Consider the following 54,795-nt stretch of genomic DNA (forward strand, 5'->3'; position numbering starts at 1 on the left):
TGCTGCTTCCCCCAGTGCGACCGACCCGCCCAATGGGCAGACCTCGACCACATCCACCCCTACGACCACACGCTCGACCCCACCACACAACCACCAGACGCACCCGGACAAACCCGCGCCACCAACCTCCAACCCCTGTGCCGCGCCCACCACCTCGCCAAGACACACGGCGGCTGGAACGTCACCCGCCACCCCGACACCGGGAACACGACCTGGACCGCACCCACCGGCCACACCCACACCCGACCACCCACCCAGGTGGGCCACGTCAGCAATGACATCACCAGCCTCACCGACGACATCCGGCATCTCCTCGGACAGCACCCGACCCCGGGCTCGGCCGCGAGCTCCGCGTCCCCACCGACTCCCAGGAGCAGCCAACCGCACGGCCCACGCACACCCTCACTCCCAGCGGAACCGACGTTCTGACCAGATCCGGATCAGGATCCGGCCAGGAGGACCCGTGACATGCTCGGCCAATCCGACCGGGAGGCCGCTCCGCCAGGAGGACCGGCACCGGCACCAACGGGCTCATCCGACAAACGGACCACCTGCAGGAAGGGTGAACAGCCCGGCCGATGCGCCCCGTGCTCGCCCCGTGTCTGTGCCCGCGAACCTCAGATCAGCCCCCGAAGGCCGCCACGTTCCGACGCACCCAGTCCCCGAACGTGCGCGCCGGCCGCCCCAGCACCTTCTCGATGTCGAGGCTGACCTGCTGCTCCTGCGGCGTCGGCTCACCCAGGATCCCGAGCGTGCCGTCGACGACCGGCTCCGGCATGTACGCGAGCATGTCGGCACGCGCCTCGTCCCGGGTCTGCTCGACGAAGGCGATCGGCACACCGAGCGCCCGCGCGAGCACCTCGGTCCGCTCGCGCGGCGAGACGGCCGCGGGACCCGTCAGCACATAGGCGCGGCCCGCATGCCCGTCTTCAGCCAGGGCGGCGGCCGCGACCTCGGCGATGTCCAGCGGGTCGACGGCGGGCAGCGCGACGTCGCCGAACGGCGCGTGGACGGCGCGCTCCGACCGGACCGTCGGGACCCAGGCGAGCGCGTTGCTGGCGAAGTCGGCGGGCCGCAGCAGCGTCCACTCCAGACCCGAGCCCTGCACCCGCTTCTCCAGCTCGGCGAGCGGACCGTGCGAGGCCGACCCGGCCCGGGTGACGGCACCCAGCGAGGACAGCAGGACGAGCCGCCGCACGCCGGCCTCGGCGGCGATGCCGATGATCCGCTCGGTGTCCAGGTGCCCGCCCGAGCCCGGTACCAGCAGGAACAGGGCGTCCGCGCCGTCGACGGCGGCGCGCAGGCCCTCCGGTTCGGCCAGGTCGGCGCTCACCCCGCGAACCAACGGGCTGTCGAACGGGGCGGAACCCGCGCGGGAGACGGCGGTGACGTCATGGCCCCGTCGGACGAGCTCGGCGACCAGCGGACGGCCGATGTTCCCGGTGGCTCCGGTGACGACGATCATGGGTGCTCCTTGTCGGTAGGACACGGCCCTGAACCAGGGCCGGACGGCCTCCGAGGCCGCCGTGCCACCGACGTTACGAGCGTCAGTACAGTAGGTTCCCTCAGGAAAGTATTGGAGCCTGCCATGCCGAACGCGACGCCCGCCACGAAGCCAGGCACGAGCACCTGGTGCCCGCAGCCCGACGACGACCCGGCCACCGCGTGCCCCATCTCGCCGGTCGTCGACCTGGTGTTCAGCCGGTGGACCACGCCCATCCTGTGGGTGCTGCAGGCGCACGGGACCCAGCGCTTCGTCGAGCTGGAGCGGCGCATCGGAGTGACGCCGAAGGTGCTGACCCAGCGCCTGCGCCAGCTCGAACGGGACGGCCTGGTGCAGCGCAGGATCTACGCGGAGGTGCCACCGCGGGTGGAGTACGAGATCACGGAGCTGGGCAGCAGCCTGCAGGCCGTCTTCGCCGCACTGGGCGAGTGGGGCGACGCGCACATGGCCGACGTCGAGCGCTCCCGCGCCGACTACACGGGCCCGCTCCCCCGCTGAGACCACGGGCCCCCGGCGGGACGCCGGGGGCCTGTGGCAAGGGATCAGGCCTGCACGAAGCGGAGGAGCACCTCGTTGACCTCGGCCGCGTGCGTCCAGAGCAGGCCGTGCGGCGCGCCCTCGATCTCGACGTACTCCGCCTCCGGGAACGCGTCGTGGAACCGGCGGCCGGTGGCGTCGATCGGCAGGATGTTGTCCTTGGTCCCGTGCAGGATCAGGGACGGCTTGCCTGCGGCGCGGACGGCGGCGACGTCGGCCCGGAAGTCCTCGATCCAGGTCGGGACCACCGCGTACGCCGCGACCGGGGCGCTGCCCGTGGCAGTGTTCCAGCTGGCCGTGACGACCTCCGGGCTGATCCGCGAGCCGAGGTTCTCGTCCAGGTTGTAGAAGTCCTTGTAGAAGTCGGTGAACCAGGCGAAGCGGTCCGAGCGGGCCGCCTCCGCGATGCCGTCGAAGACGGACTGCGGCACGCCGTCCGGGTTGTCGTCGGCCGCCACGAGGAACGGCTCGAGCGAGGCGAGGAACGCGAGCTTGGCGACCCGCTCGTGGCCGTGGTTCTTGACGTAGCGGGCCAGCTCGCCGGTACCCATCGAGAAGCCGACCAGGATGACGTCGCGCAGGTCGAGGGTGGTCAGCACGGCGTCCAGGTCGGCGGCGAACGTGTCGTAGTCGTACCCGGTGCCGACCTTGGTCGACTTTCCGAAGCCTCGGCGGTCGTAGGTGATGACGCGGTAGCCGGCGGCGATCAGCTCACGCGACTGACGCTCCCAGCTGTTGCCGTCCAGCGGGTAGCCGTGGATGAGCACGACGGGCTGACCCGAGCCGTGGTCCTCGTAGTAGAGCTCCGTGGTTGTGCTGTTCTCGGTGCCGACCGTGATGAAACCCATGATCCGTCTCCTTCTCGACCCAGCGGAGAACGTTCGTTCTCCGCCCACATCCGTTACAGTAGAGAACGAACGTTCTCCGCGCAACTCGTGCGGGACACAAGACGGGGTGAGATCGCATGATCGACGAGAAGACGGCACGCGAGGACGTCGTCCGGGCCGCGGACGAGCTGTTCTACGCGCGCGGCGTCCAGGCCGTGGGCATGGACGCGGTGCGGACGGCGGCGGGCGTGTCCCTCAAGCGGATCTACTCGCTCTTCGCCTCGAAGGACGAGCTGATCGTCGCCGTGCTGCGCCACCGCACGCAGGTCTGGGACAGCGGGCTCGCCACGGCGTCCGAGCCGGCGACGACGGCCCGCGAGCGCATCCTGGCGATCTTCGACTTCCTCGACGCGTGGTTCCGCGAGCCGGACTTCCGCGGCTGCGCGTTCATCAACACCCACGGCGAGCTGGGGGCGTCGTCGACCGCCGTCGCGGACGCCGTCCGCGAGCAGAAGCGCACCTTCGGCGAGTACGTCGCCCGCCTCGTGGCCGACGCCGGGGCGCCGGCCGCCCTGGCCCCGCAGCTCGCCATCCTGGCCGAGGGCGCGCAGACCACCGCCGCCATCGCGGGGACCCCGGAGGCCGCGCACCACGCGCGGGCGGCCGCCGAGACCCTGCTCGACGCCGCGACCGGCCCCCGCCGGTGAAAGGATGACACCATGACGATCGACGAGTCCGACGGCAGCGCGCGGGAGGCCACGCCCCACGCCGCGCAGATCGCCCCCCACGACGCCGACTTCGCGTTCCGCTGGGCCTACGGCAACCCGGAGGCGCCGTTCACGATCGTGGAGTTCGGCGACTTCGAGTGCCCGTACTGCGGCGCGGCCAAGCCCGTGCTGCACGAGCTCATCAAGAACTCGGACGGCCAGGTGCGCCTGGTCTGGCGCCACTTCCCGCTGTTCGAGCCGCACCCGTACGCGCTGACGGCGGCCCTGGCGGCCGAGGCCGCCGGCCACCAGGGCGCGTTCTGGCCGATGGCCGGCCTGCTCTTCAAGAACCAGGACAGCCTGGACGACGCGTCGATCGTCCGGTACGGCGACCAGCTCGGGCTGGACACCAGCACCCTGGTGGGCGATCCCGCCCAGAAGTTCTCCGACGCCGTCCGCACGGACTACCAGGACGGGATCGACGCCGGCGTGCACGGCACGCCCACGCTGTTCATCAACGACGAGCCCTACCTGGGCGACGTCACCGTGACCGACCTGCGCGACACGATGGGGCTGTCGCGCAAGCGCACCTCGCGGTGGGGCCGGTAGGCCCTACCGCTTCAGGAGTCCACGCAGGAGGGCGACCACCTCGGCCGGCGACTGCTCGGCCATGAAGTGTCCGGCGTCCAGGGTGCGGTGGTCGAGGTCGGCGGCCCAGGCGGACCACAGCCCCGCCGCGTCGTAGCCGAGCGCGCTGCCCCAGTCCTGCTGGACCACCGTGACCGGCATGGTCAGGCGGCGGCCGGCCGCCTGGTCGGCCCGGTCGTGCTCGACGTCGATGCCCGCCGACGCCCGGTAGTCCGCCACGATCGACGGGACGGCCTCGCGCGAGGCCCGCAGGTACTCGGCCCGGACGTCGGCCGGGATCGCCTCGGCGCTCGTGCCCCAGGCGTCGAGGAAGAACCCGAAGAACTCGTCGGCGGAGGCCTCGATCATGCGCTCGGGCAGGCCCGGGGGCTGCGCCATTAGGTAGAGGTGGAAGGCGACGGCCGCGTCGGCGCCGTGCAGCACGCCCCACATGTCGAGGGTGGGCAGCACGTCCAGGATCGCCAGGTGCGTCACACGGTCGGGGTGGTCCAGTCCCGCACGGATCGCGACCAGGGCGCCGCGGTCGTGGCCGGCCAGTGCGAACGTCTCGTGCCCGAGAGCCTGGGCCAGCCCCACCACGTCCTGCGCCATGGTCCGCTTGGAGTAGGTGTCGCGGTCGTGCTCGGCCGGCTTGTCGCTGGCCCCGTAACCACGCAGGTCGGGGACGATCACGGTGTGCTCGCGAGCGAGGTCCGCCGCGACGTGCCGCCACATGAGGTGCGTCTGCGGAAACCCGTGCAGCAGCACCACTGGGCTGCCGGCGCCGCCGACCGCTACGTTGAGGTGGACGTCGCCCACGGCGACGCGCTGGTACTCGAACTCAGGGATTGTCGTTGTCATGCCCCCAATCTCCGCCACGTGGATGAGCAGCCGATGAGTGACCGATCAGGTGGGCCCGCCGCGGCGACGGCGCCGGTCCGGGTGGGCGTGCTCGGCCCGGTCACGGCCTGGGCCGACGACGCCGAGGCGGCGCTCGGCGGCCCGCGTCAGCGGGCGGTGCTCGCGCGCCTGGTGGCAGCCCGGGGCCGGGTGGTAACCGCCGGCCGGCTGGTCGAGGACCTCTGGGACGAGCCGCCGCAGGGCGCGCTCGTGGCGCTGCGCACCTTCGTCGCGGCCCTGCGCCGGGCGATCGAGCCCGGGCGTGCGGCCCGCACCCCGGCGCGGGTGCTCGTCACCGACGGCCCGGGGTACGCGCTGCGCCACGTCGACGTGGACGCCTGGGCGTTCGAGGCGGCGGTCTCGGGCGCGCGGGACCAGGCGCCCGCCGCGGCCCGCGCCGCGCTGGACCGGGCGCTGGGCACCTGGCGCGGCGCGGCGTACGCGGGCCTGGAGCAGCCCTGGGCCGTGGCCGAGCGGGGCCGCCTCGCCGAGCTCCGGCTGGTCGCGGTCGAGCGCGTCGCCGAGGCGCGCACCAACCTCGGCGAGGCCGCCGACGTCGTGCCCGACCTGGACGCGCACGTGATCGAGCACCCCTGGCGCGAGGAGGGCTGGCGGCTGCTCGCGCTGGCACTGTACCGGTCGGGCCGGCAGGCCGACGCGCTGGAGGTGCTCCGCCGGGCCCGCGCCATGCTGACCGGCGAGCTCGGCATGGACCCGGGGCCGCGGCTCGCGGAGCTGGAGGCGCAGGTGCTGCGGCACGACCCGGGCGCAGGTGGCACGCCGGGCGCCGACGACGTCTGGCGGGACACGACGTCCGCGTACGAGCGCGTGGTGGCCGCCGGGGCCCGCGCCCGGCTGGAGTCGACGACGACGCTGCTGCGCACGCTCGCGATGACCGGCGGCGATGGCCTGACCGCCGCCCGCACGCAGCGCGTGGCCGCCGTCGGCGCCGCGGAGCAGCTCGGCGACCCGGACCTCACGGCGCGCGTGATCGGCGCGTTCGACGTGCCGGGTGCCTGGACCCGGTCCGACGACGCCGGCCTGGCCGCCCAGGTGGTCGCCGCCGCCGAGCGGACGCTCGCCGCGCTGCCCGACGACACGCCCGGCGCCGTCCGGGCCAAGCTCCTGGCGACGGTGGCCGTCGAGTCACGGGGCCTGGCCGGGGCCCGCGGCCCGCAGGCGGCGCACCAGGCCGAGGCGCTCGCCCGACGGTCCGGCGACCCGGCGGTCCTCGCGTTCGCACTGGCCGGGCGGTACCTGACCCGGTTCGAGCACACGGGCCTGGCCCTGGAGCGCGACGCGACCGGCGCCGAGCTGGTGTCGCTCGCCGCCCGGCACGGGCTGGCGACGTTCGAGATCCTGGGGCACCTGGTGCGGGTGCAGGCCCTGTCCGCCCTCGGACGGTGGTCCGACGCGCAGCGGCACGCGGACGACGCCGGTGCGCTCGGGTTGCGGCACGAGCGCCCGCTGGTGGGCGTGTTCACCGCATGGTTCGGGGCGCTGCGGGCGGCGGCCTCGGGCGCGCCGGACGGGAAGGATCCGGCGGCCCGTGCCGGCGTCGAGCGCGGATACCGTGCGGCCGCCGCGACGCTCGACGACGCGGGCATGCCGGGGCTCACCGAGGGCCTGCTGCCGCTGGCGATCCTCGCGCTGCGGGTCTGGCACGAGCTCCCGGCGGACGGTGGCCCGGCGTCCCCCAGGGAGACCGGGGCCGTACCGACCCTGGACGACACCGACTGGGGCCCCTACGAGCCCTGGGCCCGCCCGCACCTGCTGCTGGCCCGCGGTGCCCACGGCGACGCGGCGGCGATCGCGGCGGCCGCCCAGGCCGTGCGCCGGATCCCGGACCCGCCGCCGGGCCTCCTGGCCGAGGTCCTCTGGGTCCTGGCCGGGCGCGCCGCCGTCGCGGTGGGCGACCGCCGGATGGCCGAGCGCGCCCGCGCGGCCCTGGCCCCGGCCGCCGGGGAGATCGCGGCGGGCAGCGGCGTCCTGACGGCAGGCCCGGTCCAGGACCACCTGGACGCGCTGACCGCCTTCCTCGCCGGCTGACCCGCGGACGAACCTACCGATCATCAGCCCCACGAGGTGCCCGTAGCGCACCTGGCCGGAGCCACCACCGCCGGCCGCACCGCGTCGTCGCCGGAGTATCGTGAGACGTGGACGAGTCCGGGACGCCTCGGCCTGGGACTGGTCCTGAACCTTCTTGAGAGGTAGGCGTCATGAAGACGTCGATCGCCGGCCCGCCAGCTGACAGCTCCTTGCGCGGACCCCGCGGAGCGTTCCGATGAGCACCTCGGCCTGGATCCTGATCCTGATCCTTGCTCTCGTCCTGATCGGCCTCGCGATGGCCGTCAAGATCGTCAAGCAGTACGAGAAGGGTGTGCTCTTCCGGTTCGGCCGGCTCAAGGGCACCCGCGAGCCGGGCCTTCGAGTCATCATCCCGGTGGTCGACGTGCTGCACCGGATCTCCTTGCGGATCGTCACGATGCCGATCCAGTCCCAGGGCATCATCACCAAGGACAACGTCAGCGTCGACGTGGCCGCCGTCGCCTACTTCCGGGTGGTCGACGCCGTGAGGTCCGTGATCGAGATCGAGAACGTCACCGCGGCCATCAACCAGATCGCCCAGACCACACTGCGGAACGTCGTCGGGCAGCACGCGCTGGACGAGATCCTGGCGGAGACCGACCGGATCAACGACGCCATCCGTCTGATCCTTGATCGCACGACCACCGAGTGGGGCCTCCAGATCACGTTGGTCGAGCTCAGGGACATCCAGCTGCCCGAGACCATGAAACGCGCCATGGCGCGTCAGGCCGAGGCCGAGCGGGAGAAGCGCGCGAAGATCATCAACGCCGAGGGCGAGCAGCTCGCCGCCTCGAGGCTGGGCGACGCCTCCGACATCATGATGGTGCATCCGCTGGCCTTGCAGCTGCGCAACCTGCAGACGTTGGTCGAGCTCGGCGTCGACAGGAACACCACGGTCGTGTTCCCTGCGCCGCTGATGAGCACCATCGGCGAGCTCGGCACCTTCCTGGCCCGCGAAGAGGCGGCCGCGGCGGAGAGAGCACCGGCCGGCGGCGGCGACGCCACCCCGGCACAAGGGCCGGGGCACCACCCGAGGCCGACGGTGCCCTGACGGCTCACGCCGGCGGGCGCCACGCCCCCTCGGGCAGCGGCGGCGGGCCGGAGGCCTCGTGGGGCGAGCACAGCGGCAGCCGGTCGCCGAAGTACCGCAGGATCACGGCGCCGATGACGCCCGACAGGATCGACCCCACGAGGATGCCCACCTTGGCCTCGTTGATCAGGGCCTCGTCGTCGAAGGCGAGCTCGCTGACGAACAGCGCGATGGTGAAGCCGATACCGCACAGGAACGCGCCCCCGGCGAGATGCCCGTAACGCACCCGGCCCGGGAGCGTGCCCAGTCCCGTCACGAGCGCGATCATCGCGCCGAGGAACACACCTATCCCCTTGCCGAGCACCAGTCCGACCAGCACGCCGAGCGTGACGGGACTGGACATCGCCGCGTCGATGGACTCGCCGGAGAGCATGACGCCGGCGTTGGCCAGGCCGAACACCGGTACCACGACGTACGAGCTCAGCGGGTGCAGCGCGTCGAGCAGGCGGTCGCTGGTCGGCACGGCGGACTGCGCGGCGCGGACGGCGAGCCGTGACCGGGCGGGGTCCAGCTCCTCCATGAGCGCGCGACCGTAGAAGCCGAAGTGGAGGCGCGCCTCGTCGTCGTTGCCGTGCCGCGCCGTGGGCACGGCGAGGCCCACGACCACACCCGCGAGCGTGGGGTGCAGCCCCGACTCCAGGACGACCACCCACAGGACGGCGCCCACGATCAGGTACGGCGCGATCTGCCAGATGCCGATCCAGCGCATCGCGAACAGGACGACGGCCAGGACCGCCGCGAGCACGAGCGCGCCCATCATGAGCGCGTCGGAGTAGAAGATGCCGAGCAGGGCGATCGCGCCGATGTCGTCGAAGATCGCCAGGGTGAGCAGGAAGATGCGGAGCTGGTCCGGGCAGCGTGGCCCCACCAGCGCCAGCACGCCGATGACGAACGCCGTGTCCGTGGACATCGGCAGGCCCCAGCCGGCGGCGTCCGGCCCGGACGGGTTGATCAGCAGGTAGATGCCGATCGGCACGGCCAGCCCGCCGATGGCCCCGAACAGCGGCACCGACGCGGCGCGGAAGCTGCGCAGCTCGCCCACCGTCAGCTCGCGGTTGACCTCGACGCCGACCACGAGGAAGAACACGGCCATGAGGAAGTCGTTGACCCAGTGGTGCAGCGAGAGGTGCAGCTCCCACGTGCCGACCGTGAGGTTGATCGGCGTGTCCCACACGGCCTCGTACGAGCCGCCCGCCACGTTCGCCCACACCAGCGCGACGGCCGACGCCGCGAGCAGCAGCGTCGCGCCCCCGCCCTCGGTCGCGAAGTAGCTGCGCAGTCCCGGCGAGAGGCGGGGATACGGGATGACGACCCTGGGCCTCGGCCCTGGTCGGGTGGGTACTCCCGTAGGGATCCGGTCTGCCACGGGTCAAGGATAGAAGACGCCGACGGCGTCAGCCGATCCGCCGCGTCGCCGCCAGCGTCCCCAGCAACGCCAGTCCCTCCGCCGACGGCGACCCCGCGTGCGCGTGATACACCACCAGCTCCTGCCCCGGCGCGCCCCGCACCTCGAACACGTGCACCCGCAGCTCCAACGGCCCCACCTCGGGGTGCCGGAACCGCTTGGAGTCCAGCCGCTTGCCCCGCGCGTCGTTCCGCCCCCACAGTTCCACGAAGTCCGGGCTCTTCACGCGCAGCTCGTCCACCACGGCCCGGATCCGGGGATCACCCGGCATGAGCCCGTCCGCGAGCCGGAGACCCGCCACCGCGTTCTCCGCGACCAGGTGCCAGTCCGGGTAGAGGGTGCGCGCGCCCAGGTCGAGGAACACGGTGCGCGTCAGGTTCCGCGAGAACGGGAAGCCGCCGAAGAGCGCCTCGCCCAGCGGGTTCGCGGCCAGCACGTCGAAGGCCCGCCCGAACACGAGCGCCGGGCTCCCGGTCCAGGAGAGCATCAGCTCCAGCAGCGCGGGATCCACCTCCTCGACCGGCGCGGGCGGCGTCGGCCGAGGGCTGAGCCCGGCGAGACGGTACAGGTGCTGCCGGCCGTCGTCGTCCAGGCGCAGCACCTCCCCGAGCGAGTCGAGCACCTGCGGCGACGGGCTCACCTCGCGGCCCTGCTCCAGCCGCACGTAGTAGTCCACGCTCACGCCGGTGAGCATGGCCACCTCCTCGCGGCGCAGGCCGACGACGCGGCGGCGGCCGTAGACGGGCAGCCCCAGCGCCTCCGGGGTCAGCCGGTCGCGCCGGCCGCGCAGGTAGTCGCCGAGCGGGGAGGAGGTCATGCCCCGACGGTACGACGGCCGCCGTCGTCCATCCAGGGTGCGCTGCACCCAGGAGGACGGCGTCCTTCCGGGCCGCTGGACGGCGAACGAGCCTGGAGCCATGACCACATCAACGAGCAACCCCAAGGTCGTCCTCGTCACCGGCGCCAGCAGCGGCATCGGCGAGGCCACGGCCGTCCGCCTCGCGGCCGAGGGTCACGACGTCGTCCTCGCCGCCCGGCGCACGGAACGCCTCGACGCCGTCGCGGAGAGGATCCGGGCCGACGGCGGCCGGGCCGCCACCCTGAGCCTCGACGTGACCGACGCCGACGCCGTCCGAACCGCGGTCGACGCCGTGGTCCGGGACCACGGCCGGATCGACGTCATCGTGAACAACGCCGGGATCATGCCGCTGTCCCGGCTCGACGCCCTCCTGGTCGACGAGTGGGACCAGATGATCGACGTCAACGTCCGCGGCCTGCTGCACGGCATCGCCGCGGTGCTGCCCCACTTCCGCCGGCAGGGCGGCGGGCACGTCGTGACGGTCGCCTCGATCGGCGCGCACGAGGTGTACCCGACGTCGGCGGTGTACTCGGCGACGAAGTTCGCGGCCTGGGCCATCACCGAGGGGCTGCGCATGGAGTCCGACCCGAGCATCCGGGTCTCCACCATCACGCCGGGGACGGTCGAGAGCGAGCTCGCCGAGCACATCTCCGACCCGGACGCGCAGACCTACATGAAGTCGTTCCGCCGCAACCTGATCCCGGCGGACGCGATCGCCCGCGCGATCTCGTTCGCCCTGGACCAGCCCGCCGACGTCGACGTGAACGAGATCATCGTGCGCCCGGCGGCCCAGCGCTGACCGCGTGCCGTCACGGCGTGCCGAGCAGCGGCTCCAGCGTCGTGTCGAGCGTGGTCTCCAGGTAGGACAGGCGCCCCGTGGCCCGCAACATCACCACACCGCCCTGGACGGCGGTGAGGATGCTGCGGGCCGTGTCGCGCACGGGCAGGTCGGACCGGGCCGTCCCGTGGACGATCAGCGCCTGGACGCCGGCGATCAGCGCGCCCTCCCACCGATCGTAGAGGTCGCTGACGATCTGGCGGGCCTCGGGCGACGAGCTGCCGAGCTCGGAGGTGAGCGCCCCGAGGGGACACCGTTCGCCGAGCTCGGCGTAGTGCCGCAGCACGGCCCGGCGCCAGGCCCGCCAGCTCTCCGGCGTCGACAGGTCGTCGACGTACGGGCGCTGCGCCTCCATGACCTGCTCCGCCTCGTAGGCCGACACCGCCACGAGCAGGCCCGACCGGCCGTCCGGGAAGTAGTGGAAGAGCTGGCTCTTGCTCGTGGCTGTCGCCCGCAGCACCTGGTCCAGGTTGGTCTCCGCCGCGCCCTGCTCGCGCATCAGCAGGGCGGCGCCCGACACCAGCCGCAGCCTGGTCGCGGCGCCCCGCGCCGTCATCCGCATGCTCATCTCCTCAGGCTAGCCACGACGGCGCGGGACTGGACGCCACGGTCCAGTGCTCAGCGGAGCGGACGGAAGGTCGCGCGGATGTCCTCGACGACCGCCTCGGGGTTCTCCCACGGCGTGAAGTGCCCGCCGTGCTCGTGCGCCTTGAGGTAGGTCGGGTTGTACCAGGGCTTCTGGGCGGGGTCGTCGAGGAAGAACTGGACCCGCTGCTCGGTGCTCACGCCGGGCGGGTTCTCGTTGCCGAGGAACGTGAGCCCGGTGGGCGCCTCGATGATCGGGGTGCGGTCGTGCGCCGGCGTCCACGGGTAGCGGTTCGCGTTGACGTACGAACGGATCGAGCTGGTGATGGAGCGGGTGACCCACCAGATCGTGGCGTTGGTGATCAGGTGCTCCCGCGGGAAGACGCTCTCGACGTCGCCGTGCGACTCGCTCCACTTGGTCCACCGGCGCAGGATCCAGGCGAGCATCCCCACCGGCGAGTCGGCGAGCCCGTAGGCGAGGTTCTGGTTGTCGAGGATGTGCACGGCCACGTGCGACGCGTACCGGTCCTGGAAGGCGAGCACGCCGTCCCGGACCTCGTCGGACGCCCCGGGCGGCACCATCGCGCCGCCGGTCAGGTCCCACGGCCGCTCGCCCTGGAAGAGGTCGAGGTGGATGGCGTGGCCCAGCCAGATGCCGTACAGGTCCTTCGCGTACTTGTGGCCGAGCTGGCTCGTGACCAGGGCACCGTAGTCCGCTCCGGCGGCGGCGTACCGCTCGTAGCCGAGGTGGTCGGTCATGAGCGCGTGCCAGAGCTCGGCCATCTTCCAGAAGTTCATGTCCGGGCGGCCGGTCGGCGTCGAGAAACCGAAGCCCGCCAGCGACGGCACGATGACGTCGAACGCGTCGGCCGGATCGCCGCCGTGCGCGGCGGGGTCGGTCAGCGGCCCGATCACCTTGGACCACTCGCGGTAGCTCCACGGCCAGCCGTGGCTCATGATCAACGGGATCGGCGCCGGCCCCTTGCCCGCCTCCTTCACGAAGTGGATCGGCGTGCCGTCGACCGTGACCCGGTACTGGTTCGCCTCGTTCAGCGCGCGCTCGGCCGCCCGCCAGTCGAACTCGTCCAGCCAGTAGGCCACGAGCTCCTTCATGTAGGCCTGGCTGGTGCCGTAGTAGGCGTCGGACTCGTCGATGTCGGCGGGCCAGCGCGTGTTGCGCAGGCGGTCCTTGAGGTCGTCGATCGCCTCCTGGGGGATCGCGACGGTGAACCGGTGGCGCTCCAGGTCGGTGTTCTCGGTGGCGGGCATGGTGGTGCTCCTTCGGGGGTCGGGTACCGGCGCGCTCGTCATGCGAACTCCAGCCGGGTGCGGGTCTGGGTGCGGGTGGCGATGCGCCACTCGCCGGCGACCCTGCGGTAGGTGACGTGGTAGTGACCCCAGCCGCGCATGGTGCGGAACGGCGGCAGGGTGTCCCCGGGTGCGGGCTCGGGGATCGCGCTGTCACCCCGGAAGATGAGATCGGCCATCGCCCAGACCGCCGAGGCGGTGTCCGGGGTCTCCAGGTCGATCTCGTGGGTGAGCAGCTGGTGCAGCGGCTGCACGTCGCCGGAGTTGCGCGAGCCGAGCTGCTCCGCGATGTCGGCGGGACCCGTCATGCTGACGATCTCCTTGCCGTCGACGTCGAGGGAGCGGAACCAGCCGTCCTCGGCGAACAGCCCGGCCAGGTCCTGCCAGCGCTTCTCGTCGGCGTAGCGGGCGTAGCGCGCCTCGAGGCGGCGGATGTCCTCGATCGCGTTCAGGGTCTCCAGGTCTCTCATGGCTCTTTCCTTCCGCGCGCCGGCTCAGAGACCCAGGAGGCGCTTGGCCTCCAGCGGGTTGGTGCAGTCACGCCAGGCGGCGATCTTCCCGTCGCGGATCTCGTAGACCGCGAGGTTCCTGATCGGGGCGAGGGGCTTGCCGGCGAGACCGAGGCCGTGCACCTGCTCGGCGATCACGACGTCGCCGTCGACGGCCTGGTGGAGGGTCTCGAACCGGACGCCGACGAAGGTGCGGAACACGCCCGCCCACATCGCGACGAGGTCGGCCCGGCCGCGGACCTCGGGGTCGCCGTAGTTCTCGAAGACGATGTCGTCGGCGAAGTAGGACCCGAGCAGGGCGGCGTCCTTCTTCGCGAAGGCGTCGACGAACTCGCGCACGAGGGCGTCGTTGCGCGCCTCACGCTCGGTGCTGGTGCTGGTGCTGCTGGACATGGGGCTTCTCTCCTCGACTGGACTGTGCGGTCCACTGTGAGCCCCATAAATTGGACTAGCAAGTCCAATCCTTGCTACGCCCGCGGCCACTCCGCCGACACGCCCGCCCCAGACACGTTCGAGGCCCGGGTTTCTTCGCTTTGAGCCTGCTCAAAGCGAAGAAACCCGGGCCTCGAAGGGGAGGGTCAGCAGCCCCCGGTCACGGCCCCGTCGTCAGGTACGTCACCTGACGCGACGAGTTCACCGTCTCCCCCGTGTTGTTGATGACGCGCCGGATCGTGCCCACGCCGCCCAGCGACACGGTGACCATGTTGTGGAAGCGCACGCCCGACCGGACGGGCACCTCGAAGGCCCGCGCGTTCGCCACCGCCGGGTTGACGTTGAAGAACGCGTAGCTGCCCAGCCCCCAGGCCTGGTGGTCGGTCACGGCGTCGCCGACCTTGTACGCCGCCCAGCCCTCCGTGGAGCCGTTCATGTACGCGGCCTGGTTCGGCGGGTCGTACGGCATCTCGTTCTGGTAGAAGTACGTGCGCCCGCGCTCGCCGTTCCAGATGGTCTGGTACTGCTGGTAGTGCTCGACGAACAGGCCGTACATGGTCACGTCGTCGCCGTTGACGATCAGGCCGTTACGGCCGGTGTTGATGTTCCAGCCCACCGTCCCGTTGTTGCCGTGGTCGGCCCGCCAGATCCAGGCGTGGTCGCCGATCACGTCGTCACTGTTGACCTCCATGCTCACCACGGCCTTGCCGGCGACCGAGCCGCCCACCCGGATGAACACGTCGGACAGCACCGTCGGGTTGGCCGCGTGGTCGGCCGACGAGCCGGCCGGGCCCACCTGCAGCAGCACGTTCGAGCCGCCGGTCCCGGCGTCGAACATGATCCCGGCCAGGCGCACGCCGTCGACGTCGGCCACGCGCATGGCGTCGATGCCGCCCTGCGGGACGAACGTGGCGAGGCCCAGCCCCAGCACCACCGTGTCCGCACGGTTGACCTGGAGCGTCTGGTTGATCTGGTAGGTGCCCGGCGTGACCAGCAGGTGCTTGCCGGCGGCGAGCGCCGTGTTCATGCTGGCGGCGGTGTCGCCCGGCCGCACCACATGGAAGTCGCCGATCGGCAGGGACCGGCCGGCGGGGTCGCCGTTGGCCCAGGTCGTCCCGGTGGAGCCGGACCGGACGGCCGGGACGAAGACCCGGTAGGAGCCGTTGTCGTCGACGTAGAGGTACGGCTTCTCGGCGACCTTCGGGGTGGTCGCGATGGTCGTGTAGGGCGGGTTGGGGAAGCTGTTCGACGGCGTCCCCGTGCTGCCCACGAACACCTGGTTCCAGTTCGACCCGGTCCAGCTGCCCATGGCGGAGTTCCGGGTGAGGAACTGCTGCTGGGTGCCGGAGTTGATCTGACCGTCGATCTTCGAGTCGGCGATGAAGCCGCCGGACGACCAGCCGCCGTCGGACAGGGCGAGCCCGCCGCGCAGGTGCATGCGCCGGTAGGGCGCCGCCTGGGACACCGACCAGCGGTCGTTGCCGTCGGCGGGCGTCACGGACAGGCCCTCGGCGGAGCGCCAGAAGTTCTGCGTGGCGTTCTGCGAGCCGTCCGGCCACCAGTCGGCCTCGACGTGCACGTGGCCGTTGATGTTCACGTCGTCGGGCACCAGGCCGAGGCCCGCCACCTGCGTGAAGAAGCCGACGTTCGCGTCGACGTCGTAGGAGCCCGGGTAGAACAGGAGCGCCTGGCGCTGGGGTCCGAACTGGTTGGTCTCCTGGGCGTCGAAGACGCTGTTGAGCTTGGCCTGGACCGCGGAGTCGGACATGGAGGTGTCGAAGACCGCCACGTTCGGGCCGAGGTCCGGGTTGGCCGGGTCCGGCAGGACCGGGTCGGGGTTGGGCTGCGGCACCGAGCCTCCGTTGTGCGTCCACTTCTGGTTGGCGGCGCCGGTGCAGGTCCAGAGCTGCACCTTGGTCCCGTTGGCCGTGGCGCCGCCCGTGACGTCCAGGCACTTGTTCGCGGCCTGGTTCACCAGGTCGCCGGCCCCGGTCAGGGTCCACTTCTGGCTCGCCAGGGAGGCGTAGCAGTCCCACAGGTGGACGACGGCGCCGTTCGCCGTCGAACCGTCCGCGACGTCGAGGCACTTGCCGCGCCCGCGGACGGAGCCGTCGTCGGCGAAGGTCCAGGACTGGTTGGCGTTGTTCGCCGTGCAGTCCCAGACCTGGGGCCGGTTGCCGTTCGCCGTGGACCCGTCGGTCACGTCGAGGCACCGGCCGCTGCCCGAACCGACGATGGTGCCGGTGGAGGCGGCGACCGCGCCGGGGGACGCGACCACCCCCAGCAGGCCAGCGAGCAGGACGGCGCTCAGTGCGCCGACCACCTTCCGAACAGGGGACATGGCAGCCTCCGGCAGGGTCTGGCGCCGCATCGTCGCGGCGGCACCTCACCCTACCGATCCACTTACTAACCTGTCAGTAGGTAAAACCCCGTATCAGCGCCGCCGAGGCAGGGGCTTGGGCTCGGCCGGGTCCGCGCCCTCCCCGCCCGCCGGGACCGCCGCGGCCGGGGCCAGGGCGGCGGCCAGCTCGCTCTCGTCGGCCGTCGCGCGGCAGTAGACCCGCTTGCCGGTGCCCTTGCACAGCTCGTGCAGGCCGGCGGCGAAGGCGTGCAGGTCCTCGGGCTCGGCGCGGCGGAACCGCCGCGAGAGCGACCAGTGCTTGACGACGTCGTCCAGCGTGGTGGGTCGCACCATGCCGAACAGCGTGACCAGATGGTTGGACAGCCGGATCAGCAGCCGGGCGCCGTCCGGGCTCTCGGCGACGAGCTGCGCGCTGCGCAGGCCGTCGTCGCCGGTGGGACCACCGAGCAGCCGCTCCAGCTGGCCCAGCACGGAAGCGGGATCGACCACGTGGGATGCCACGGCTCCGTCGATCTCGCCGCCGTCGATCGTCAGGGCAGCCGTCTCGTCGTCCGGGGCTGCGAAATACTCGAACCTCATGCGCGCATCTTTCCGCATGTCAGGGGGTGCTCGGTGCCATTCTTCACGCGAACCGGTCCGGGTTCATGAAGCTCACGTCGCCGTAGGTGGGCTCCCCGACCGCGATCTGCGCCAGCAGCTCGCCCACGCCCGCGACGTGCTTGAACCCGTGCCCGCTGTCGCCGCCCGCCATCACCAGGCGCGGGTCGCCGCCGGGCCGGCCCACGAGGAACTGCTCGTCCGGCGAGTTGGTGATCATGCAGGGGATCGCCTTGACCGGGACCGGGTCCACCTGCGGGAACGCGGCCGCCACGGTCTCGGCCAGGCGGTCGACGTCGGTGCGCGGGTGGATGTAGCGGTCCAGCTCGTCGGGGTCGGTGTCGTCGTGGCCGTGGTCGCTCAGCCCGATCTTGATGTGGAAGCCGTCGCCGCTGCCGTGCCCCCAGAGGCCGCGCCCGTCGGCGAGCTCGTAGATGAACGAGGGGAAGGCCGACAGGTCGAACGCCTGGTCGGCGCCCGTCCGGGGCGCGAACCAGAACAGCGGCGTGCGGCGCGGCCGCAGCGGCAGGCCGGGCAGGAGCTTCGCGTTCCAAGCCCCGGCGGCCACCACGGCCTGCCCGGCCTCGAACACGGCGGTCGGCGTGGTCACGCGCACGCCGCCGTCCACGAGCTCCACCGCCGTCACGCGCGTGCCGGGGTACACCTGGGCGCCCGCCTCGACGGCCGCCCGGACCTGCGCCCGGACGTTGCGCTCGGGAAAGCACAGGCCGCCCTCGGGGTCGAACACCCCGACGGTCTCCTCGTCGTACCCGGCGTACTGCGGGTACCGGCGCACCAGCTCGTCGTGCGACAGGTGGTCCAGCTCGACGCCGGCCGCGGCGGCCGCCGCCGTCGTGCCCTGGACCACCCGCGAGGCCGGGCCGCCCACGTTCAGGCAGCCGGTCTGCTCCACGTAGGACTCGCCGTACCGCTCCCCCAGCTCGGTCCACAGCGCGAGCGACCGGCGCGCCACCGCGGCGAGCCCGGGGTGCTCCATGCAGGCGACCCGGAACAGCCGGGTCACGCCGTGCGAGGAGCCGAGGTTGTGGCCCACGTCGAAGCGGTCGATGCCGGCCACGGAGACGCCGCGCTCCGCGAGGCGCCACAGCGCGGCGCTGCCGAACCCGCCGAGCCCGACCACGACGACGTCGGAGGTAATGGTGTTCACCTCCGCACGCTAACCCGCGGCCGGGCCGGGCGGGACCGCCCGCCCGGCCGTCGAGATCAGGACGCCGGGCGGACGCGGAGCGCGTGCATGCCGCCGTCCACCGCGATGGTCGTTCCCGTGGTCGACGCCGCCAGGGGGCTCGCCAGGTAGGCGACCGCCTCGGCGACCTCGTCCGCGGAGACCAGCCGGCCGTGCGGCTGCCGGGCCTCCAGGGCGGCGCGCTCGCCCGCCGGGTCGGCCGCGCTCGCCAGGAGCCGCCCCACCCAGGGGGTGTCGACCGTCCCGGGGTTCACGGCGTTGACCCGGATGCCCTCGCGCACGTGGTCCGCGGCCATGGCCTGCGTCAGCGCCAGGACCGCACCCTTGCTGGCGCTGTACAGCGCGCGCTGGGGCAGGCCCGCGGTCGCCGCGATGGAGCACGTGTTGACGATCGCGGCGGCGGGCGAGCGCCGCAGCAGCGGCAGCGCGGCCCGCGTGGTGCGGGCGATGCCGACGACGTTCAGGTCGAGCACCCGCAGCCACTCCTCGTCCGGGTTGTCGGCCACGGTGCCCTGCGCGCCGATGCCCGCGTTGTTCACGAGCACGTCGAGCCGGCCGAGCTGCGCCTCGACGGCGGCCACGGCGGCCTCGACCGAGGCGGCGTCGGTCACGTCGACCGGCAGGGCGAGGTCGGCGTCGGCCGCGTCCGGGTCCACGTCGAAGACCGCCACCCGTGCGCCGCCCGCACGCAGCCGGCGCACGATCGCGGCGCCGATCCCGGAGGACCCGCCCGTGACGACGGCGACGAGGCCGTCGAAGGCGGTCATGCGCGCACCTCGGCGTTCTCCGCCACCCCGGCGTTCCCCGTGGAACGGGCGTCCTCCGTGGAGCGCGCCCACGCCACGTACTCCTGCCGCTGGCGGCCCAGCCCGTCGATCTCGACCTCCACGACGTCGCCCGGGGCGAGGTACGGGAACCGGCCCGACAGCGCCACGCCCTCGGGTGTGCCCGTCAGGAGCACGTCGCCCGGTTCGAGCGCGAGGTACTGGCTGAGGGTGTGCACCAGCACGTCCACGCCGAAGATCAGGTCCGACGTGGTCGAGTCCTGGCGCGGCTCGCCGTTGACCCAGGACCGCAGGCGCAGCCCGGCCCCGAAGGCACCGTCCGCGCCGTCCGTCGCGTCGGCCTCGTCGGGCGTGACCAGCCACGGGCCCAGCGGCGTGAATCCCGGGGCGTTCTTGCCCTTGGACCACTGGCCGCCGGACTCCTCGATCTGCCACGCCCGCTCGGACAGGTCGTTGGCCACGGTGTAGCCGGCGATCACGTCGCGGGCCTCCTCGGGCGAGTCGAGGTAGCTGGCGCGGCGGCCGATCACCACCGCGAGCTCCACCTCCCAGTCCGTCTTGCGGCTGCCCCGGGGAATGGTGACGACGTCGTCCGGCCCGGCCACGGTGTTCGGCGTCTTGAGGAAGATCACCGGACGCTCCGGCGGGGCGGAGCCCGACTCCGCGGCGTGCGCGGCGTAGTTCATGCCCACGCAGACGACCGCCGACGGCCGCGCGACCGGGGCGCCGAACCGCACGCCCTCGACGTCCACCGGCTCCAGCGTCCCCGCCGCGAGCGCCGCGCGGGCGCGCGCGACGCCGTCGGCCGCGAGGAACGCCCCGTCGATGTCGGCCGTCAGCGGGCTCAGGTCGTGCCAGACCTCGCCGTCGTGCACCACGGGACGCTCCTGGCCGGGGGTTCCGATCCGGGCGAGCTTCATCCTTGCTCCTCTTCGATGGTTGGTGCGGGCAGGCCGTACGCGCGCCGCGCCGTGCCGTGCCAGATCGCGTCCTGCTCGGTGGGCGACAGCCCGGCCAGGAGGTCCGTCAGCGTGTCGACCCACCGGTCGTAGCGGGTGGCCAGGAGGCTGACGGGCCAGTCGGAGCCGAACATCAGCCTCCCGGGCCCGAAGGCCTCGACCGCATGGTCGACGGCGGGCCGCAAGCCCTCGGTCGACCAGTGGTCCCACGACGCCTCGGTGACCAGGCCCGAGAGCTTGGCCGTCACGTTCGGCGCTGCGGCGATGGCGTCGATCGCCGCGGCCCAGTCCGCGAGGTCGCCCGCGGTGGTGGGGTCGTCGCCGGCGAGCGGCGGTTTGCCCAGGTGGTCCAGCACGAACGACACCTCGGGCTCCTCACGCACCAGGCGGGCGACGGCGGGGAGCTGCTCGTGCCGGGTCACCAGGTCGACGGCCAGGCCCTCCCCGGCCACGGTCCGCAGGCCCCGCCGCAGGTCTGCGCGGTCGAGGTACCCGGGGTCCTGCTCCGCCTGGACCATCGACCGGACGCCGACCAGGTGCGCTCCCCCGGGACCCGACCGCAGCCGCGCGACGGCGTCCGCGACGCCGGGGTCGGCGAGGTCCACCCAGCCGACCACGCCCAGGACCACCGGGGTGCGCGCCGCGAGGTCCAGGAGGTCCGTCGTCTCGGTCTCGACCGGCACGGACTGCACCACGACCGTCCCCGTCACGCCCTGGCCCGCCAGCGCGCGGTCCAGGTCGTCCGGCGTGAAGTCGGCGTCGATGGCGCCCATCGTGCCGGGGTCGATCCAGGGCTGCGGCGTCCGCGAGCGGACCCAGAGGTGGTGGTGGGCGTCGATCTTCCGGGGCACGGCCTTGTGCGTCATGGCGTCATCCTTCCTGCCCTGATCCTTCCTGCGGGAACCTGAACGGCCCAGCCCGGTTCAGGCGAGGTCCGGGCGGACGGACTCGCTGATCAGCCGACGCCGCTCCACGTACGCGGGCAGGATCGTCACCTCGTCGTCGTCGAACCACTCGAACGGCGCCGTCGAGGCCACCAGGGCGAAGTTGGCCCAGGGCTCGAACGAGCCGGACCGCACCACGACCTTGGCGCGCGGCGCCCACTCGGCGATGAGCGCCTCGTGCGTGGTCCCGTGGAACGTCGCCCCGGAGCCGGTGAAGATGTCCTGCACCTCGCCGTACAGGCGCGGGTGGTGGGACTTGAGCTCGGAGGCGAAGTGCGCCTCCTCGAAGTAGGTCGAGTCCAGGAGCGCCCGCAGCACCGACTGCACGTCGAGCTGCCCGCGCGTCAGGGCGAGGTCCACCCGGTTCGCGCCGTCCGGGATGGGGAAGCCCGCGTCGGTGACCAGCACCACGTCGGTGTGCCCCAGCGTGGCCAGGCTCCCGGCCAGCCCGGGGTGCAGGATCCGTCCGGCTCTCATCGTCGCGCCTCCGTGCTCGTCGTCGTGCTCGTGGTCGTGCTCGTGGTCGTGCTCGTCGTCGTGCTCGTGGTCAGGAACGCCTCGACCGTGGCCCGGTCCTGGTAGGACGGGACGGTCTCCCAGTGCTCGCAGCACAGTGCGGCGACGGCGCCCGCGAACCCCGCGGCGGCGGGCAGGTCCCGGCCCTCGCCGAGGGCCACCGCCAGGGCCGCGTTGAAGCTGTCGCCGGCGCCGTTGGAGTCGACGACGGCGACGCGCACCGGCGCCACCTCGGCCGCGCCGTCGGCCGTGACGACCAGCGCGCCGGCCTCGCCGAGCGTGATCACCACGGCACGCGGGCCGAGGGCCAGCAGGCGCCGGCCCAGCACCGCGGGCGGCGTGACGTCGTCGGGCCCGAGGCCGAGGGCCGCCTTGGCCTCGTGCTCGTTCGGGGTGAGCACGTCCACGCAGGTCAGGTCGGTCCCGCGCAGGTCGACGGCGGGCGCGGGGTTGAGGATCGTGGTGACCCCCGCCGCGTGCGCCACGGTGAGCGCGTGCAGGGCGGTGGCCAGCGGGATCTCGAGCTGGGTCAGCGCGACGTCGGCGGCGCGCAGCGTACCGGCTGCCGCGTCGACGTCGGCCGGCGAGAAGCTGCCGTTCGCCCCGGGGTCGACCACGATGACGTTGGCGCCCGCCGTGTCCTTGACGATGAACCCGACGCCCGTCGACTCGCCCGCCGCAACCCGCAGCCCGGCCGGGTCGACGCCCTCCTGCTCCAGGAGGTCGCGGAACTCCGCGCCGTAGACGTCGTCCCCGATCACGCCGAGGTACGACACCCCCGCCCCGAGCCGGGCCGCCTGGACGGCCATGTCGGAGCCCTTGCCGCCGAACGTCCCGCGGAAGTCCCGGCCGATGAGCGTCTCGCCGGGGGCCGGGATCCGGTCCGCCGTCATGACCAGGGCCTTGGCGTAGCTGCCGACGACGGCGACGGCGGCCCGCCCGGCGACCGTCTCAGTAGGCATCCGGGTCCCCCACCAGGCCGTCGACGATCGCCGGACCCGAGCTGGTGCCGACCAGCTCCGCGCCGGCCTCGAACAGGGACCGCATCTTCTCCAGCGAGTTGACCTTGCCGGACACCTTGACCCGGCACGGCGCCTCGATGTTCTCGGCGAGCAGGCGCACGTCGTGCTCCGTGGCCGCGAGGCCGCCCTTGCCCCAGCCCGAGGACTGCTTGACCCAGTCGACGCCCGCCTCGTAGGCGATCCGGGTGGCCTTCACCTTGAGCTCGTCCGTCTCCAGGAACCCGAACTCCAGCATCGCCTTGACCTTGACGCCCTCGGCATGGGCCACCTGCACGATCTCGGTGATGTCCTGGGCGTACAGGTCCTCGTCGCCGCCGAGCAGGAGCCCGGGGTGCGGCGGGAAGTCGAACTCGTCCACGCCCTCGGCCACCAGCGCCCGCAGCGCGGCCAGCCGCATCGACAGGGTGTCGTTGGCCATCGGGAAGTTGAGGGTCGAGGCCACGCGCACGCCCGTGCCGGCCAGCACGTCCTTGGCGAGCGACACCCAGTAGGGCGCGATCATCGCGGCGTCGAACCCGTACTCGACGCAGGTCTCGACGTGCGCGACGAGGCCCGCCCGGGTCAGGTCCGGGTTGACGTTGGTGTACTGGATCGCCTGGGCGACCTGCTTGGAGTCGGTGAAGTCGACGGTCATCGGGGGTCTCCTTGAAGACGGGTGGGATGCGGGCAAGGCGGGCTCAGCCCTTGACGGCCCCCGCCGAGAGGCCGCCCATGATGTGCCGCTGCATGAGCACGAAGATCAGCAGGATCGGCACCACGGCGAGCAGCAGGGTGGGGAAGACGATCTCGTAGTTGGTCGTGTAGGTGGACACCGCGGCGTACACGCCGGTGGTGATCGTCCGGAACTGCGAGCCGGGGCCGAGGATGAGCTGCGGGCTCACGAAGTCGTTCCAGGCGCTCAGCGCGTTGAGGATGAACGCGGTGGCGACGATCGGCCGCATGAGCGGGAACACGATGGTCCAGAGGATGCGCTGGCGCCCCGCGCCGTCGATCGCCGCGGCCTCGTCCAGCGACCTCGGCAGCATCCGGATGTACCCGCTGAAGATGAAGAGCGTGAACGGGATCATCGTGGACGACATGAACAGCACCAGGCCCGGCAGCGTGCCCATGAGCCCGAGCGTCTTGAGCACGAAGATCGCCGGGACCAGGATGATCTGCGCCGGCACGAACATCCCCGCGACGAAGAAGAACAGCAGGAACCGGAACAGCGGCGTGGGCGTGCGGGCGATCGTGTACGCGGCCGGGACCGACGCCCCGATGGCCACCACGTTGCACGCCACCACCAGGAACAGCGTGACGGCGTAGCCCTCGACCACCGGGAAGCTCGTGTTCTGCCACGCGGCCGCGATGTGGTCGGTGGTCAGGGTGGCCAGGTCGAACCCGAGCGGCGACAGCAGGATCTCCTGCTGCGGCTTGAACGCGTTGACGACCATGATGTACATCGGCACGAGCATGGCGGCCGAGAGCACGGCCACGACGGCGACGCGGACCGCCGTGCGGATCGGGCTGGTGCGCGTCATCCGACGGCCTCCGCTCCTTCTTCGGCCCGCCTGCGGAGCGCGATGATCGTGAATGACAGGACCCCGGCCACGACGACGAGCAGGACCGCCTGCGCGCACGCGAGGCCCACCTTGTTGTTGGCGAACGAGACCGCGAGGATCTCGTACGCCCAGGTCTGCGTGGCGTCCCCCGGCCCGCCGTTGGTCAGGCCCAGCACCACGTCGTAGACCTTGAGCAGCGACAGGATCGACGTGACGATCGTGACCGTCACGGTCGGCGCCAGCGCCGGCCAGGTCACGTGCCGGAACACCTGGGGACCGCCCGCGCCGTCGAGCCGCGCGGCCTCCTGGAGCTCCGGCGAGACCGCCTGCAGGCCCGCCAGGTACAGGACGAGCTGCACGCCGAACTGCGCCCACACGATCACGCCGATGAGGGTGACCAGCGCCCAGTCCGGGTCGGACAGGAAGGGCCAGGTGGACTGACCCGCGTTCTCCAGCAGGTTGTTCACCGCGCCCTGCGGCCCCAGGATCGCCTGCCACAGGAATCCGACGATCAGGGCCGACAGCACGTGCGGGTAGAACATGACGGCGCGCGCGAACGTGTTGAGCGCCGTGGTGCGGCGCAGCAGCAGCGCGAGGCCGAGGGCGGCGCCGTTCACCAGGAACGCGCCGACCACGGCGATCACGAGCGTCACCCAGGCCGCCGGGCGCAGGTCGCCGATCGGGTCGGCGATGATCCGCGCGTAGTTCTCCCAGCCCACCCACGTGGGCGCCTGGCTCGGGATCCCGTTGTACTGCGTGAACGAGTAGTAGACGGCGTACCCGACCGGCACCACCGTCAGCCCGGTGTAGACGGCGGCGGCCGGGAGGGTCATCAGCCCGTTCGCGAGACCGGAGAGGACGCCCCGCCGGGTGGTCGTGGTGCGCGCCATGTCAGCCGAGCTTCTCCGCCTCGTACCAGGCGGTCAGGTCGCCGGCGACGTCGGCCGGCGCGCGACCCTGCCACAGGCCCTGGACGAGCTCGGTGAACTTCGGGTTGAACCCTGCGACCGGCAGCGCGTAGTCGCCGACGGTCTGGTTGCCGGGCACCACGTACGACGGCGCGGCGTCGGACAGCTCCTGCACCATCCCCGCGTACTCGTTGCTGCTGGGCTCCAGGCCCTCGCGGCTGAAGCTGTCCATGTCCGCCTGGGCGGCGATGGCGGCCTCGTCCGTGGTCAGGTACTCGACCAGCGCCGTGGCGCCGTCCGGGTTCGCCGTGCCCTTCCACACCATGTACGGGAAGGCCAGGGTGGCGCCCATGGGTCCGGGGGCGTCTGCGGCGTCGTCGACCGGCGGGGCGAACACGCCCACCTCGAACTCCGGCGGGGATGCCGCGAGCGTGGTGCTGAACCAGGAGCCCATCGGGTAGACGCCCACGTCGCCCGCGATGAAGTTGGCCTCCTGCGTGCCGCTGTCGGTCGCCACGTCGTCGGCCGTCGTGTAGCCCGCGTCGATCCAGTCGGCGACGTGCTCGAACACCGGCTGGAACTGGTCGCCCAGGGTGGAGGAACCGTCCGCGACGCTCTGCTGCCAGCCCGGCGTGGTGACGTTCTGCTGGGGGTGCCAGATCTCCTGGACCTGCACGCCGGTGGCCCAGTCCGAGGCGAAGGCGATGGGGGTGGCCACGCCCTGCTCGTCGAGGGCGGCGAGCGCGTCGTCCAGCTCGTCCCAGGTGGTCGGCGGCTCGGTGATGCCCGCCTCCTTGAAGAGGTCCGCGTTGTAGTACATCAGCGACTGCGCCTGCATGCCGACGCCGACGACGTTGATCGTGCCGTCCGTCGAGTACAGGTCGGCCATCGGGGTGCCGGAGGCCCACTCGTACTCCGTCAGGTCGAGCACCTCCGGGGCGGTGTCGGGCCCCGGCACGATCGACTCGATGACGTCGGGGGCGGTGCCCGCCGCGAGGAGCGCGGGGAACGACTCGGCGACCGACTGGCCGCTGGGCCCCTCGATCTTGACGTCGATCCCGGTCTCGTCCTCGAAGGGCTTGACCAGCTCCTCCCACTTGGCCTGGGTCAGGTTGTCCGTGATGTTCACGAGCATCCGCACGGAGCCGTCGTCGGCCGCGTCGCCGCTGCCGCCCTCCGAGCCGCAGGCCGCGAGCGCGAGGACCGGGGCCATGCCGAGCACCACGGCTCCGCGCGCTCGGCGCAGGAACGTAGTTGACATCTTTGTCTCCCTACCTTGGGGTCCGAGCCGGGCCCGGTCGCGGGCCACGGCTAGTTGTCATACATACTACATGTGCAAAGTTCGATGCAAGGGTGCGCTACGCGTCGCGCAGGTGCCCCCGGTACGGCAGATCGCCGAGCACCGACACGTCGGTCTCCCGGGTCGAGTCGTCGAGGCGGTAGATGCCGTCGTCGGCCACGAAGAAGTGCGGCGCCCCGGGGAACTCCAGCTCCCGCGGCAGCGGCTCCTTGTCGGTCCAGGCGAAGTACGAGCGCCCGAAGGTGTCGCGGTCCTTGCGGCCGTACAGGCTGAGGTCGCCGGCCGTCTCGGGGCTCAGGACGGCCCAGTGCACGCCGTCCTCGACCCAGTACGCGCGGTCGGAGAGCAGCACGGACTGCCGGTCGGGGTCCGTGAACACCTCGGCCCAGAACGAGTCGAGCGTGCTCACGTGCCGCACCAGGAACATGAGGTCGTGCGCGTGCCACGCGGTGCTCGGGGCGACGTCCGCCTCGTTGTGCCAGCCCGTGGCCGACGCGAAGTACCCCGCCGGCGTCTGGTAGCGCGCGTAGGTGGCGAGGCACGCGTCGACGAACCGGCCGAGCTCGGGGTTGCTCACCTCGGCCAGGATCTCGTCGATGCCGTAGAGGCTCAGCCCCATGCCCGCGACGAGCATGGGCGACGTGGTGCGCAGCACGGTCTCGCCGTTCACGTACCAGTAGCGGTGGAAGCGGGTGCAGCCCCGCTCGTCCACCCAGGCCGAGCGCGCGACGTGCAGGGCCAGGCGGACCGCCTCGTCGAGCAGGTCGCGGCGTCCGAACCGGCGCGCGCCGAGCACGAGCGGCACCATCATCAGCCCGTAGTACTCGGCCGGCTCCAGGATGCCCCCGCCGGCCCGCTCGGTAGGCTGGCGGTAGGCCCCGGCGCTCGCCTCGTCGGGTACGCCCGGGGCCGTGCTCAGCCGCACGAGGGTGTCGAGGTCGTCCTCCAGCTCGTCCGCGTACCGGTCGTCGCCGGACAGCTCCGTGTACCGGAGCTTGGCCCAGACCCGCGCGTACTCCTGGTTGACGGTGCCCTCGGGCGTCGGCCGACCGCCGCCGTACACACGGCACGCCTCCAGGTTCGCCGCGACCGCGGCCAGCACCTCCGCGACCTCCGCGGGGTCCAGCAGGTGCCCGGCGTGCCGCAGCCCCTCCAGCAGGCCGATGCAGCCCGCCATGTTGTGGATGAGGCCGGCCGTGGCCGACTCCCCCACCTGGAAGCCGATGTGCTTGAACTGGCCGTCGTCCTGGACGGTGCGCGCCTGGAACAGCATCATCCGGCGCCACAGGTCCAGCCCGCGGTCGTCGGGGTGCCGGGCGAGCGCCTCGGCGAACGCCGCCGTGGCGGGGGCGGAGAACGCCTGGTGCCCGCTGGTGAAGTCGATGAACGTGGCGGGGTTGGTGCCCCACACGCTGTGGTTGTGGAAGCCCCGGATCTGGCCTTCCGCACCCACCCAGGTGCGCATCCAGCGGGCGAGCGCGGTCACCTTCGGCGACGTCGCGGGCCCGGTGGCGTGGTGGGTGGTCATGACGTGCTCCGTCCTGTGGATGGTTCGTGCGGCGCGAGGCGGTCGGCCGGTACCAGGCCGAGCCGGTCCAGCTCGGCCCAGAGCGCTTCGGGCACGTCGCGCGCGATCCGCTCGGCCGACGTCGTGACGTGCGCCGCGGTACGCATGCCCATGACCACCGACGCCACGGCGGGGTGCCGCAGCGCGAACCGGGCCGCCAGGTCGGGGACGGTCACGCCGTACGGCTCGGCGACGTCGGCGATGCGGTGCACCCGGGCGACCAGGTCGCCGGGTGCCTCCGCGTAGTCGAACCGGGCGCCGGGCCGCGGGCGCGGGTTCGCGAGCAGCCCCGAGTTGTAGACGGCGGCCGCGACCACCGACACCCCGCGCTCGACGGCGGCGGGCAGCAGGTCCTCGACGGCGGCGGCGTCCACGAGCGTGAACCGCCCCGCACACATGACGACGTCGACGTCGGTCTCGCGGACGAACCGGGAGAGCATCGCCGACTGGTTCATCCCGGCGCCGATCGCGGAGACGACGCCCTGGTCGCGCAGCTCCACGAGGGCCTGGACGCCGCTCGTGGACGCCTGCTCCCAGTGCGCGTCGGGATCGTGCAGGTAAACCACGTCGACGCGGTCCAGCCCGAGCCGACCGAGACTGCCCTCCAGGGACCGCAGCACGCCGTCGCGCGAGAAGTCCCACTCGCGCCGGTGGGCGGCCGGGACGGCGAATCCACCGTCGTCGGTCAGGTGCGCGCGCTCCGGCGTCGGCACCAGGGCCCGCCCCACCTTGGTGGAGACGACGTACTCGGCGCGCGGGCGGCCCGCGAGCGCCGCGCCCAGCCGCCGCTCGGACAGCCCGAGCCCGTAGTGCGGCGCGGTGTCGAAGTACCGGATCCCGGCGTCCCAGGCGGCGTCGACGGCGTCGCGCGCCTCCTGGTCGGTGGTCTCACGGTAGAGGTTGCCGAGCTGCGCGGCGCCGAGGCCGAGCTCGGTCAGACGGGTGCCGGTGCGCAGGGTGTGCTCACGCATGCGGTGCTCCCAGGTCGTCGGGGTGGGCGAACGGCAGGCCGGCGGCGTACCGCTCGGCCTCGGCCACCACCAGGTCGCCGATGCGGTGCAGCTCGCCGCCCGCCGACCCGGCGACGTGCGGGGTGAGCACCACGTTCGGCAGGTCCCACAGCTCGCTGTCGGCGGGCGGCGGCTCCTGCTCGGTCACGTCGAGCACGGCGTCGATGCGGCCGGTGCGCAGCTCCGCGACCAGCGCCGCCTCGTCGACCACGGCACCCCGCGCGGTGTTGACCAGCGTCGCGCCGTCGGGCAGCAGCGCCAGGATCCGGGCGTCGATCTGGCCGATCGTCTCCGGGATCGCCGGCTGGTGGAGCGACAGCACGTCGCTCTGCGCCGCGACCTCCTCCAGGGTGCCGTACCGCGCCCCGAGCGCGGCCGCGCTCTCCGGGTCCAGCTCGGGGCTCCAGACGACGACGTCGAGGTCGAACGGCCGCAGCAGCTCGATGACGCGGCGCCCCACCTGCGACGCGCCCACGATGCCGACGGTCCGGCGGTAGTTGCCGAGGTGCGCGGGCTCGCGCTCCCGGTCGGGCAGACGCCGCGTGGCGCGGTACTCCCGCTCCGCGGCTCGCGTGCGCTTGTTGGCCAGCAGGACGGTGGCGAGCGTGTATTCAGCGACGGGCAGGGCGTTGACGGCGCGCGCGTTGGCGGCGACCACCCCGCGCGCGGCGTGGGCCGCGGGGTCGGCCAGGCAGGTGCTCGCCACTCCCCCGGCGTAGAGCACGGCGCGCAGCCGCGGGGTGTCGTCGACCGTGATGCGGGGTGCGCCCCAGCCCGCGAGCAGCACCTCGGCGTCGGCGAGCGCCCGGCGGGCCATGTCGGTGCCGGTCCCGGTGACCACGTGGGCGACGTCGACGTCGAGCACCGCCGCGATCCGGTCGAGGGCGCCGGGCGTGAAGACCTGGCCCACGAGGGACGGGGGCCCGAACGCCAGGACGGCGCGGGGGCGCTGGGACATGGTGGTCATCTCTCTGTGCTGGGTGGGCTGGTGGGTGGGCTGGGCCGGGTCACGGCCGGCGCGGGGCGAGCCGCAGGCCGGCGTCGGCGGGGCGGACGTGGGGCCCGGCGGGGGCCGACCACGCCCCCGACTCACGCTGCGCGGCGATGAGCGCCTCGTCCACCTCGATGCCCAGACCGGGCGACCTGCCGAGAAGTATCCCGCCGTCGGTGAACTCCTGGTCCACGTTCAGCCCCACCGGGGCCTCCAGGTCCTGCACCTCGGTGACGAGGTGGTTGGGCACGGCCGCCGCCGCGTGCGCCACCGGGTTGGCGTCGTACGCCACCGGGCTCACGGGGAGGTCCCGGCCGAGGGCCAGCACCGAGACCCGGAGGAAGTGGGTGATGCCCCAGACGCTCCCGGCCTGCACCACGCCCACGGCGTCGGCGTCGAGGAGCTGGCGGTACTGCTCCAGGCCGGTGAGGTTCTCCCCGGTCGCGACCGCGGCCTGCACACCGGACACGACGGCGCGGTGCCCCGCGACGTCCCAGCGGCGCACGGGCTCCTCGATCCAGGTGAGGTCGACCTGCTCCTCGACGCGGCGGGCGAGCCGGACCGCCTGGTGCCGGCCCCAGGACTCGTTCACGTCGTACATGATCGCGGGCTGGTCGCTGTTGACGCGCAGCACGTCGCGGACGGCCGCCAGGCGCTTCACGTCGCGGTTGATGTCCAGGCCGCCCTTGACCTTCGCGCCGGTGTAGCCGCGTTCGGCCCATCGCTCGTAGAGGCCGACCAGCTCGTCGTCGTCGAGCGCGTACTCCAGGCCCGAGGCGTAGCCGGGCACGAACCGGTCGGTGGCGCCGAGGGTCTGCCACAGCGGCTCGCCCGCCATCTTCGCCTTGAGGTCCCACAGGGCCATGTCGAGCGCGCCGATGGTGCCGAAGGTGCCGCCGTGGTGCCCCGACTTGAACACGAACGCGAGCATCCGGTCGTACAGCGCGGTGACGGCCCGCGGGTCCTGCCCCTCCAGGGCGGGAAACACCCGCTCGATGTCGGCGTGGGCACCGAGGCCGACGCCGGTCAGGCCGCCGTCGGTCTCGACCAGCACGATCGGCACCTCGGTCACGCCGCTGGCCACCACGCCGTTGACGTCGCCCACAGGTCGACCCCAGCGATGGATCGTGGTCAGGCTCCGGTACCCGGTGATTCGCATCGTGCTCCACATCGTCGTCGAGACAGCACGCTCGCGACCCTGCGCCAGCATGTCATTCATAACTTATGATACGAGTGACGATAGTACAACACTCGACTACGCTCTCTCTGGTGAACTCGACACCCGCGGCCGGCGCAGCCGTACCCCGCCCCCAACGGCACCGGCCCCCGCTCGCCGCGGCTGTCGTCAAGAGCCTGGTCACGGCGATCGTCGTCGGCGACTACGCCCCTGGCTCGGCGCTGCCGCCGGCCGGAGTGCTGTGCGAGCAGTACGAGGTCAGCCGCACGGTGATCCGCGAGGCGACCACCACCCTGGCCGAGAAGGGCCTCGTCGCCACCCGCCAGGGCTGGGGCACGGTGGTGCTCGACCAGGAGCAGTGGAACCTGCTGGACCCGATGGTGCTCGACGCGCTCTTCCAGCGCGAGGACCGGCTGGTCTACCTCGACAACCTCGTCGAGGTGCGCGCGACCCTGGAGTGCGCCATGGCCGCGCGGGCGGCCGGCCGGCTGGACGCCGCGCAGCGTGCCGCGCTGACGGCCAAGGCCGAGGAGCTCGCGGGCCTGATGGACGACCCGACCGCCTACGCGGCGGCCGACGTCGAGTTCCACGAGCTGATCCACCGCGCCTCGCAGGACGCGTTCGGCCGGGCGATCGTGTCGAACATCCAGGGCAAGGCCCTGCACACGCCCCAGTACAGCGGGCACCCGACGCGCGAGGACATCGAGCTGACGCACCGGCAGCACACACACATCCTGGACGCGCTGCTGGCGGGCGACGCGGAGGCGGCGTCGGCCGCGATGCACGACCACATCACGGGCAGCTGGGCCCGCCGCCGCCCGACGGACTGACCCCACCCGCTCGTTGAGTGCTGGATATTCGCCCTCCTGGCACACGAAAAAGGGCGAATATCCAGCACTCAGCGGGTCACGGGGTGGGGTGGAGGCGGTTCCACTCGGCTATCCAGGTCTGGCCGAAGGCCTTGGCCACTGCTCCCGTGGTCGAGAAGCGGAGGGTCTCCTCGTCCAGGCCCGCGTCCTCGAGCGACGTCGGGCGGACGACGTTCGTGCCCACCCTGTCGCTCCAGCGGGACAGACCGTACGTCTCGGCCGGGGCCGAGAACGTGGCCGAGCCCGCCGCGTACTCCCCGCCGCCGATCACGACCGAGTGGTCGAGCTCGATGCGCGACGGCGCGTAGAGCGAGTTCGCGCTGTTCCACACCGTGGCGCGGTCGCACCCGTTGGTGGCGTCGGTCGCGTAGTCGGCCGCCGTGCAGGCCAGCCCGGTCGCGGTGACCCGGGGCACGTACCAGTCGGCGATCTCCGGGTAGACGATCGGGGTGCCGTCCGAGTAGGTGTGCTCCCCGCTCGTGTAGTGCTCGTGCCAGGTCGCGACCGTCTGCGGCGTCGCGCTGTACTTCTCGCCGGGACGCACGTCGAGGAACGTGTTGAACCGGCTGTGCACCACCCAGGCGTTGGACACCGGCAGGGACTTCTCGCCCTTCTGGTGGTAGAGCATGTCGTGGCCGGTGCGGTCGACGTCGATGTAGACGTTGTCGTTCGCCGTGTTGCTGTGCCCCGACTGGAAGAACACCCCGGAGTGCGCGCCCTGCACCACGTTGTGGTGGAACCGCATGCCGGACGCGCCGTCGTCCATGTAGAACGCGTCGTTCGAGCCGCCGATCTTCTCGAAGTGGTTGTACGCCACCTCGTTGCCGAGGAACGTGTAGTCGCGCCCCGTGTAGACCACGCCCTGGTCGCCGGCGTTCTTCACCAGGTCGTAGAAGTGGTTGTGGTTCACCTTCATGTCGTTGCCCATGATCTGGACCGCCATGTGCGGGGCGTCGTGCACGTAGTTGTGCTCGAACGTGTTGCCGACGCCGTACAGGTACCCGGCCGGCGTGTACGTGGCGAGCTTGGAGAACCGCGCGATCTCGTTGTACCGCGCCACGTTGTCGCCCCGTTCCAGGGTGCTGCGGTCGCCGCCCCCGAGCAGCACGCCGCCCCCGCCCAGGTCGTGCAGGTACGAGTTCCGCACCACGTTGCCGTGGCCGCCCTGGAAGGTCTGGTAGTCGGGCATCGCGGTGATGGTGTCGGCGGGCCGGCCGATCCGGACGGCGTCCATGCTCACGTTCGAGATCTCGACGTCGTCGATCAGCGTGTCGACGGCGTCCAGGAGCTGCACCCCGCTGACGAGCGACCCGGTCATGCCGAGCCCGCGCAGCGTGACGCCGGTGGTGCCGTCCAGGTGGAAGAAGTTCTTGTCGAAGGACATCAGGGAGACGTCCTTGCCCTCGACCGTCCCGTCCGCAGGCCGGTAGTAGAGCACGTCATGGCCGTCGTACCGGTCGACGTAGTACTCCCCGGCCACGTCCATCTCGGACAGCACGTTGACCACCTTGACCTTGGTCCACTCGTCCTGCGGGATGTACATCGAGGGGTACTTGGCGTAGAGCCGGTCCTCGTTCCACGAGAGCAGGCGGACCATGTCGTTGGCGTAGTTGTTGCCGAGGTAGCCGGACAGCCACGCCTCGGTCTCGTACCGCGAGCTGTCGACGTCCTCGATCCACCGCGGGTCGAGCTGCACCGGCACGCCGGAGTACTCGCCGAGGCCGCGGCCGCCCAGGTCGTCCACCACGGGCTCGGCCTGCGGCGCCCAGCGCTGGTAGCGGTCGCCCTCGGCCGCCCGTCCGCCCACCGTGAAGATCGACGGCGTCATGGTCCGCATCCGCTCGGGCGTCCACGAGCCGCGCTCGTCGGGGTCGGCCAGGGTCTGCTTCTTGTCCTCGAACTGCCCGCGCGGCGTGGTCCCGCTGCGCTCCCAGGCGCCCTGGGCGCCGAACCGGCCGAGCAGGTCGACGTTCATCAGGTCCTGCGGCCCGGCGGCACCCCACTTGCTCCCGGTGCCCCACAGGTGGCACGCGGTGTCCTTGGTCTCGCAGGCGTTCCCGTTCGGGTACTCCGCGAGCGTCTGCGTGGATCCGTCGACCACCAGCTCGGGCGCGAACGGCTGCTGCACCCAGTTGAAGCCGTTCTTGTAGAGCGTGCCGGGGTCGATCCCCTGCGCGCCCAGGTCGTAGACCCAGACGCCGTCCCGCAGCGCATCGCTGTCGAGGCGCGCGTTCGCCGTGTACCGCGGCTGCGCCAGCTCGTCCGCGCCGAGGTCGGCGAGCCGCTGCCACCCGTCGGCGGGCAGCTCGTGCGTGCCCGTGATCGTCACCTCCTCGCCGCGGTACGCGGTGTAGGTGACCCACGAGTTCGCGGCGCCGCTCAGCGCGACCGTGTCGTCCAGCACGTACTCGCCGCCCCGGACGTAGACGGTGCCGCGCGCCCGCTCCGAGGTGCGGCCCGCCAACGCGTCGCGCGCGGCGGCGATCGTGCGGAACGGGGCCCGCTTGGTGCCCGGGTTCGCGTCGTCGCCCGTGGGGGCGACGTACACGACCAGCCGCTCGTGGGCGGACGGCGGCGGCAGCGCCGACGCCGGGGCGCCGGCGCCGAGCGCCGCGACCGTCGTGAGCACCAGGCCGGCGGCGACCGTGCGCAGCCGCGTGCCCGGATGGATCCTTCTCGTCATCGAGAGACTCCCTCGTCGTGTGCCATGCAGAGAACATGTATGACATGTGCACAGTAAAGGGAGGGCTGCCGACCCCGCAAGCCTCAGCTCCGGCGGCGTGACCCCCGGACCATCGCGACGCCCACGGCCACCAGCACCCCGGCGGCCAGCGCCACCGAGCCGACGGTCGCGCCGGTGGCGGCCAGGTCGCCCGGCTCTGCCGGGTCCGGTTCGGGCCCGGCCGACGGGTCGGTGCCCGGCGCCGGGCTCGGCGCCTGCGTGGCGTTCGTGAGCACGAAGTCGAGCCCGGTGACCTCGGTGTCCACCACCTCGAAGGTGACGCTGCCCTCGCCGTCCACCACGTACCCCTGGCCGGGGTGCACGACGGCGGTGTACGTCCCCGGCGGCAGCTCCGTCGTCCAGGTGCCGTCGGCGTCCGTGGTCGCGGTGCCGGCCCGCGCGCCGCCGGCGTCGGCCACGGTCACCGTGGTGTCCGGCACGGGCGCGCCCTCGGTGTGGGTGACCGTGCCGCCGACGGGCAGCTCCTGCGGCTCGACGGACTCGTCGACCAGCGCGAAGTCCTCCTGGAGCAGGTCCTCGCCGGCGCTGGTCACGGTGACGGACCGCTCGGTGACGTCGGCGGTGTAGCCGTCCGGCACGGTGAGGGTGATCGTGTAGTCGCCCGGCGGCAGGTCGCCCACGAAGTACCCGCCCACGTCGTCCGTGACCAGCGTGACCGGGCCGTCCGGGCCCGTCACCGTGACGGTCGCCCCGGCCACGGGCTCCCCGGCGTCGTCGGTCACGGTGCCGCCGATCGCCCCGGGGTGGGACAGGCCGAAGTCGACGCCGGTCACGTCGTCCGCGCCGACCGAGACGTCCCGCGTGTCCGGACCGTCGGCCCGGTAGCCGTCGGGCACGGTGACGCTCACGGTGTGGTCGCCCGCCGGCACGCCCTCGAAGACGTAGGTGCCGTCGGCGCCCGTCGTCGTGCTGACCGTGCCGTCCGGGCCCTCCCGCGTGACGACGACCCCCGCGACGGGTTCGCCGCCCGCGGTCACCGCGCCGGAGACCGACGCCGGCGCCCGCAGCACGAAGTCGTTGCCGGTGCTGGCCTCCTCCTGGCCCACCTCCACCGTGATGTCGCCCGGCGTGGTCGCGACCGTGAACCCCTCGGGCAGGTCGCTCAGCGCGAACGTGTACTGCTGCGGCTGGTCGTTCTCGGCGTCCCAGCCGACGTGGTCGATGACGTACACGCCGGACGAGCTCGTCACGGCCGTGAGCGGCGCCCCGCCGCCGACCGGCGTGAGGGTGACCGTCGCGCCGGGCACGGGCGTGCCGTCGTCGGTCAGCACCGTGCCGCTCACGGCCACGGGTACGACGTCGCGCGCCGCGAGGTCGACGCCCGTGGCGTCGGCGTCGGTGAGGTCCACGTCCGTGACCAGCCGCTCGCCGTACGGCACGAGCCCGAACGGGTGCTCGTCGTCCGCCTCCGGCAGGGTGGTCAGCTCCACGCCGTAGCCGGACGCGGCCGTGTACCCGGGAAAGGCGTACTGGCCGCTATCGTCCGACGTCGTCGTGGCCAGCTCGGCGCCGTCCGGCCCGAAGAGGGTGAGGGTCGCGCCCGGCAGCACACCCTGCGGGGCCCCGGCGTCGTCGACGAGGTTGACCGTCCCGGAGATGTCGCGCGCCAGGGAGGCGAACCACGTCTGGTACACCGGGAAGCCGCTGCGCTGGAAGAACTGGACGGTCAGGGTCTTGATCGGCGTCGTGGGCCGGAACCAGCCCGCGGCGCCCGAGGTGTCGGTCGCGTCCGCGTTGCCGATCAGCTCGCCGGTGGCCGGGTCCCACGCGGGTACGTCCGCCGGGTCCCCCGTGCACGACGGTGAGCCGGCGACCGTGCAGTAGTTGAAGCCGCCCTGGAAGCCGAGCTCCGTGCCCCCGAGCTGCCGCCCGTCGGCGCCGAGCGCGGTGACGACCGCGCGGTCCGCGTCGATGTCGCCGAGCACGAACGCCCAGCCGCTCGCCGGGGTCGGGCGCTCGAACGTGTAGGTGGTGGTCGACGGCGACGTGGGCCGGTCGGCCTGCGGGCGCAGGTTGAGGTACTGCTGGTCCCGGCTCGACCCGAAGACCGCGCCCGGCGGCGTGGCCGCGCTCAGCCAGGAGGACGCCCCGGAGATCACGCCGACGCCGCCGCGCGAGTCGGAGGTGACCGTGGCCTCGGGAAATCCGCCGGCCGGGAGCCGCACGCTCGTCGACCAGTCGCCGGCCGAGCCGGTCAGCGGGTCCCACTCGGCCCATCCGGCGGTGGTCTCCGCCGACGCCGACATCGTCGGAATGACAGCGCCGATCGCGACGAGAACCGCCGTCGCGAGCACGCCCAAGCCCCCTGCAGTGCGCTTCACGATCGACACGTTATGAGACAACCCGTCTCAGCGCGCGTGGAAAGATGCGCCCGCATCGGATTCGCGACGGTTCAGGCGCCGAACTCCCGGGCCCGCAGGCGCGCCAGGTGGGCGTGGACCAGCGGCAGCACCGACGCGCCCTCGCCGCTCGCCGACGCGACCCGCTTCATGGACCCGGCGCGCACGTCGCCCACCGCGAAGACGCCTGGCACGGTCGTCTCCAGGCTCGCCGGTGGCTGGCCGTCGACCCAGGCCTCGCGGGGCACGTCCCGGCCGGTCAGCACGAAGCCGCGCTCGTCGAGCGCCACGCCCTCGGGCAGCCACGCGCAGTCCGGCTCGGCACCGAGCAGGCAGAACAGCCCGTCGGCGGAGGTCTTGGTCGACTCGCCGGTCTCCAGGTCCTCGAGGCGCAGCCACTGCAGCCAGGCGTCCCCGCCGCCGTCGGCGACGACGGTCCGGGTGCGCACCTGGATGGTCGGCGTCGCCTCGATCTCCCGCACCAGGTAGTCCGACATGGTCTCGGCGAGGCTCGCGCGGCGGACCAGGATGGTCACCCCGCCCGCGAACTTGGCCAGGTGTACGGCGGCCTGGCCGGCGGAGTTGCCGCCGCCGACCACGAAGACGTCGCGGTCCTGCATCTCGCGTGCCATCGACGTGGCCGCGCCGTAGTACACGCCCGCGCCCACGAGGTCCTCGACCCCGGGCACGCCCAGGCGGCGGTAGCTCACCCCGGTCGCGAGCACCACGGTCCGGGCGCAGAGCTGCGCGCCGCGGACGTGCACGTGCTGGTGCTCGGGCTCGTTCGGCGGCCCCGGCTCGATCCGCGCCGCGGGGCGCCCCGTGAAGAACCGCGCGCCGAACCGGCTGGCCTGGATGCGGGACCGCTGCGCGAGCCGCATGCCCGAGATGCCGCGCGGGAACCCGAGGTAGTTGCGGATCATCGAGCTCGACCCGGCCTGGCCGCCGATCGCGTCCCGTTCCAGCACGACCGTGGCCAGCCCTTCGGACGCCGCGTAGACGGCCGTGGCCAGGCCCGCGGGTCCGGCGCCGACGATCGCGACGTCGGCGATCACACCGTCAGGGATCGAGTCGAAGCCGCCGTAGATCGCCTCGGTCACGGCGGCCGGCGTCGCCGCGGACAGCGCCTGGCCCCGGAACGTGCTGACCACCGGCAGCTCGGCCCCCGGGCCGGCGGCCTCGAGGATCGCCTCGGCCTCCTCGTCGTCCGGCGTGAGCGAGCGGTAGGGGAAGCCGAGGCGCTCCAGGAGGTCCCGGACGGCCGCCGCGTTCCGGTCCCCGGGCTCGGCGACCAGGTCCGTCACGGTCACGACGGGCCGGCCGACCGACCAGCCCCACTCGGAGAGCAGCTCGATCAGCGCGGTGTGGAACTCCTCGTCGCGCGGCCCGCGCGGGAGGATGACGTACGTGTCGAGGTCGCGGCGCGTCATCGCGTCCCGCAGCTCGTCCAGGCTGTCGTTGAAGTACTCGAACGGGACCAGCGACACGCGCCGCGCGGTGGCGACGACGGAGGGGAGCTGGTGCAGCAGCTCGATCGCCGTGCCGTCGGCCAGGTGGTGCTCGGCGGCGACCATCGCGATCTGCTCGCCCTCGCCGACGAGCGCCCGCGCCCGGTCCAGGCACGCGGCCAGACCGTCGGTCAGCTCGATCCGGTAGTCGCGGTCATACCGGGCGCGGAACTCCTGCTCGACGACGTCGGCGTGGTCGCCGCCCGCCAGCAGGATGACTGGCCTGTCGTCCATGGCGCCCAGCGTAGACGCTGACCGACCCTGTGCAGACGCCGACCGGCCCGGCGGACGCCGGGCCGGTCAGCACCCGTCAGGTCAGCAGCGCTTCGCGCCGGACGCGACCGCGAGGCCGGTCACCGACGTCGCCGTGGACTTGAAGACCACGGTGCGGCCCTCGCCCGCCTCGGCGAACATCTGCGCGCCCGGGCTGCACGAGGCGTCGCCCACGTAGACGCCGTCCAGCGTGTACTGCTTCAGGCGCGGCATGAGCGCGTCCGACGGCAGCGTGGCCGACTGCCACGCCTCCTTCGGGGCGTCCTCGGTCACCGTCAGCGTCGTGTCGGACGCCGTCAGCACCCACGCGCGCTTGGCCGTGGACGAGGTCTCGTCGAACAGGATCCCGCCCTTCCGCGTGGCGAACGAGTACGCCCGCACCGAGTTGTTCCACGCGCCCGCCTCCGTGTAGCCGGGGTCGCGGTCCGTCACCCAGTAGGCGCCCTTGGTGGTGAGCGCGGGGTAGCTGACGGTCTCGGCGCCGTTGTCCAGGCCGGCCAGGGTGGTCCGGCCGGTGCGTGTGTCGAACACCTCGACGCCGAGCGCCCAGTCCCAGCTCCCGTCGTCGTGCTGGAACACCTCGTAGCGCACGTAGGCGATCCGGCCCGCCCGGACGGTCGGCGCGGTCGCCGGGCCCACCCAGTCGTGCTCCACGGTGCGGACGGTGCTCGACCGGCCCTTGAGGTAGTGCACCTCGTCGATCCAGGTCTCGGCGTCCCACTCCGACCAGGACACGACGTCGCCGTCCATGCCGAGCCCGGTCACGCGGCCCGCCGTGGTGTACAGCGTGGTCGCCCGGCCGCCGGTCAGCGGCGCGGACATGATCCGGAAGTCCGTGTAGTCGGCTGCCATGGACAGCCACACCACCCGCTTGCCGTCGGTCTGGGCGAAGCTGTTGATCCGCCCGTCGGCCGCGGAGACCCGCCGGGGCTCGCCCCGGCCGTCGGTGCGGCCCACCCAGATCGACGTCGGCTCCGTGCCGTCGGCGCTGGACCGGGCCACGGCCCACCAGTCGCCGCCGGTCGACGGCTGCATGTCGGTGTACAGCCCGGTGTCCAGCCGGTCGAGGAGCAGCGACGTGCCCTTGCCCGGCAGGTTCTTCTCCCAGGCCTCGGTGACGCCGCGCGAGTCGAACGCCCGCTCGACGACCTTGAGCTGCTTGCCCTTCAGGCCGTACGACCGCGCGGCCGCGACCACGGCCTCCCGGCCGTCCACGAAGTCGGACAGCGGCGTGAGGTACTCGGTCAGCGCCCGGTAGACGATCTTGTCGGCCAGCTCACCGCCCAGCGCCTCGCGGACGTCCCACAGCGCACCGGAGACGATGGTCGAGTTCAGGTGCACGCCGCCGTAGTCGAAGCGCGCGTCGGTGTCGATGAGGTGGTTGAAGTCCGCCGTCGTCATGCCGTCGTCGAGGTCCCGCAGGGCGCAGTCGACCGGGGCCGTGGTGCGGCACAGGTCGCCGCCCAGGAGGCTCGCCTCCGGGTCGCTCATCGGGATCCCCGACACGTCGACGTCGATCGCGTTGCCGAAGTAGTCGGCGATCGCCTCGTTCAGCGCGCCCTGCTGGCCGCTGTAGAGGAAGCCCGCGGTGTGCTCCACCACGCCGTGCGTCATCTCGTGGCCGACGACGTCGAGGTCGGCGGCGAGCGACTTGTACTCCGAGTCGCCGGTCCCGTAGACCATCTTGGTGCCGTCCCAGAACGCGTTCACGAACGGGTTGCCCCCGTAGGTGATGCCCACGAACGAGTCGAGCGCCATGCCGGCGTCGTCCAGGCTGTCGCGCCCGTGCTCCACCTTGTAGTACTCGAACACCTGGGCCGCCGCCCAGTGCGCGTCGACCGCGCCGAGGTCCGTCAGGTCGGTGCCCAGCGTGCTCGACGGCGAGGCGAACGGCGCGATGCCCTCGGGCCACATGCCGGCGGTGTCGTAGTAGTCGTTGTGCGTCGCGTCCCAGGTGGTGATGGGCACGGTCCGGCCGTCGGCCAGCGTGTGGGTCACGTCCGTCGTCAGGTAGGTGCCCGTGGCGTCCACCCGCTGCAGCCCGACGTCGACGGTGGTGCCGTCGGCCTTGGTCCCCGTGCCGGTCACCGGCGTCACGCCGTTGCCGGACGGCGGCGGCTCCGTCCCGTCGGTCCCGCCCGCGGCAGCCGTCGCCTCCTGGTCGGCCCGCAGGGCCTCGACCTGCTGCGGCGCGGCCAGCGTGCGCAGGCGGCTGGAGCTGAGCAGCACGGTGCCCGAGGCGGCGTCGACGTACACGTCGGTGAGCACGGGCTCGCCCGTGACCGGCGCGGTACCGCGCACCAGCACGTGCCGGGCCAGGATGCCGGTCCCCGACGGGACCACCGTGAGGCCCTGGTCGCTACCGGTGAGGTCCGGCGTCGCCGCCGACGGCGCCGTGCCGGGCCGCACCCCGCCCGCCACGACGGCCGCGCCGCCGGACAGGCTCCTGCCGATCCCCTCGACGGCCCGCTCGACGGCCGTGGCCGCGGGCAGGGTCTGCGCCGTCGTGTCGACGTCGAGCTCGGTGAAGTAGGAGCCCGAGGTACCGGTGACGGTCCGCTCGCCGCCCTGCTTCTCCATGCGGACCACGTACTGGCCGCCCAGCACGGGCAGCTTCTTGTACCGCTGGTCCAGGCGGACGGTCTCGCGGGCGCCCTCGCGCTGCACGTCGGCAGTGACCAGCGTGGCGTCGGGGTCGGCGATCCCGTAGCGCGACCGGTGGCCCTCGAGGTGGGTCCGCGCGGCGGCGGCCGGGGCGAGGGCGGCGTCGACGGGCTCGTCGAGCCCCTCCACCAGTCCGGGCGTCTCCGTCTCGGGCACCGGGGTGGTCGCGGCGGTCCCGGGCAGCTCGGCCGTCGCCTGGGCCGGTACCGCGGCCGGTGCCGGTGCCGCGTGGGCGGCGGGGACCGCGGCCCCGAGCAGGGCGGCCGCCGCCAGCACGGCGACCGCACGGTTGGGTCTCTGGATACGCATGGGCTTCTCCTACGACCCTCTCGGGCCGGACTGATCTGGTACCGGCCGCACCCTCGCGCCCGTCGGACGAGACAACTGTGCTGACCGATGACATACCGGACAAGGAGAAGATTGCGCACCTGCGCAGATGAGCAGCGTGGGTACCGCCGCGCGGTCCTAGGCTTGGGTCAAGGCCGCTACGCGTGCGTCCGGGCGAGCAGGCCCTGCTCGGCGGCGAACAGCCCGATCTGGAACCGGGTGCGCGCGCCCAGCTTCTCCGCGAGCGCCGTGACCTCGGCCTGGACCGTGCGCCGGCTGATGTCGAGCGTGCGCGCGATGGCCTCGTCGGTCAGCCCGCCGGCCATGAGGTCGAGGATGGACCGCGTGCGCTGCTCCAGCCGCACCCGGGGCAGCGGCGACCAGGCGGCGGCCGGGTTCGCCCCGGCGACGCCGGCCTCGCCGTCGGGCGGTGCGCCGGCCGACCCGGCGCCCGAACCCCACATGGACTGCGGCATCGCCGCGTCCCACACCCGCTCGAAGAGGTCGGTCAGCGCCCCCACCAGCGCGGGGGCGTGCACCACGAGCGAGGCGCTGCCGGCGTCGTCGCCGGCGGCGGGCAGCATGGCGATCTTCTGGTCCACGACGACGAGCTTGAGCGGCACCTGCGGCGACAGGCGCAGGCCGGCACCCGTCGCCTGCCCGCCGAGCGCGGTCTCGAGCGAGACCGGGTCGGTGAACGTGGCGCTCTCGTACACGCTGCGCAGCTCGACCGTCGGGCTCATCGCGGGCCGGTCCACCTCGTCGAGCAGCTCGGGGGTGGGCTGGAGATAGGGCGGCCGGGCGAGGTGCAGCACCTCGTGCGTGGCGGTCTCCATGAGGTGCCAGTACAGCGCGCCGACCTGTTCCGTCCCGACCACGACGTCGACGAGCGCCGTGTCGCCGGCCTGGCCCGTGGCCTCCTGGTAGGCCTTCTCGAGGTGGTCGGCGTGCAGCTCCCAGACGGCGATCTCCAGGCGGCGCCGGGCGAGCAGCGTGGTGAGCACCGCGCGGGGCGGCAGCGCGGACCAGCGCCGGGCCCGGGACCGGCCCGGTCCCGCCGGCACCCCCACGACGAGCCCGTCCGCCTCGAGCGTGGTCAGCGCGGCCCGGACCTCCGCGGCGCCGAGGCCCACCGCCTCGGCGATCCCGGCCTCCGGCACGGCGTCGCGCGCCACGAGGTGGTCGAGCACGCGGACCGTGGGGGGCGTCGCGACGTCCAGCGACCGGCGCACGTCGTCCGAGATCATGGCTTGCCTCCTTGGCACAGGTGCTCGCGCCAAGTCACCCTTGCCTCGGCGGCGGGCGGACGGGGCCCGCTCGCTCGTTTTTTCGGAGACCTTAGCCCTTCACGGCGGGCATATCGCCGTAATTCACCCGCTCGCTGCCCGCACCGGAGGTCGTCGTGACGCGGCGCCGGCGGACCGGGTAGGGGATCGGGTGGGCGACCGTCCAGGCGGCTCCGGCGCAGATCATCTCCTTGTACCGGGCGGCGAGACGGCCGCCGGGGGCGGCGTCCTTGGCCCGGTCGTCGGGCGTGACGAGCTGGATGACGGCGTCGCGCCGGCCCAGGCTGATGCACTGGTGCACGTACCCGAGCGGCGTGTGCGGGAGCTTGCCCCCGGTCAGGCGTGCCGCGATCGAGTCGGCGGCCTGCCAGGCCATCGGGATGCCGGAGGCGCACGACATGCGCAGCACGTTGTCGACGGGGCCGTGCGCCAGCGCGGCGTCGCCCGTGGCGTAGACGTCGGGGTGGGAGACGGAGCGCATGGTCTCGTCGACCACGATCCGCCCGTCCGCGCCGACCCGCAGGCTCGTCTCGGCGGCGATCGGGTGCACGCCGAACCCGGTGGTCCACACGGCGACATCCGCCGGGATCGTCGCGTCGCGGGTCACCACGGCGGCGGAGTCCACGCTCGTGACGTCGGTGTGCTCGTGGACCGTGACGCCCAGCCGGTCGAGGACCGCGCGCAGGTGGCGCTGCCCGGCCGCCGAGAGCCAGTCCCCCAGGCCGTCGCGGACCGCGATCGCGACGTCCAGGTCGGTGCGGGCCTCCGCGATCTCGGTGACGGCCTCGATGCCGGTCAGGCCGCCTCCGACCACGACCACGCGGCCCCCGGGCGCGAGGCCCGCCAGCCGCTCGCGCAGGCGGAGCGCGCCCGGCCGGCTCGCCAGCTCGTGGGCGTGCTCGGCGACCCCCGGCACGCCGTGGTCGGCGAGCACGCTGCCCAGGGCGTACACGAGCGTGTCGTAGGCGAGCACGTCCCCACCGTCCTCCCCGGTCACGGAGACGGTCCGGCGGTCGACGTCGACGGCGGTCACGCGGGCCACCCGCAGGCGCACGCCCGTGCCGGCGAGCAGGTCGCGCAGCGGCCGGAGGCGCAGGTCCTGGCCCGTGGCCACCTGGTGCAGGCGCACCCGCTCGACGAAGTCCGGCTCGGCGTTGACCAGGGTGAGCTCGACGTCGTCGGGGTGCAGCCGGCGGGCCAGCCGGCCGGCGGCGGAGGCTCCGGCGTACCCGGCCCCGAGAATGACGATGCGGTGCTTCATGGGATCCCTCAGCTCGTGTCGGTGGGACGGTTGTGTGCCTCCTGAACCGGACGGCACAGCGATCCCTGACACCCCGCCCCTGTGACGCCGGTCACAGGGGCCGGTCCCGGCTCACCAGCCCCGGATCAGCGGCTCCCCGTGCTCCGTGGCCGCCCACTGGCGGCCGGCCCGGCCGAGCTTGTCCGGGTTGACCTGGCTGAGCACGGCGGTGATCCCGTCGGCGGTCGCCTCCAGCGTCATCACGCCCACCAGCCGGTCGCCGACCACGACGACCAGCGCCGGGAGGCCGTTGGCCGTCCACGCGTAGACGTCGGGGCTGCCGCCCAGCATCGCGCGCTTGGCCTCGGCCGGCCGGAACAGGCCGCGCAGGAACTTGGCCACGGCCGTGGCACCGAGCACGGCCGTCGCGCGCGCCGCGACCTTGCCGCCGCCGTCGCCCACCCCCACCACGTCGGCCGTCAGCAGCTTGACCAGCGGTTCGAGCTGCCCGCTCGTCGCGGCCGCCAGGAACTCCTCCACGACGGGCCGCGCGACCGCGAGGTCGACCGCCGCGCGGGTCCGCTCCCCCGCCAGGTGCTGCTTGGCCCGGTGGAGCACCTGCTGGCTGCCCACCTCGGTGAGGTCGAGCATCTCGGCGATCTCCGCGTGCGAGAACGCGAACGCCTCGCGCAGCACGTAGACGGCCCGCTCGTTGGGCGTGAGGCGCTCCATCAGCACGAGCATCGCCGTGGACACGGAGTCGCGCTGCTCCGCCGTGTCCGCGGGGCCGAGCATCGGGTCGCCGCGGAGCAGCGGCTCCGGCAGCCACTCGCCCACGTAGACCTCCCGACGGGCCCGCGCCGACCTGAGCTGGGTGAGGCACAGGTTGGTCAGCACCCGGGTCAGCCAGGCCTCCGGCACCCGGATCTGCGAGCGGTCGGCCGCCTCCCACCGCAGGAACGTCTCCTGCGCGGCGTCCTCGGCCTCCGCCGCCGACCCGAGCAGCCGGTAGGCGATGGCCTCCAGCCGTCCCCGGAGGTTCTCGAAGAGCTGCAGCTCGTCCTGGCTCGGCGACTCGGTCGTCATGCCGCGACCCTACTGCCCGAACTCACCCGCTGACACGGCCCGGTTCGCGCGCCGCCGGACGGCCCCGGCCCTACGCTGGTGCCACCATCGAACCGTGCCCGGCCGGCCCGGGCACGGTCGCCGGGAGGAGACTCAGCATGTCCTTTGTCACCCGTGGTTTCTCCGGTCGTCGCCGTGAGCCCGACACGCGCCTCCCGCCGGGGCAGACGCTGGTCCAGGACTGGCCCGTGCTCAGCGCCGGGCCCACCCCGCACGTCGACACCGCCGACTGGGAGCTCACCGTCCAGGACGAGACCGGCACCGACCACCGGTGGAGCTGGGACGAGCTCCTCGCCCTCGGGGTCGAGGACGTCACCGTGGACATCCACTGCGTCACCCACTGGTCCCGGCTCGACATGGGCTGGCGCGGGGTGAGCCTCGACAAGATCTTCGAGGACGTGGAGTCCGAGCACGAGTACGTCATGGCGCACTCCTACGGCGGCTACACGACGAACGTGCCGCTGGAGGACCTGCTGGACGGCAAGGCCTGGATCGCCACGGAGGCCGACGGCGCACCGCTCGACCCGGAGCACGGCGGACCCGCCCGGCTGCTCGTGCCGCACCTCTACTTCTGGAAGAGCGCCAAGTGGGTGCGGGGCCTGACGATGATGCCGGACAACGACCCGGGCTTCTGGGAGCAGTACGGCTACCACCTCTACGGGGACCCGTGGAAGGAGGAGCGCTACTGGTGAGCGCGCCGTCCGTCGCCCTGGGCCGGTCCCGGCCGCGTCCCGCGTGGCACGTCGCGACCGTCGTCGAGACGCGCCGCGAGACGCCCACGGCCGCGCGCCTCGTCCTGGACGTCCCCACGTGGCCCGGCAGCGAGGCGGGCGCGCACCTCGACGTGCGCCTCACCGCCCCGGACGGCTACCAGGCGAGCCGGTCGTACTCGATCGCCTCGGCGACGCCGGCGGGACAGGTGGTGCTCGCGGTCGACGAGCTGCCGGACGGCGAGGTCTCGCCCTTCCTGGTCCGCGACCTCCGGCCCGGCGACCAGCTCGAGCTGCACGGCCCGCTGGGCGCGTTCTTCGTCTGGCGGCCCGGCACGGGCGACCGCCCGGTCCAGCTCGTCGCGGGCGGCTCCGGCGTGGTGCCGCTGTACGCGATGGCCGCGGCGCACGGCGCTGCCGCCGACCCCGCGCCGTTCCGGCTGCTGTACTCCGTGCGCACCCCGGACGACGTGTACTTCGCGGACGAGCTCGCGGGGCTGGCCGGCCCGGCCTTCGCGCTGGACCTCGTCTACACGCGCGAGGCGCCGGCCGGCTGGCCCGACGCCGTCGGGCGGCTCACGCGGGAGGCCCTCGCCGCCCGGACGGTCCCGGCCGCGCACCGCCCGCACGTCTACGTCTGCGGCTCGACGGGCTTCGTCGAGACGGTGGCCCGCTGGCTGCAGGAGCTCGGCCACGCCGCGGCGGACATCCACACCGAGCGCTTCGGAGGTCTTTGATGACACACCACCTGGACGGCAACGTGCTCGCGGGCGCGCTCTCCGAGGTCTTCACGACCGACATGACGGCCGCGCGCGGCCGCTGCGGCGGCTGCGGGCACATGGCCGCGATCGCCGAGGCCATGGTCTACACCGACGCCCCCGGCCTCGTGGCCCGGTGCGCCGGGTGCGACCAGGTGCTCGCGACGGTCGTGGACACCGGTGACCGCGTGATCCTGAGCCTCGCCGGCCTGAGCGCCGTCGAGCTCCGGCGCTGAGCCCGTACCGGGCTGAAAGTGGACGCGGGGACCTTGACCTGGGCCACGCGGCGGCGGAGTGTGAGGAGGGACGGCAGCGCCGTCCGGACGCTGCCCCGAGCACAGGGAGTCCGTCATGTACGTACGCACCACCGAGGTCCGAGGTGATCCCGCCGGGATCGACGGCGGGCTGCGGATCGTCCGCGAGGAGGTCTTCCCGGCCGTGACCGCCATGGACGGCTGCGTCGGGATGTCGATGCTGGTCGACCGTGAGTCCGGGCGTTGTGTCGCCACGACGGCGTGGCAGTCGCACGACGCGATGATGATGAGCGCCGACGGCGTGCGCCCGCTGCGCGAGCGCGCCGTGCAGGCGCTGGGGAGCACGGGGGGCGGCGACGTCCACGAGTGGGAGGCCGCGGTGGTCCACCGGGACCACGCGACGCCCGACGGCGCGTGTGCGCGCCTCACCTGGCTGAGCGGCGGCCAGGACATGGTCGACCGCTGTATCGACCTCTACCGCATGGTCATCCTGCCGCAGCTCCAGGAGATGGACGGGTTCTGCAGCGCCAGCCTCATGGTGGACCGCGAGGCGGGCCGCGCCGTCGGCACGACCGCCTTCGACAGCATGGGGGCCGTCATGGCCGCCCGCGAGGCCACGGCCCGCATCCGCGAGCGTGTGGTCAGCGAGCTCGGCGCCACCGTCGACGGCATCGACGAGATGGAGATCGCGTTCGCGCACCTCCACGTACCCGAGATGGCCTGAGGTCAGGGCTCCAGGTCGGTCAGCCCCCGGCCGCTGCGCAGGTCGAGCGGCACCGAGACCTGGTCGTGCGCGATCAGCCAGGTGCCGCCGACCTTGCGGAGGCAGAACGTGGCCCGCACCCACATGCCGCTCGTCGCGGACCCGTCCTTCAGGGTGCCGCTGAGCCGCCCGAAGGCGTGCCCGAACGCGACGGTCTCGTCGACGGCGAGCGCCAGGTCGCGGAGCTCGTAGTCGACCTCCTCGAAGACCGCGAGGACGCGTGCCCAGCTCGCCAGCTTGGCGTCCGCGCCCACGTGCTGCAGCGGTGGCTCGACGTCGAAGGACACGACGTCGGCCGCGTAGAGCTGCCGCAGCGCGTCGAGGTCCTTGGCCCGCAGCCCCTCGACGATCCCGTCCAGCCGCCGCCGGATCTCCGCCTCGTCGTCCTGTCGCATGGTCATCGCCGTCCGTCCCTTCCGTCGGGTGGTTCCTCACAGGGGTGACGGACGGGAGGGACGGAACGTGACCGTCAGCGGTCGCCGGCCCCGGCGCGGTCCTCCTTGGCGACCAGGGTCAGCACGTCGTACGTGGCCACCTGCTCGTCGCGCTGGTTGGTGAGCACGGCATCCCAGCGCACCTCGCCGTAGTCCTCGTCCTCGCGCGGCGTGATCTGGGCGGCCGTCAGCCGCACCCGGATCGTGTCCCCGGGCGACACCGGCGTCAGGAAGCGCAGGTTCTCCAGGCCGTAGTTCGCGAGCACCGGCCCCGGCGCGGGGTCGACGAACAGCCCCGCCGCGAACGACACGAGCAGGTACCCGTGCGCCACGCGCCCGGGGAAGAACGGGTTGGCGGCGGCGGCCTCCTCGTCCGTGTGCGCGTAGAAGGTGTCGCCGGTGAAGTCGGCGAAGTGCGTGATGTCGTCGAGGGTCACCTCGCGCGGCGCGGACTCGACGGCGTCACCGATCCGGAGGTCGGCCAGCGACCTGCGGAAGGGGTGGCCCGCGTCGGTGCGCGACGGCGCCCCCGCCCGCCACCTGCCGGTCAAGCCGGTCAGCGCCGCGGGGGTGCCCTGGATCGCGGTGCGCTGCATGTAGTGCTCCACGGCGCGGACGCCGCCGAGCTCCTCACCGCCGCCCGCGCGGCCCGGCCCGCCGTGGACCAGGTGCGGCACCGGGGAGCCGTGGCCGGTCGATGACCGCGCGTCGTCCCGGTCGAGCACCAGCACCCGACCGTGCATCGGTGCGATCCCCGTGACGAGGTGCCGCACCACGTCGGGGTCGGCGGACGCGACGGTGGCCACCAGCGAGCCGCCGCCGAGATTGGCCAGCCGGACGGCGTCGTCGAGGTCGCGGTAGCCGATCACCGAGGCGACCGGCCCGAAGGCCTCGATGTCGTGCACGGCGGGCGCCGCGGGGTCGGCGAACCGCAGGAGCAGGGGCGCGACGAACGCGCCGTCCGGCGCGGGTCCGCGGCTGCCGTCGGCGTGCACCACCTCGGGCTCCGCGAGGTCGCCGACCACGATCTGCCCGCCGCCCGCGACGAGCTCCCGGACGCGGCGCAGCACCTCCTCCTTCTGCCCCGCGCTCGCCAGGGCGCCCATCGTGACGCCGTCGGCCCGCGGGTCGCCGACCACGACGCGCTGCGCGATCCGCTCGCGCACGGCCTCGATCACGGCGTCCTCGCGGTCGGCCGGGACGATCACCCGGCGGATCGCCGTGCACTTCTGCCCGGCCTTCACGGTCATCTCCGTGACCACCGAGGCGACGAACGCCGCGAACTCCGGGCTCCCGGGCTCCACGTCCGGGCCGAGCACCGCCGCGTTCAGGGAGTCGGTCTCCGCGGTGAGCACCACGCCCCGGCGGATCACGGCGTCGTCGACCGCGAGCACCCGCGCCGTGGACGCAGACCCGGTGAAGCTCACGGCGTCGCGCACGTCGAGCACGTCGAGGAACCCGCGGGCCGGGCCGCTGACGAGCTGCAGCGCGCCGTCGGGCAGGAGCCCGGAGTCGACGATCGCCCGCACCGCGGCCTCGGCGAGGTACGCCGTGGCCGAGGCCGGCTTGACGACGGTCGGGACGCCCGCGAGGAAGGCGGGCGCGAACTTCTCCAGCATGCCCCAGACGGGAAAGTTGAACGCGTTGACCTGGAAGGCCACGCCCTGCCGCCGCACGCGCACGTGCTGGCCGCCGAACGACCCGTCGCGGGACAGGCTCTCCGGCGGCCCGTCGACCAGGAGCTGCGCGTTGGGCAGCTCCCGGCGCCCCTTCGACCCGTAGGTGAACAGCACGCCGATGCCGCCGTCGATGTCGACCAGGGCGTCCCGCCGGGTGCCGCCGGTGCGCAGGCTCACCTCGTAGAGGTCGTCCTTGACGCCGGTGAGGTGCTGCGCGAGCCGCTTGAGCAGCAGCGCGCGCTGGTGGAAAGTGAGCGCGCCGAGCGCGTCCTGGCCCACGGTCCGGCCGTAGTCGACGACGGCCCGCAGGTCGACCGGGCTGCCGGAGACCGCCGCGACCGGCTCACCGGTCGAGGCGTCCCGCACGACCTGGGCCTCGGCGTCCGAGGGCGGGCGCTGCCACGCCCCCAGGACGTAGCTGTCGAGGGTGCGCACCGGGGTCTCCGTCGCGGTCATGGCGTCTTCCTTTCGGCTGTACCGACGTCTCTGCAGGTCACTCGTCCCATGTGAAGAACCCTTCGCCGCTCTTGCGCCCCAGCCGGCCCGCTTCGACCATCGCCCGCAGCAGCCGCGGCACGGCGAACCGCTCCCCCAGCTCGCGCTCCAGGTGCTCGGCGATGCCGAGCCGCACGTCCAGGCCGACCAGGTCGGTCAGGCGCAGCGGCCCGACGGGGAACCGGTAGCCGCGCACCATCGCGGTGTCGATGTCGGCGGGCGAGGCGACGCCCTCCTCGACCATGCGGATCGCCTCGAGCGCGATCACGACGCCCAGGCGGGAGCTCGCGAAGCCGGGCGTGTCGGACACGACGATCGAGGCCTTGCCGAGCGCAGCGACCCAGGCGCCGGCCTCGTCGACGAGCACCGGCACGGTCGCCCGGCCACGCACGATCTCCACGAGCGCCGACGCGGGCACGGGGTTGAAGAAGTGCAGCCCCACGAAGCGCTCGGGGCGCTCCAGGTGCCCCGCGAGGGTGTCGATCGACAGCGACGACGTGTTGCTGGCCAGCCAGGCGGTCGGCGACAGCACCCGCTCGACGCGCGCCAGGACCTCGACCTTGGCCGCGAGGTCCTCGGGCACCGCCTCGACGACCAGACCGGCCGGGCCGACGTCCGCGACGTCGGTGGTCACGCGCGCCCGCTCCGTCAGCTCGGCGACGGTGCGCGGGGTGGTCCCGCGCTCCACGCTGGCGGTCACCGCGCGCTCCAGCCCTGCCTGCGCCCGGGCCGCCGACTCCCCGTCGCGCTCGACGACCACGACGTGGGCCCCCGCCAGCAGGAAGGCGTGGGCGATCCCGACGCCCATCCGGCCGCCGCCGACCACACCGACATTCCGGGCCAGCGTCATCGCTTCTTCCGTTCCAGGAACGCGGTCATCCGCTCGCGCTTGGCGGGCGACTCGAACAGCACGGACTGCGCCAGGTCGTCGATGTCCGGGTGCGCCGCGCGTGGCGCCCGGAAGACCTGCTTGGTGTAGCGGACCGCCGTCGGGTCCTGCTCCGCGATCCGGTCCGCGAGCGCGTCGGCCGCGCCCACCAGGTCGGACGACGCGTGGACCGCGCTGACCAGCCCCGCCGCCAGCGCCTCGGGGGCGTCGAGCACGCGGCCGGCGAGCAGGACCTCCAGCGCGAGCGCCTCGCCGACGAGCTCCTTGAGCCGCCAGGACGCGCCCGCCGCGGCGATGATGCCGAGCCCCACCTCGGGGTTGCCGAACCGGGCGTTCTCGCCGGCCAGCCGGAAGTCGGCCGCGTAGGCCAGCTCGGCGCCGCCCCCGAGGGCCCAGCCGTCGACGGCGGCGATCACCGGCATCGGCAGCCGGGCGATCCGCTCGAACAGCCGCGAGTTGATCCCGGCGAGCGCGTCGTCGCGGCCACGCTCGCGCAGCTCGGCGATGTCGGCGCCGGAGGCGAACACGCGCTCGGAGCCGGACAGGACCAGGATGCGCGGCCGGGCCTCCAGCTCGGCGCAGACCTCGTGCAGCTCGCCGACCATCGCCTTGTCGATGGCGTTGCGTACCTCGGGCCGGTCGAGCCGGACGTGGAGGCGGTCCGCGCGGTCATCGACGCGCCGCAACGCTGCTGCCATGGCCTCATCACCTGGGGGTCGCACCGGCGTAGCGTCGTCGCGCTACTTACTGACCGTTCGTTCTGTGCAGCATGGCATGCGGGACGGCCGGGTTCAAGAGCGGCGATTCGTCAGCGGCGGGCGCCGGGCTGGGCGCGCAGCCCCTCGAACGCCATGGCGACGACGGCGTCGGCGAGCTGGTCGGCCGTGAGCCCACCGCCGGGGCGGTACCACTCCACCAGCGAGTTGACCATGCCGAAGAGCAGGCGGGTGGCGGTGCGCGCGTCGACGTCCGACCGGAGGGCGCCGTCCGCGACCGCCTCCTCGACCAGGCGCGCCACGGCGTGGTCGAACTCGCGGCGACGCGCCAGCGCCTCGCGCTCGACGTCGGTGTTCCCGCGCAGGCGCAGCAGCAGCGTGACGAACGGCAGCTCCTGCACGAGCACCCGGACGGCACCCCGGATGACGCGTTCGAGCCGCTCCAGCGCGCTCGGCGCGGCGGCGTCCGGCGCCCCACCCGGCTGGCCGTCCGGCTCCTGGAGGAGGGCCTCGAGGTTGCCGAGCGCGCGCTCCAGCGCCAGCCGGAGCAGCTCCTGCTTGCCGCTGACGTGGTAGTAGATCGCGGACTTGCTGGTCCCGAGGCGTTCGGCCAGCTCGCCCATCGACGTCGCGTCGTACCCGCGCTCGTTGAACGCCTGGACGGCGACGGCCAGCACCGCGTCCAGGTCGTACGCCACACGCCCAGCGCGGCCGTTCCCGCCCCGTCGAGCGGGCGCGGGAGCGGCGTCGGGTTCACTCATGCGAGCCAACCTAACCGACCGGGAGGCCGTTGCCGCCGCCCCCACCCCGGTGCTAGCCTGACTGAACGATCGGTAAGTAGGGCTCCAGCACAGGAGACGTCATGCCCGCAGAAGAACCGCCCACGACCGCTTCCCAGGAAGCCGCGCGGCTCGCGGCGTTCGACGCGCTCATCACCGCCGACCAGCGGATCGAGCCCACCGACTGGATGCCGCCGGCGTACCGGAAGGCGCTGGTGCGGCAGATGTCGCAGCACGCGCACTCCGAGATCATCGGCATGCAGCCCGAGGGCAACTGGATCACGCGCGCGCCGAGCCTCAAGCGCAAGGCGATCCTCATGGCAAAGGTGCAGGACGAGGCCGGGCACGGGCTCTACCTCTACTCGGCGGCCGAGACGCTGGGGACCACCCGCGACGAGATGCTCGACGCCCTGCACTCGGGCAAGGCCAAGTACTCGTCGATCTTCAACTACCTCGCGCCGTCGTGGGCCGACATGGGCTCGATCGGCTGGCTGGTGGACGGCGCCGCCATCGCGAACCAGGTGCCGCTGTGCCGCGCGTCCTACGGCCCGTACGGGCGCGCGATGGTGCGCATCTGCAAGGAGGAGTCGTTCCACCAGCGGCAGGGCTTCGAGATCCTGCTGGCGCTGATGAACGGCACCGACGAGCAGCAGGCCATGGCGCAGGAGTCCGTGAACCGCTGGTACGCGCCGGCCCTGATGATGTTCGGCCCGCCCGACGCCGAGTCGCCCAACTCGCGGCAGAGCATGGCCTGGAAGATCAAGCGTTTCTCGAACGACGAGCTGCGCCAGCGGTTCGTCGACATGATCGTGCCGCAGGCCGAGATCCTCGGGATCACGCTGCCCGACCCCGACCTGCGCTGGAACGAGGAGCGCGGCCACCACGACTTCGGCGAGCTCGACTGGGCCGAGTTTCACGCCGTCCTGCACGGGAACGGGCAGGCGAACGCACTGCGCCTGGCCAAGCGCCGCGCCGCGCACGCCGAGGGCGAATGGGTGCGCGAGGCCGCCCGGGCGTACGCCGAGCGCACCGCGACGAGCGAACGGATGGCGTCATGACCGAGGAACCACGCCGGGAGACCTGGCCCCTGTGGGAGGTGTTCGTGCGCTCGGCGCGCGGCCTCTCGCACGTGCACGCCGGCTCGCTGCACGCGCCGGACGCCGAGCTGGCGGTGCGCAACGCCCGCGACCTCTACACCCGCCGCAGCGAGGGGGTCTCGATCTGGGTGGTGCCCGCCGCCGCGATCACGGCGTCGGACCCCGACGCGAAGGACGCGTGGTTCGAGTCCCCGCGCGGCAAGGACTTCCGGCACGCGACGTACTACACGGCGTCGCAGGCCGTGCCGCACCTCTGACCCGTACCGCCGGCCCCCGGCCGGACGGCCCGACGCTCGATGGAGAGCCCATGCAGAACCAGCACCAGTCCCCGTCCGCGGTGCTCACACCCGAGGCGATCGCCGCCCGGGTCGCCCCGCAGGACAGCCCCGCCCGGGCCACCGACGACGTCGCGCGGTACGCGCTCGGCCTGGGCGACGACGCCCTGGTCCTCGCGCAGCGGCTGGGCTCGTGGATCGCCGCCGCGCCCGAGCTGGAGGAGGACGTCGCGCTCGGGAACATCGCGCTCGACACCCTGGGGCACGCGCGCGGCCTCCTGACCTACGCGGGTTCCGCCTGGGACCAGACCGAGGACGACCTCGCGTACTTCCGGGACGAGGCGGACTTCCGGTGCCGGCAGATCTTCGAGCGGCCCAACGGGGACTTCGCGTGCACGATCGCCCGGCAGCTCGTCGTGTCGGCCTACTTCACCGTGCTCTACCGGGGCCTGGCCGACAGCGCCGACCCC

General features: G+C 73.0%; 51 protein-coding genes (1 of these 51 only partly in view). 14 read left to right on the forward strand and 37 right to left on the reverse strand.

Features of this window, described 5'->3' with window-relative positions; translation table 11 throughout:
- Positions 1–622: 622 nt before the first annotated feature.
- The gene (locus tag AB0I29_RS09295) at positions 623–1,465 is read right to left on the reverse strand and encodes an NAD(P)H-binding protein (protein ID WP_357480725.1); all 843 of its coding nucleotides are present in this window, start codon (positions 1,463–1,465) and stop codon (positions 623–625) included.
- Between the two features lie 123 nt (positions 1,466–1,588).
- Here AB0I29_RS09295 and AB0I29_RS09300 point away from each other — a divergent pair, with 123 nt between their 5' ends.
- Complete coding sequence (locus tag AB0I29_RS09300) at positions 1,589–2,002, forward strand: helix-turn-helix domain-containing protein (RefSeq protein ID WP_357480728.1); 414 nt, start codon at positions 1,589–1,591, stop codon at positions 2,000–2,002.
- Positions 2,003–2,046: 44 nt separating this feature from the next.
- On the opposite strand, the gene AB0I29_RS09305 is transcribed toward AB0I29_RS09300, so the two are convergent.
- Positions 2,047–2,889, reverse strand: coding sequence for an alpha/beta hydrolase (locus AB0I29_RS09305; RefSeq protein ID WP_357480730.1), 843 nt, complete (start codon positions 2,887–2,889; stop codon positions 2,047–2,049).
- A 116-nt stretch (positions 2,890–3,005) separates the two neighbouring features.
- On the opposite strand from AB0I29_RS09305, the gene AB0I29_RS09310 reads away from it, so the two are divergent.
- Together AB0I29_RS09310 and AB0I29_RS09315 are read left to right on the forward strand one after the other, a co-directional pair.
- Positions 3,006–3,575, forward strand: a complete 570-nt coding sequence (locus AB0I29_RS09310) for a TetR/AcrR family transcriptional regulator (protein ID WP_285103443.1) — start codon at positions 3,006–3,008, stop codon at positions 3,573–3,575.
- Positions 3,576–3,587: 12 nt separating this feature from the next.
- Positions 3,588–4,184, forward strand: a complete 597-nt coding sequence (locus AB0I29_RS09315) for a DsbA family protein (RefSeq protein ID WP_357480734.1) — start codon at positions 3,588–3,590, stop codon at positions 4,182–4,184.
- A 3-nt stretch (positions 4,185–4,187) separates the two neighbouring features.
- Here the strand turns inward: AB0I29_RS09315 and AB0I29_RS09320 are convergent, their stop codons facing one another.
- Positions 4,188–5,063, reverse strand: coding sequence for an alpha/beta hydrolase (locus AB0I29_RS09320; protein ID WP_357480737.1), 876 nt, complete (start codon positions 5,061–5,063; stop codon positions 4,188–4,190).
- Positions 5,064–5,096: 33 nt separating this feature from the next.
- On the opposite strand from AB0I29_RS09320, the gene AB0I29_RS09325 reads away from it, so the two are divergent.
- Together AB0I29_RS09325 and AB0I29_RS09330 are read left to right on the forward strand one after the other, a co-directional pair.
- Positions 5,097–7,151 carry a BTAD domain-containing putative transcriptional regulator gene (locus AB0I29_RS09325; protein WP_357480740.1) on the forward strand — a complete coding sequence of 685 codons (2,055 nt, stop codon included), beginning with the start codon at positions 5,097–5,099 and terminating at the stop codon, positions 7,149–7,151.
- Between the two features lie 235 nt (positions 7,152–7,386).
- A complete protein-coding gene (locus tag AB0I29_RS09330; protein ID WP_285103436.1) occupies positions 7,387–8,241 on the forward strand; it encodes a slipin family protein in 855 nt (284 codons plus the stop codon).
- Positions 8,242–8,245: 4 nt separating this feature from the next.
- On the opposite strand, the gene nhaA is transcribed toward AB0I29_RS09330, so the two are convergent.
- Together nhaA and AB0I29_RS09340 are read right to left on the reverse strand one after the other, a co-directional pair.
- Positions 8,246–9,646, reverse strand: a complete 1,401-nt coding sequence (gene nhaA / locus AB0I29_RS09335) for a Na+/H+ antiporter NhaA (protein WP_285103434.1) — start codon at positions 9,644–9,646, stop codon at positions 8,246–8,248.
- Positions 9,647–9,674: 28 nt separating this feature from the next.
- Complete coding sequence (locus AB0I29_RS09340) at positions 9,675–10,502, reverse strand: helix-turn-helix transcriptional regulator (RefSeq protein WP_357480745.1); 828 nt, start codon at positions 10,500–10,502, stop codon at positions 9,675–9,677.
- A gap of 100 nt (positions 10,503–10,602) precedes the next feature.
- On the opposite strand from AB0I29_RS09340, the gene AB0I29_RS09345 reads away from it, so the two are divergent.
- Positions 10,603–11,343, forward strand: coding sequence for an SDR family oxidoreductase (locus tag AB0I29_RS09345; protein ID WP_357480748.1), 741 nt, complete (start codon positions 10,603–10,605; stop codon positions 11,341–11,343).
- Between the two features lie 10 nt (positions 11,344–11,353).
- Here AB0I29_RS09345 and AB0I29_RS09350 read toward each other — a convergent pair whose 3' ends face one another.
- The 20 genes from AB0I29_RS09350 to AB0I29_RS09445 form a co-directional block, all read right to left on the reverse strand.
- The gene (locus AB0I29_RS09350) at positions 11,354–11,950 is read right to left on the reverse strand and encodes a TetR/AcrR family transcriptional regulator (RefSeq protein WP_357480751.1); all 597 of its coding nucleotides are present in this window, start codon (positions 11,948–11,950) and stop codon (positions 11,354–11,356) included.
- A 50-nt stretch (positions 11,951–12,000) separates the two neighbouring features.
- Positions 12,001–13,236 carry an epoxide hydrolase family protein gene (locus AB0I29_RS09355; RefSeq protein ID WP_357480754.1) on the reverse strand — a complete coding sequence of 412 codons (1,236 nt, stop codon included), beginning with the start codon at positions 13,234–13,236 and terminating at the stop codon, positions 12,001–12,003.
- A gap of 38 nt (positions 13,237–13,274) precedes the next feature.
- A complete protein-coding gene (locus AB0I29_RS09360) occupies positions 13,275–13,745 on the reverse strand; it encodes a nuclear transport factor 2 family protein (protein ID WP_357480757.1) in 471 nt (156 codons plus the stop codon).
- A gap of 24 nt (positions 13,746–13,769) precedes the next feature.
- On the reverse strand, positions 13,770–14,177 hold the full coding sequence (locus AB0I29_RS09365) for a nuclear transport factor 2 family protein (RefSeq protein WP_357480760.1): 408 nt from the start codon (positions 14,175–14,177) through the stop codon (positions 13,770–13,772).
- Positions 14,178–14,376: 199 nt separating this feature from the next.
- Positions 14,377–16,557: an RICIN domain-containing protein gene (locus AB0I29_RS09370; RefSeq protein WP_285103421.1), complete on the reverse strand. Its 2,181-nt coding sequence runs from the start codon at positions 16,555–16,557 to the stop codon at positions 14,377–14,379.
- 93 nt (positions 16,558–16,650) lie between these two features.
- Positions 16,651–17,157, reverse strand: coding sequence for a hypothetical protein (locus tag AB0I29_RS09375; RefSeq protein WP_285103419.1), 507 nt, complete (start codon positions 17,155–17,157; stop codon positions 16,651–16,653).
- A gap of 43 nt (positions 17,158–17,200) precedes the next feature.
- Complete coding sequence (gene solA / locus AB0I29_RS09380; protein ID WP_357480764.1) at positions 17,201–18,343, reverse strand: N-methyl-L-tryptophan oxidase; 1,143 nt, start codon at positions 18,341–18,343, stop codon at positions 17,201–17,203.
- Between the two features lie 56 nt (positions 18,344–18,399).
- Complete coding sequence (locus AB0I29_RS09385; protein ID WP_357480767.1) at positions 18,400–19,149, reverse strand: SDR family oxidoreductase; 750 nt, start codon at positions 19,147–19,149, stop codon at positions 18,400–18,402.
- Positions 19,146–20,087, reverse strand: coding sequence for a fumarylacetoacetate hydrolase family protein (locus AB0I29_RS09390; protein ID WP_357480770.1), 942 nt, complete (start codon positions 20,085–20,087; stop codon positions 19,146–19,148). The genes AB0I29_RS09385 and AB0I29_RS09390 overlap by 4 nt, the downstream gene beginning before the upstream one ends.
- Positions 20,084–20,992 (reverse strand): amidohydrolase family protein, encoded by a 909-nt coding sequence (locus AB0I29_RS09395; protein WP_357480773.1) that lies wholly within the window; start codon positions 20,990–20,992, stop codon positions 20,084–20,086. Before AB0I29_RS09395 ends, AB0I29_RS09390 begins: the two co-directional genes overlap by 4 nt.
- 57 nt (positions 20,993–21,049) lie before the next feature.
- Entirely contained in the window at positions 21,050–21,547 is a 498-nt protein-coding gene (locus AB0I29_RS09400; protein WP_357480776.1) for an RbsD/FucU domain-containing protein, read from the reverse strand.
- Positions 21,544–22,548, reverse strand: a complete 1,005-nt coding sequence (locus AB0I29_RS09405) for a ribokinase (protein WP_357480779.1) — start codon at positions 22,546–22,548, stop codon at positions 21,544–21,546. The genes AB0I29_RS09400 and AB0I29_RS09405 overlap by 4 nt, the downstream gene beginning before the upstream one ends.
- Positions 22,538–23,242 (reverse strand): deoxyribose-phosphate aldolase, encoded by a 705-nt coding sequence (deoC, locus tag AB0I29_RS09410; protein WP_357480782.1) that lies wholly within the window; start codon positions 23,240–23,242, stop codon positions 22,538–22,540. The genes AB0I29_RS09405 and deoC overlap by 11 nt, the downstream gene beginning before the upstream one ends.
- Before the next feature lie 43 nt (positions 23,243–23,285).
- Positions 23,286–24,128 (reverse strand): carbohydrate ABC transporter permease, encoded by an 843-nt coding sequence (locus AB0I29_RS09415; RefSeq protein ID WP_357480785.1) that lies wholly within the window; start codon positions 24,126–24,128, stop codon positions 23,286–23,288.
- Positions 24,125–25,039, reverse strand: a complete 915-nt coding sequence (locus tag AB0I29_RS09420) for a sugar ABC transporter permease (RefSeq protein WP_357480788.1) — start codon at positions 25,037–25,039, stop codon at positions 24,125–24,127. Before AB0I29_RS09420 ends, AB0I29_RS09415 begins: the two co-directional genes overlap by 4 nt.
- Before the next feature lies 1 nt (position 25,040).
- On the reverse strand, positions 25,041–26,318 hold the full coding sequence (locus tag AB0I29_RS09425; RefSeq protein WP_285103399.1) for an extracellular solute-binding protein: 1,278 nt from the start codon (positions 26,316–26,318) through the stop codon (positions 25,041–25,043).
- 97 nt (positions 26,319–26,415) lie between these two features.
- Entirely contained in the window at positions 26,416–27,885 is a 1,470-nt protein-coding gene (locus tag AB0I29_RS09430) for a hypothetical protein (protein ID WP_357480791.1), read from the reverse strand.
- Positions 27,882–28,895 carry an aldo/keto reductase gene (locus AB0I29_RS09435; protein WP_357480794.1) on the reverse strand — a complete coding sequence of 338 codons (1,014 nt, stop codon included), beginning with the start codon at positions 28,893–28,895 and terminating at the stop codon, positions 27,882–27,884. Before AB0I29_RS09435 ends, AB0I29_RS09430 begins: the two co-directional genes overlap by 4 nt.
- Positions 28,888–29,892 (reverse strand): hydroxyacid dehydrogenase, encoded by a 1,005-nt coding sequence (locus AB0I29_RS09440; RefSeq protein ID WP_357480797.1) that lies wholly within the window; start codon positions 29,890–29,892, stop codon positions 28,888–28,890. Before AB0I29_RS09440 ends, AB0I29_RS09435 begins: the two co-directional genes overlap by 8 nt.
- Before the next feature lie 49 nt (positions 29,893–29,941).
- Complete coding sequence (locus tag AB0I29_RS09445) at positions 29,942–31,084, reverse strand: mandelate racemase/muconate lactonizing enzyme family protein (protein WP_285103393.1); 1,143 nt, start codon at positions 31,082–31,084, stop codon at positions 29,942–29,944.
- Positions 31,085–31,194: 110 nt separating this feature from the next.
- On the opposite strand from AB0I29_RS09445, the gene AB0I29_RS09450 reads away from it, so the two are divergent.
- Positions 31,195–31,932 carry an FCD domain-containing protein gene (locus AB0I29_RS09450; protein WP_357480801.1) on the forward strand — a complete coding sequence of 246 codons (738 nt, stop codon included), beginning with the start codon at positions 31,195–31,197 and terminating at the stop codon, positions 31,930–31,932.
- A gap of 76 nt (positions 31,933–32,008) precedes the next feature.
- Here AB0I29_RS09450 and AB0I29_RS09455 read toward each other — a convergent pair whose 3' ends face one another.
- The 7 genes from AB0I29_RS09455 to sigJ form a co-directional block, all read right to left on the reverse strand.
- The gene (locus tag AB0I29_RS09455; protein WP_357480804.1) at positions 32,009–34,654 is read right to left on the reverse strand and encodes a right-handed parallel beta-helix repeat-containing protein; all 2,646 of its coding nucleotides are present in this window, start codon (positions 34,652–34,654) and stop codon (positions 32,009–32,011) included.
- Between the two features lie 83 nt (positions 34,655–34,737).
- Positions 34,738–37,035 (reverse strand): carboxypeptidase regulatory-like domain-containing protein, encoded by a 2,298-nt coding sequence (locus tag AB0I29_RS09460; RefSeq protein WP_357480807.1) that lies wholly within the window; start codon positions 37,033–37,035, stop codon positions 34,738–34,740.
- Between the two features lie 71 nt (positions 37,036–37,106).
- Positions 37,107–38,795, reverse strand: a complete 1,689-nt coding sequence (locus AB0I29_RS09465) for an FAD-dependent oxidoreductase (RefSeq protein ID WP_285103385.1) — start codon at positions 38,793–38,795, stop codon at positions 37,107–37,109.
- Positions 38,796–38,876: 81 nt separating this feature from the next.
- Positions 38,877–41,807, reverse strand: coding sequence for a M4 family metallopeptidase (locus AB0I29_RS09470; RefSeq protein WP_357480811.1), 2,931 nt, complete (start codon positions 41,805–41,807; stop codon positions 38,877–38,879).
- Between the two features lie 176 nt (positions 41,808–41,983).
- Positions 41,984–43,072 (reverse strand): LuxR C-terminal-related transcriptional regulator, encoded by a 1,089-nt coding sequence (locus AB0I29_RS09475; protein WP_285103381.1) that lies wholly within the window; start codon positions 43,070–43,072, stop codon positions 41,984–41,986.
- A gap of 91 nt (positions 43,073–43,163) precedes the next feature.
- Positions 43,164–44,372, reverse strand: a complete 1,209-nt coding sequence (locus AB0I29_RS09480; protein ID WP_357480814.1) for an FAD-dependent oxidoreductase — start codon at positions 44,370–44,372, stop codon at positions 43,164–43,166.
- 111 nt (positions 44,373–44,483) lie between these two features.
- A complete protein-coding gene (sigJ, locus tag AB0I29_RS09485; protein WP_357480817.1) occupies positions 44,484–45,437 on the reverse strand; it encodes an RNA polymerase sigma factor SigJ in 954 nt (317 codons plus the stop codon).
- A 137-nt stretch (positions 45,438–45,574) separates the two neighbouring features.
- On the opposite strand from sigJ, the gene AB0I29_RS09490 reads away from it, so the two are divergent.
- The 4 genes from AB0I29_RS09490 to AB0I29_RS09505 all read left to right on the forward strand — a co-directional run bounded on the left by AB0I29_RS09490 (position 45,575) and on the right by AB0I29_RS09505 (position 47,922).
- On the forward strand, positions 45,575–46,168 hold the full coding sequence (locus AB0I29_RS09490) for a sulfite oxidase-like oxidoreductase (protein ID WP_285103376.1): 594 nt from the start codon (positions 45,575–45,577) through the stop codon (positions 46,166–46,168).
- Positions 46,165–46,923, forward strand: a complete 759-nt coding sequence (locus AB0I29_RS09495) for an FAD-binding oxidoreductase (RefSeq protein ID WP_357480821.1) — start codon at positions 46,165–46,167, stop codon at positions 46,921–46,923. Before AB0I29_RS09490 ends, AB0I29_RS09495 begins: the two co-directional genes overlap by 4 nt.
- Positions 46,923–47,180, forward strand: a complete 258-nt coding sequence (locus tag AB0I29_RS09500; protein ID WP_285103372.1) for a DUF6510 family protein — start codon at positions 46,923–46,925, stop codon at positions 47,178–47,180. The genes AB0I29_RS09495 and AB0I29_RS09500 overlap by 1 nt, the downstream gene beginning before the upstream one ends.
- 115 nt (positions 47,181–47,295) lie before the next feature.
- A complete protein-coding gene (locus tag AB0I29_RS09505; protein ID WP_285103370.1) occupies positions 47,296–47,922 on the forward strand; it encodes a hypothetical protein in 627 nt (208 codons plus the stop codon).
- Positions 47,923–47,924: 2 nt separating this feature from the next.
- Here AB0I29_RS09505 and AB0I29_RS09510 read toward each other — a convergent pair whose 3' ends face one another.
- From AB0I29_RS09510 to AB0I29_RS09530, 5 genes are all read right to left on the reverse strand, one after another.
- A complete protein-coding gene (locus tag AB0I29_RS09510) occupies positions 47,925–48,362 on the reverse strand; it encodes a nuclear transport factor 2 family protein (protein ID WP_285103368.1) in 438 nt (145 codons plus the stop codon).
- Positions 48,363–48,430: 68 nt separating this feature from the next.
- Positions 48,431–50,530: a phenylacetic acid degradation bifunctional protein PaaZ gene (gene paaZ, locus AB0I29_RS09515; protein ID WP_357480826.1), complete on the reverse strand. Its 2,100-nt coding sequence runs from the start codon at positions 50,528–50,530 to the stop codon at positions 48,431–48,433.
- A gap of 37 nt (positions 50,531–50,567) precedes the next feature.
- Positions 50,568–51,419 (reverse strand): 3-hydroxyacyl-CoA dehydrogenase family protein, encoded by an 852-nt coding sequence (locus tag AB0I29_RS09520; RefSeq protein ID WP_357480829.1) that lies wholly within the window; start codon positions 51,417–51,419, stop codon positions 50,568–50,570.
- Positions 51,416–52,156 carry an enoyl-CoA hydratase/isomerase family protein gene (locus tag AB0I29_RS09525; RefSeq protein WP_357480832.1) on the reverse strand — a complete coding sequence of 247 codons (741 nt, stop codon included), beginning with the start codon at positions 52,154–52,156 and terminating at the stop codon, positions 51,416–51,418. Before AB0I29_RS09525 ends, AB0I29_RS09520 begins: the two co-directional genes overlap by 4 nt.
- A gap of 110 nt (positions 52,157–52,266) precedes the next feature.
- Positions 52,267–52,935 (reverse strand): TetR/AcrR family transcriptional regulator, encoded by a 669-nt coding sequence (locus tag AB0I29_RS09530; RefSeq protein ID WP_357480835.1) that lies wholly within the window; start codon positions 52,933–52,935, stop codon positions 52,267–52,269.
- A gap of 101 nt (positions 52,936–53,036) precedes the next feature.
- Between AB0I29_RS09530 and paaA the strand changes: the two genes are divergently transcribed.
- The 3 genes in view from paaA to paaC are tightly spaced (at most 50 nt apart) and all read left to right on the forward strand, a layout consistent with a single transcriptional unit that may run on beyond the window.
- Entirely contained in the window at positions 53,037–54,011 is a 975-nt protein-coding gene (gene paaA / locus AB0I29_RS09535) for a 1,2-phenylacetyl-CoA epoxidase subunit PaaA (RefSeq protein ID WP_357480838.1), read from the forward strand.
- Positions 54,008–54,307 (forward strand): 1,2-phenylacetyl-CoA epoxidase subunit PaaB, encoded by a 300-nt coding sequence (gene paaB, locus AB0I29_RS09540; RefSeq protein ID WP_285103358.1) that lies wholly within the window; start codon positions 54,008–54,010, stop codon positions 54,305–54,307. Before paaA ends, paaB begins: the two co-directional genes overlap by 4 nt.
- 50 nt (positions 54,308–54,357) lie before the next feature.
- On the forward strand, positions 54,358–54,795 hold the 5' portion of the coding sequence (paaC, locus tag AB0I29_RS09545) for a 1,2-phenylacetyl-CoA epoxidase subunit PaaC (protein ID WP_357480842.1). 390 nt of this gene lie beyond the right edge of the window; 438 of the gene's 828 nt are visible here — the first part of the coding sequence; its start codon is at positions 54,358–54,360; its stop codon lies beyond the right edge, outside the window.

Source organism: Promicromonospora sp. NPDC050262, from assembly GCF_040655935.1.
Taxonomy (GTDB): Bacteria; Actinomycetota; Actinomycetes; order Actinomycetales; family Cellulomonadaceae; genus Promicromonospora.

What these genes read in the sequence shown, in the direction of transcription:
- AB0I29_RS09385 (WP_357480767.1), bottom strand. Translation starts at nt 19,149, where the DNA reads ATGACCGCCTTCGACGGCCTCGTCGCCGTCGTCACGGGCGGGTCCTCC.
- AB0I29_RS09435 (WP_357480794.1), bottom strand. Translation starts at nt 28,895, where the DNA reads ATGCGTGAGCACACCCTGCGCACCGGCACCCGTCTGACCGAGCTCGGC.
- paaZ (WP_357480826.1), bottom strand. Translation starts at nt 50,530, where the DNA reads ATGACCGCGACGGAGACCCCGGTGCGCACCCTCGACAGCTACGTCCTG.
- AB0I29_RS09395 (WP_357480773.1), bottom strand. Translation starts at nt 20,992, where the DNA reads ATGACGCACAAGGCCGTGCCCCGGAAGATCGACGCCCACCACCACCTC.
- AB0I29_RS09430 (WP_357480791.1), bottom strand. Translation starts at nt 27,885, where the DNA reads ATGACCACCCACCACGCCACCGGGCCCGCGACGTCGCCGAAGGTGACC.
- AB0I29_RS09340 (WP_357480745.1), bottom strand. Translation starts at nt 10,502, where the DNA reads ATGACCTCCTCCCCGCTCGGCGACTACCTGCGCGGCCGGCGCGACCGG.
- AB0I29_RS09345 (WP_357480748.1), top strand. Translation starts at nt 10,603, where the DNA reads ATGACCACATCAACGAGCAACCCCAAGGTCGTCCTCGTCACCGGCGCC.
- AB0I29_RS09490 (WP_285103376.1), top strand. Translation starts at nt 45,575, where the DNA reads ATGTCCTTTGTCACCCGTGGTTTCTCCGGTCGTCGCCGTGAGCCCGAC.
- AB0I29_RS09480 (WP_357480814.1), bottom strand. Translation starts at nt 44,372, where the DNA reads ATGAAGCACCGCATCGTCATTCTCGGGGCCGGGTACGCCGGAGCCTCC.
- AB0I29_RS09330 (WP_285103436.1), top strand. Translation starts at nt 7,387, where the DNA reads ATGAGCACCTCGGCCTGGATCCTGATCCTGATCCTTGCTCTCGTCCTG.
- AB0I29_RS09325 (WP_357480740.1), top strand. Translation starts at nt 5,097, where the DNA reads ATGAGTGACCGATCAGGTGGGCCCGCCGCGGCGACGGCGCCGGTCCGG.
- AB0I29_RS09455 (WP_357480804.1), bottom strand. Translation starts at nt 34,654, where the DNA reads ATGACGAGAAGGATCCATCCGGGCACGCGGCTGCGCACGGTCGCCGCC.
- AB0I29_RS09350 (WP_357480751.1), bottom strand. Translation starts at nt 11,950, where the DNA reads ATGAGCATGCGGATGACGGCGCGGGGCGCCGCGACCAGGCTGCGGCTG.
- AB0I29_RS09375 (WP_285103419.1), bottom strand. Translation starts at nt 17,157, where the DNA reads ATGAGGTTCGAGTATTTCGCAGCCCCGGACGACGAGACGGCTGCCCTG.
- AB0I29_RS09295 (WP_357480725.1), bottom strand. Translation starts at nt 1,465, where the DNA reads ATGATCGTCGTCACCGGAGCCACCGGGAACATCGGCCGTCCGCTGGTC.
- AB0I29_RS09310 (WP_285103443.1), top strand. Translation starts at nt 3,006, where the DNA reads ATGATCGACGAGAAGACGGCACGCGAGGACGTCGTCCGGGCCGCGGAC.
- AB0I29_RS09425 (WP_285103399.1), bottom strand. Translation starts at nt 26,318, where the DNA reads ATGTCAACTACGTTCCTGCGCCGAGCGCGCGGAGCCGTGGTGCTCGGC.
- AB0I29_RS09370 (WP_285103421.1), bottom strand. Translation starts at nt 16,557, where the DNA reads ATGTCCCCTGTTCGGAAGGTGGTCGGCGCACTGAGCGCCGTCCTGCTC.
- AB0I29_RS09320 (WP_357480737.1), bottom strand. Translation starts at nt 5,063, where the DNA reads ATGACAACGACAATCCCTGAGTTCGAGTACCAGCGCGTCGCCGTGGGC.
- AB0I29_RS09390 (WP_357480770.1), bottom strand. Translation starts at nt 20,087, where the DNA reads ATGAAGCTCGCCCGGATCGGAACCCCCGGCCAGGAGCGTCCCGTGGTG.
- AB0I29_RS09440 (WP_357480797.1), bottom strand. Translation starts at nt 29,892, where the DNA reads ATGTCCCAGCGCCCCCGCGCCGTCCTGGCGTTCGGGCCCCCGTCCCTC.
- sigJ (WP_357480817.1), bottom strand. Translation starts at nt 45,437, where the DNA reads ATGACGACCGAGTCGCCGAGCCAGGACGAGCTGCAGCTCTTCGAGAAC.
- AB0I29_RS09520 (WP_357480829.1), bottom strand. Translation starts at nt 51,419, where the DNA reads ATGACGCTGGCCCGGAATGTCGGTGTGGTCGGCGGCGGCCGGATGGGC.
- AB0I29_RS09415 (WP_357480785.1), bottom strand. Translation starts at nt 24,128, where the DNA reads ATGACGCGCACCAGCCCGATCCGCACGGCGGTCCGCGTCGCCGTCGTG.
- paaA (WP_357480838.1), top strand. Translation starts at nt 53,037, where the DNA reads ATGCCCGCAGAAGAACCGCCCACGACCGCTTCCCAGGAAGCCGCGCGG.
- AB0I29_RS09420 (WP_357480788.1), bottom strand. Translation starts at nt 25,039, where the DNA reads ATGGCGCGCACCACGACCACCCGGCGGGGCGTCCTCTCCGGTCTCGCG.
- AB0I29_RS09500 (WP_285103372.1), top strand. Translation starts at nt 46,923, where the DNA reads ATGACACACCACCTGGACGGCAACGTGCTCGCGGGCGCGCTCTCCGAG.
- AB0I29_RS09505 (WP_285103370.1), top strand. Translation starts at nt 47,296, where the DNA reads ATGTACGTACGCACCACCGAGGTCCGAGGTGATCCCGCCGGGATCGAC.
- AB0I29_RS09365 (WP_357480760.1), bottom strand. Translation starts at nt 14,177, where the DNA reads ATGTCCAGCAGCACCAGCACCAGCACCGAGCGTGAGGCGCGCAACGAC.
- AB0I29_RS09355 (WP_357480754.1), bottom strand. Translation starts at nt 13,236, where the DNA reads ATGCCCGCCACCGAGAACACCGACCTGGAGCGCCACCGGTTCACCGTC.
- AB0I29_RS09530 (WP_357480835.1), bottom strand. Translation starts at nt 52,935, where the DNA reads ATGAGTGAACCCGACGCCGCTCCCGCGCCCGCTCGACGGGGCGGGAAC.
- AB0I29_RS09400 (WP_357480776.1), bottom strand. Translation starts at nt 21,547, where the DNA reads ATGAGAGCCGGACGGATCCTGCACCCCGGGCTGGCCGGGAGCCTGGCC.
- AB0I29_RS09315 (WP_357480734.1), top strand. Translation starts at nt 3,588, where the DNA reads ATGACGATCGACGAGTCCGACGGCAGCGCGCGGGAGGCCACGCCCCAC.
- AB0I29_RS09470 (WP_357480811.1), bottom strand. Translation starts at nt 41,807, where the DNA reads ATGCGTATCCAGAGACCCAACCGTGCGGTCGCCGTGCTGGCGGCGGCC.
- AB0I29_RS09305 (WP_357480730.1), bottom strand. Translation starts at nt 2,889, where the DNA reads ATGGGTTTCATCACGGTCGGCACCGAGAACAGCACAACCACGGAGCTC.
- AB0I29_RS09405 (WP_357480779.1), bottom strand. Translation starts at nt 22,548, where the DNA reads ATGCCTACTGAGACGGTCGCCGGGCGGGCCGCCGTCGCCGTCGTCGGC.
- AB0I29_RS09510 (WP_285103368.1), bottom strand. Translation starts at nt 48,362, where the DNA reads ATGACCATGCGACAGGACGACGAGGCGGAGATCCGGCGGCGGCTGGAC.
- AB0I29_RS09525 (WP_357480832.1), bottom strand. Translation starts at nt 52,156, where the DNA reads ATGGCAGCAGCGTTGCGGCGCGTCGATGACCGCGCGGACCGCCTCCAC.
- AB0I29_RS09360 (WP_357480757.1), bottom strand. Translation starts at nt 13,745, where the DNA reads ATGAGAGACCTGGAGACCCTGAACGCGATCGAGGACATCCGCCGCCTC.
- AB0I29_RS09465 (WP_285103385.1), bottom strand. Translation starts at nt 38,795, where the DNA reads ATGGACGACAGGCCAGTCATCCTGCTGGCGGGCGGCGACCACGCCGAC.
- AB0I29_RS09475 (WP_285103381.1), bottom strand. Translation starts at nt 43,072, where the DNA reads ATGATCTCGGACGACGTGCGCCGGTCGCTGGACGTCGCGACGCCCCCC.
- AB0I29_RS09300 (WP_357480728.1), top strand. Translation starts at nt 1,589, where the DNA reads ATGCCGAACGCGACGCCCGCCACGAAGCCAGGCACGAGCACCTGGTGC.
- deoC (WP_357480782.1), bottom strand. Translation starts at nt 23,242, where the DNA reads ATGACCGTCGACTTCACCGACTCCAAGCAGGTCGCCCAGGCGATCCAG.
- paaB (WP_285103358.1), top strand. Translation starts at nt 54,008, where the DNA reads ATGACCGAGGAACCACGCCGGGAGACCTGGCCCCTGTGGGAGGTGTTC.
- AB0I29_RS09445 (WP_285103393.1), bottom strand. Translation starts at nt 31,084, where the DNA reads ATGCGAATCACCGGGTACCGGAGCCTGACCACGATCCATCGCTGGGGT.